88 protein-coding genes (1 of these 88 running past the window's edge) are annotated in these 49,982 nt (G+C 68.5%); 82 read left to right on the top strand and 6 right to left on the bottom strand.

Annotated elements, in window-relative coordinates:
• The first annotated feature begins 5 nt into the window (after positions 1-5).
• The gene (locus AB0K35_RS28515) at positions 6-647 is read left to right on the top strand and encodes a hypothetical protein (RefSeq protein WP_363889230.1); all 642 of its coding nucleotides are present in this window, start codon (positions 6-8) and stop codon (positions 645-647) included.
• A gap of 64 nt (positions 648-711) precedes the next feature.
• On the opposite strand, the gene AB0K35_RS28510 is transcribed toward AB0K35_RS28515, so the two are convergent.
• Positions 712-1,071: a hypothetical protein gene (locus tag AB0K35_RS28510; protein WP_363889227.1), complete on the bottom strand. Its 360-nt coding sequence runs from the start codon at positions 1,069-1,071 to the stop codon at positions 712-714.
• A gap of 47 nt (positions 1,072-1,118) precedes the next feature.
• A complete protein-coding gene (locus AB0K35_RS28505) occupies positions 1,119-1,829 on the bottom strand; it encodes a hypothetical protein (protein WP_363889224.1) in 711 nt (236 codons plus the stop codon).
• Between the two features lie 244 nt (positions 1,830-2,073).
• Between AB0K35_RS28505 and AB0K35_RS28500 the strand changes: the two genes are divergently transcribed.
• Positions 2,074-2,418, top strand: a complete 345-nt coding sequence (locus AB0K35_RS28500; protein WP_238670143.1) for a hypothetical protein — start codon at positions 2,074-2,076, stop codon at positions 2,416-2,418.
• Between the two features lie 260 nt (positions 2,419-2,678).
• The gene (locus AB0K35_RS28495) at positions 2,679-4,052 is read left to right on the top strand and encodes a tyrosine-type recombinase/integrase (protein WP_363889221.1); all 1,374 of its coding nucleotides are present in this window, start codon (positions 2,679-2,681) and stop codon (positions 4,050-4,052) included.
• Here AB0K35_RS28495 and AB0K35_RS28490 read toward each other — a convergent pair.
• The gene (locus tag AB0K35_RS28490) at positions 4,049-4,408 is read right to left on the bottom strand and encodes a hypothetical protein (protein ID WP_363889218.1); all 360 of its coding nucleotides are present in this window, start codon (positions 4,406-4,408) and stop codon (positions 4,049-4,051) included. The two genes, AB0K35_RS28495 and AB0K35_RS28490, sit on opposite strands and share 4 nt — an antisense overlap.
• Positions 4,409-4,592: 184 nt before the next feature.
• Between AB0K35_RS28490 and AB0K35_RS28485 the strand changes: the two genes are divergently transcribed.
• The 17 genes from AB0K35_RS28485 (at position 4,593) to AB0K35_RS28405 (ending at position 11,108) form a co-directional block, all read left to right on the top strand.
• Positions 4,593-4,829 (top strand): helix-turn-helix transcriptional regulator, encoded by a 237-nt coding sequence (locus AB0K35_RS28485; RefSeq protein ID WP_363889216.1) that lies wholly within the window; start codon positions 4,593-4,595, stop codon positions 4,827-4,829.
• A complete protein-coding gene (locus AB0K35_RS28480; protein WP_363889214.1) occupies positions 4,826-5,140 on the top strand; it encodes a hypothetical protein in 315 nt (104 codons plus the stop codon). The genes AB0K35_RS28485 and AB0K35_RS28480 overlap by 4 nt, the downstream gene beginning before the upstream one ends.
• 357 nt (positions 5,141-5,497) lie before the next feature.
• Positions 5,498-5,779 carry a hypothetical protein gene (locus AB0K35_RS28475; RefSeq protein WP_363889211.1) on the top strand — a complete coding sequence of 94 codons (282 nt, stop codon included), beginning with the start codon at positions 5,498-5,500 and terminating at the stop codon, positions 5,777-5,779.
• Positions 5,776-7,155 (top strand): site-specific DNA-methyltransferase, encoded by a 1,380-nt coding sequence (locus tag AB0K35_RS28470; RefSeq protein WP_363889208.1) that lies wholly within the window; start codon positions 5,776-5,778, stop codon positions 7,153-7,155. Before AB0K35_RS28475 ends, AB0K35_RS28470 begins: the two co-directional genes overlap by 4 nt.
• Positions 7,152-7,334 (top strand): hypothetical protein, encoded by a 183-nt coding sequence (locus AB0K35_RS28465; RefSeq protein WP_363889206.1) that lies wholly within the window; start codon positions 7,152-7,154, stop codon positions 7,332-7,334. Before AB0K35_RS28470 ends, AB0K35_RS28465 begins: the two co-directional genes overlap by 4 nt.
• Positions 7,331-7,501, top strand: a complete 171-nt coding sequence (locus AB0K35_RS28460) for a hypothetical protein (protein ID WP_363889203.1) — start codon at positions 7,331-7,333, stop codon at positions 7,499-7,501. The genes AB0K35_RS28465 and AB0K35_RS28460 overlap by 4 nt, the downstream gene beginning before the upstream one ends.
• Entirely contained in the window at positions 7,498-7,758 is a 261-nt protein-coding gene (locus AB0K35_RS28455; RefSeq protein ID WP_363889202.1) for a hypothetical protein, read from the top strand. The genes AB0K35_RS28460 and AB0K35_RS28455 overlap by 4 nt, the downstream gene beginning before the upstream one ends.
• The gene (locus tag AB0K35_RS28450; RefSeq protein ID WP_363889199.1) at positions 7,755-8,135 is read left to right on the top strand and encodes a hypothetical protein; all 381 of its coding nucleotides are present in this window, start codon (positions 7,755-7,757) and stop codon (positions 8,133-8,135) included. Before AB0K35_RS28455 ends, AB0K35_RS28450 begins: the two co-directional genes overlap by 4 nt.
• A 25-nt stretch (positions 8,136-8,160) precedes the next feature.
• Positions 8,161-8,466: a hypothetical protein gene (locus tag AB0K35_RS28445; protein ID WP_363889197.1), complete on the top strand. Its 306-nt coding sequence runs from the start codon at positions 8,161-8,163 to the stop codon at positions 8,464-8,466.
• 1 nt (position 8,467) lies between these two features.
• The gene (locus tag AB0K35_RS28440; RefSeq protein ID WP_363889195.1) at positions 8,468-8,965 is read left to right on the top strand and encodes a hypothetical protein; all 498 of its coding nucleotides are present in this window, start codon (positions 8,468-8,470) and stop codon (positions 8,963-8,965) included.
• A gap of 14 nt (positions 8,966-8,979) precedes the next feature.
• On the top strand, positions 8,980-9,339 hold the full coding sequence (locus AB0K35_RS28435) for a hypothetical protein (RefSeq protein WP_363889192.1): 360 nt from the start codon (positions 8,980-8,982) through the stop codon (positions 9,337-9,339).
• A complete protein-coding gene (locus AB0K35_RS28430) occupies positions 9,329-9,646 on the top strand; it encodes a hypothetical protein (RefSeq protein ID WP_363889189.1) in 318 nt (105 codons plus the stop codon). Before AB0K35_RS28435 ends, AB0K35_RS28430 begins: the two co-directional genes overlap by 11 nt.
• Positions 9,643-9,927 (top strand): hypothetical protein, encoded by a 285-nt coding sequence (locus AB0K35_RS28425; protein ID WP_363889187.1) that lies wholly within the window; start codon positions 9,643-9,645, stop codon positions 9,925-9,927. The genes AB0K35_RS28430 and AB0K35_RS28425 overlap by 4 nt, the downstream gene beginning before the upstream one ends.
• On the top strand, positions 9,920-10,291 hold the full coding sequence (locus AB0K35_RS28420; RefSeq protein ID WP_363889185.1) for an HIT domain-containing protein: 372 nt from the start codon (positions 9,920-9,922) through the stop codon (positions 10,289-10,291). The genes AB0K35_RS28425 and AB0K35_RS28420 overlap by 8 nt, the downstream gene beginning before the upstream one ends.
• Complete coding sequence (locus tag AB0K35_RS28415) at positions 10,284-10,616, top strand: hypothetical protein (RefSeq protein ID WP_363889183.1); 333 nt, start codon at positions 10,284-10,286, stop codon at positions 10,614-10,616. Before AB0K35_RS28420 ends, AB0K35_RS28415 begins: the two co-directional genes overlap by 8 nt.
• Positions 10,609-10,848: a hypothetical protein gene (locus AB0K35_RS28410; RefSeq protein ID WP_363889180.1), complete on the top strand. Its 240-nt coding sequence runs from the start codon at positions 10,609-10,611 to the stop codon at positions 10,846-10,848. The genes AB0K35_RS28415 and AB0K35_RS28410 overlap by 8 nt, the downstream gene beginning before the upstream one ends.
• Entirely contained in the window at positions 10,845-11,108 is a 264-nt protein-coding gene (locus AB0K35_RS28405) for a hypothetical protein (protein WP_363889178.1), read from the top strand. Before AB0K35_RS28410 ends, AB0K35_RS28405 begins: the two co-directional genes overlap by 4 nt.
• Positions 11,109-11,113: 5 nt before the next feature.
• On the opposite strand, the gene AB0K35_RS28400 is transcribed toward AB0K35_RS28405, so the two are convergent.
• Positions 11,114-11,365 (bottom strand): DNA-binding protein, encoded by a 252-nt coding sequence (locus tag AB0K35_RS28400; protein ID WP_363889176.1) that lies wholly within the window; start codon positions 11,363-11,365, stop codon positions 11,114-11,116.
• Positions 11,366-11,519: 154 nt separating this feature from the next.
• Between AB0K35_RS28400 and AB0K35_RS28395 the strand changes: the two genes are divergently transcribed.
• From AB0K35_RS28395 to AB0K35_RS28260, 28 genes are all read left to right on the top strand, one after another.
• Positions 11,520-12,062: a hypothetical protein gene (locus AB0K35_RS28395; protein ID WP_363889174.1), complete on the top strand. Its 543-nt coding sequence runs from the start codon at positions 11,520-11,522 to the stop codon at positions 12,060-12,062.
• Between the two features lie 9 nt (positions 12,063-12,071).
• Positions 12,072-12,533, top strand: coding sequence for a hypothetical protein (locus AB0K35_RS28390; RefSeq protein WP_363889172.1), 462 nt, complete (start codon positions 12,072-12,074; stop codon positions 12,531-12,533).
• 226 nt (positions 12,534-12,759) lie between these two features.
• On the top strand, positions 12,760-13,092 hold the full coding sequence (locus AB0K35_RS28385) for a hypothetical protein (protein WP_363889170.1): 333 nt from the start codon (positions 12,760-12,762) through the stop codon (positions 13,090-13,092).
• Positions 13,089-13,298 (top strand): hypothetical protein, encoded by a 210-nt coding sequence (locus tag AB0K35_RS28380; RefSeq protein ID WP_363889169.1) that lies wholly within the window; start codon positions 13,089-13,091, stop codon positions 13,296-13,298. The genes AB0K35_RS28385 and AB0K35_RS28380 overlap by 4 nt, the downstream gene beginning before the upstream one ends.
• Positions 13,298-13,630 (top strand): hypothetical protein, encoded by a 333-nt coding sequence (locus AB0K35_RS28375; RefSeq protein WP_363889168.1) that lies wholly within the window; start codon positions 13,298-13,300, stop codon positions 13,628-13,630. Before AB0K35_RS28380 ends, AB0K35_RS28375 begins: the two co-directional genes overlap by 1 nt.
• A complete protein-coding gene (locus AB0K35_RS28370) occupies positions 13,627-14,499 on the top strand; it encodes a PD-(D/E)XK nuclease-like domain-containing protein (protein ID WP_363889166.1) in 873 nt (290 codons plus the stop codon). Before AB0K35_RS28375 ends, AB0K35_RS28370 begins: the two co-directional genes overlap by 4 nt.
• A gap of 10 nt (positions 14,500-14,509) precedes the next feature.
• Positions 14,510-15,304, top strand: a complete 795-nt coding sequence (locus AB0K35_RS28365; RefSeq protein WP_363889165.1) for a hypothetical protein — start codon at positions 14,510-14,512, stop codon at positions 15,302-15,304.
• On the top strand, positions 15,301-16,182 hold the full coding sequence (locus AB0K35_RS28360) for an exonuclease domain-containing protein (protein ID WP_363889163.1): 882 nt from the start codon (positions 15,301-15,303) through the stop codon (positions 16,180-16,182). The genes AB0K35_RS28365 and AB0K35_RS28360 overlap by 4 nt, the downstream gene beginning before the upstream one ends.
• Positions 16,182-16,745, top strand: coding sequence for a hypothetical protein (locus AB0K35_RS28355; RefSeq protein ID WP_363889160.1), 564 nt, complete (start codon positions 16,182-16,184; stop codon positions 16,743-16,745). The genes AB0K35_RS28360 and AB0K35_RS28355 overlap by 1 nt, the downstream gene beginning before the upstream one ends.
• Positions 16,742-17,230, top strand: a complete 489-nt coding sequence (locus AB0K35_RS28350) for a hypothetical protein (RefSeq protein ID WP_363889158.1) — start codon at positions 16,742-16,744, stop codon at positions 17,228-17,230. Before AB0K35_RS28355 ends, AB0K35_RS28350 begins: the two co-directional genes overlap by 4 nt.
• Positions 17,227-17,637 carry a hypothetical protein gene (locus tag AB0K35_RS28345; RefSeq protein ID WP_363889156.1) on the top strand — a complete coding sequence of 137 codons (411 nt, stop codon included), beginning with the start codon at positions 17,227-17,229 and terminating at the stop codon, positions 17,635-17,637. The genes AB0K35_RS28350 and AB0K35_RS28345 overlap by 4 nt, the downstream gene beginning before the upstream one ends.
• The gene (locus tag AB0K35_RS28340) at positions 17,634-17,891 is read left to right on the top strand and encodes a hypothetical protein (RefSeq protein WP_363889153.1); all 258 of its coding nucleotides are present in this window, start codon (positions 17,634-17,636) and stop codon (positions 17,889-17,891) included. The genes AB0K35_RS28345 and AB0K35_RS28340 overlap by 4 nt, the downstream gene beginning before the upstream one ends.
• Positions 17,891-18,364, top strand: coding sequence for a hypothetical protein (locus tag AB0K35_RS28335; RefSeq protein WP_363889151.1), 474 nt, complete (start codon positions 17,891-17,893; stop codon positions 18,362-18,364). Before AB0K35_RS28340 ends, AB0K35_RS28335 begins: the two co-directional genes overlap by 1 nt.
• Complete coding sequence (locus AB0K35_RS28330; protein ID WP_363889149.1) at positions 18,361-18,837, top strand: hypothetical protein; 477 nt, start codon at positions 18,361-18,363, stop codon at positions 18,835-18,837. The genes AB0K35_RS28335 and AB0K35_RS28330 overlap by 4 nt, the downstream gene beginning before the upstream one ends.
• Positions 18,834-19,280 (top strand): RusA family crossover junction endodeoxyribonuclease, encoded by a 447-nt coding sequence (locus AB0K35_RS28325; protein ID WP_363889147.1) that lies wholly within the window; start codon positions 18,834-18,836, stop codon positions 19,278-19,280. Before AB0K35_RS28330 ends, AB0K35_RS28325 begins: the two co-directional genes overlap by 4 nt.
• Positions 19,273-19,494, top strand: coding sequence for a hypothetical protein (locus AB0K35_RS28320; RefSeq protein ID WP_363889145.1), 222 nt, complete (start codon positions 19,273-19,275; stop codon positions 19,492-19,494). The genes AB0K35_RS28325 and AB0K35_RS28320 overlap by 8 nt, the downstream gene beginning before the upstream one ends.
• A complete protein-coding gene (locus AB0K35_RS28315; protein ID WP_363889142.1) occupies positions 19,487-20,359 on the top strand; it encodes a phage Gp37/Gp68 family protein in 873 nt (290 codons plus the stop codon). The genes AB0K35_RS28320 and AB0K35_RS28315 overlap by 8 nt, the downstream gene beginning before the upstream one ends.
• The gene (locus AB0K35_RS28310; protein ID WP_363889140.1) at positions 20,356-20,559 is read left to right on the top strand and encodes a hypothetical protein; all 204 of its coding nucleotides are present in this window, start codon (positions 20,356-20,358) and stop codon (positions 20,557-20,559) included. Before AB0K35_RS28315 ends, AB0K35_RS28310 begins: the two co-directional genes overlap by 4 nt.
• Before the next feature lie 32 nt (positions 20,560-20,591).
• Positions 20,592-20,864 carry a WhiB family transcriptional regulator gene (locus tag AB0K35_RS28305; protein WP_363889366.1) on the top strand — a complete coding sequence of 91 codons (273 nt, stop codon included), beginning with the start codon at positions 20,592-20,594 and terminating at the stop codon, positions 20,862-20,864.
• 59 nt (positions 20,865-20,923) lie between these two features.
• On the top strand, positions 20,924-21,220 hold the full coding sequence (locus AB0K35_RS28300) for a hypothetical protein (RefSeq protein WP_363889137.1): 297 nt from the start codon (positions 20,924-20,926) through the stop codon (positions 21,218-21,220).
• Positions 21,220-21,984, top strand: a complete 765-nt coding sequence (gene thyX, locus AB0K35_RS28295; protein WP_363889136.1) for an FAD-dependent thymidylate synthase — start codon at positions 21,220-21,222, stop codon at positions 21,982-21,984. Before AB0K35_RS28300 ends, thyX begins: the two co-directional genes overlap by 1 nt.
• Entirely contained in the window at positions 21,984-22,571 is a 588-nt protein-coding gene (gene dcd / locus AB0K35_RS28290) for a dCTP deaminase (protein WP_363889133.1), read from the top strand. Before thyX ends, dcd begins: the two co-directional genes overlap by 1 nt.
• The gene (dnaN, locus tag AB0K35_RS28285; protein WP_363889130.1) at positions 22,568-23,716 is read left to right on the top strand and encodes a DNA polymerase III subunit beta; all 1,149 of its coding nucleotides are present in this window, start codon (positions 22,568-22,570) and stop codon (positions 23,714-23,716) included. Before dcd ends, dnaN begins: the two co-directional genes overlap by 4 nt.
• On the top strand, positions 23,713-24,369 hold the full coding sequence (locus tag AB0K35_RS28280; RefSeq protein ID WP_363889127.1) for a WhiB family transcriptional regulator: 657 nt from the start codon (positions 23,713-23,715) through the stop codon (positions 24,367-24,369). Before dnaN ends, AB0K35_RS28280 begins: the two co-directional genes overlap by 4 nt.
• A complete protein-coding gene (locus tag AB0K35_RS28275; protein ID WP_363889125.1) occupies positions 24,366-25,004 on the top strand; it encodes a hypothetical protein in 639 nt (212 codons plus the stop codon). Before AB0K35_RS28280 ends, AB0K35_RS28275 begins: the two co-directional genes overlap by 4 nt.
• A gap of 65 nt (positions 25,005-25,069) precedes the next feature.
• Positions 25,070-25,384: a hypothetical protein gene (locus tag AB0K35_RS28270; protein WP_363889123.1), complete on the top strand. Its 315-nt coding sequence runs from the start codon at positions 25,070-25,072 to the stop codon at positions 25,382-25,384.
• Positions 25,384-25,803 carry a hypothetical protein gene (locus AB0K35_RS28265; protein ID WP_363889121.1) on the top strand — a complete coding sequence of 140 codons (420 nt, stop codon included), beginning with the start codon at positions 25,384-25,386 and terminating at the stop codon, positions 25,801-25,803. Before AB0K35_RS28270 ends, AB0K35_RS28265 begins: the two co-directional genes overlap by 1 nt.
• Positions 25,803-26,597 (top strand): hypothetical protein, encoded by a 795-nt coding sequence (locus AB0K35_RS28260; protein WP_363889119.1) that lies wholly within the window; start codon positions 25,803-25,805, stop codon positions 26,595-26,597. Before AB0K35_RS28265 ends, AB0K35_RS28260 begins: the two co-directional genes overlap by 1 nt.
• 208 nt (positions 26,598-26,805) lie before the next feature.
• On the opposite strand, the gene AB0K35_RS28255 is transcribed toward AB0K35_RS28260, so the two are convergent.
• Complete coding sequence (locus AB0K35_RS28255) at positions 26,806-27,015, bottom strand: type II toxin-antitoxin system prevent-host-death family antitoxin (RefSeq protein WP_363889116.1); 210 nt, start codon at positions 27,013-27,015, stop codon at positions 26,806-26,808.
• Between the two features lie 116 nt (positions 27,016-27,131).
• On the opposite strand from AB0K35_RS28255, the gene AB0K35_RS28250 reads away from it, so the two are divergent.
• From AB0K35_RS28250 to AB0K35_RS28145, 22 genes are all read left to right on the top strand, one after another.
• Positions 27,132-28,364 (top strand): GIY-YIG nuclease family protein, encoded by a 1,233-nt coding sequence (locus tag AB0K35_RS28250; protein WP_363889114.1) that lies wholly within the window; start codon positions 27,132-27,134, stop codon positions 28,362-28,364.
• Entirely contained in the window at positions 28,364-29,416 is a 1,053-nt protein-coding gene (locus tag AB0K35_RS28245; RefSeq protein WP_363889112.1) for a hypothetical protein, read from the top strand. The genes AB0K35_RS28250 and AB0K35_RS28245 overlap by 1 nt, the downstream gene beginning before the upstream one ends.
• 14 nt (positions 29,417-29,430) lie before the next feature.
• Positions 29,431-30,102, top strand: coding sequence for an ATP-binding protein (locus tag AB0K35_RS28240; RefSeq protein WP_363889110.1), 672 nt, complete (start codon positions 29,431-29,433; stop codon positions 30,100-30,102).
• Complete coding sequence (locus AB0K35_RS28235; protein ID WP_363889107.1) at positions 30,099-31,451, top strand: replicative DNA helicase; 1,353 nt, start codon at positions 30,099-30,101, stop codon at positions 31,449-31,451. Before AB0K35_RS28240 ends, AB0K35_RS28235 begins: the two co-directional genes overlap by 4 nt.
• Before the next feature lie 14 nt (positions 31,452-31,465).
• Positions 31,466-31,888: a hypothetical protein gene (locus AB0K35_RS28230; protein ID WP_363889104.1), complete on the top strand. Its 423-nt coding sequence runs from the start codon at positions 31,466-31,468 to the stop codon at positions 31,886-31,888.
• On the top strand, positions 31,882-32,466 hold the full coding sequence (locus AB0K35_RS28225; protein ID WP_363889101.1) for a hypothetical protein: 585 nt from the start codon (positions 31,882-31,884) through the stop codon (positions 32,464-32,466). The genes AB0K35_RS28230 and AB0K35_RS28225 overlap by 7 nt, the downstream gene beginning before the upstream one ends.
• Positions 32,463-32,723, top strand: a complete 261-nt coding sequence (locus AB0K35_RS28220; protein WP_363889099.1) for a hypothetical protein — start codon at positions 32,463-32,465, stop codon at positions 32,721-32,723. The genes AB0K35_RS28225 and AB0K35_RS28220 overlap by 4 nt, the downstream gene beginning before the upstream one ends.
• Positions 32,723-33,760 carry a hypothetical protein gene (locus AB0K35_RS28215; RefSeq protein ID WP_363889098.1) on the top strand — a complete coding sequence of 346 codons (1,038 nt, stop codon included), beginning with the start codon at positions 32,723-32,725 and terminating at the stop codon, positions 33,758-33,760. The genes AB0K35_RS28220 and AB0K35_RS28215 overlap by 1 nt, the downstream gene beginning before the upstream one ends.
• Positions 33,757-34,374, top strand: a complete 618-nt coding sequence (locus AB0K35_RS28210; protein ID WP_363889096.1) for a hypothetical protein — start codon at positions 33,757-33,759, stop codon at positions 34,372-34,374. Before AB0K35_RS28215 ends, AB0K35_RS28210 begins: the two co-directional genes overlap by 4 nt.
• 10 nt (positions 34,375-34,384) lie before the next feature.
• A complete protein-coding gene (locus tag AB0K35_RS28205) occupies positions 34,385-34,873 on the top strand; it encodes a hypothetical protein (protein WP_363889094.1) in 489 nt (162 codons plus the stop codon).
• 11 nt (positions 34,874-34,884) lie between these two features.
• Positions 34,885-35,070 carry a hypothetical protein gene (locus AB0K35_RS28200; RefSeq protein WP_363889092.1) on the top strand — a complete coding sequence of 62 codons (186 nt, stop codon included), beginning with the start codon at positions 34,885-34,887 and terminating at the stop codon, positions 35,068-35,070.
• The gene (locus AB0K35_RS28195; protein ID WP_363889089.1) at positions 35,067-35,423 is read left to right on the top strand and encodes a hypothetical protein; all 357 of its coding nucleotides are present in this window, start codon (positions 35,067-35,069) and stop codon (positions 35,421-35,423) included. Before AB0K35_RS28200 ends, AB0K35_RS28195 begins: the two co-directional genes overlap by 4 nt.
• Positions 35,416-35,883, top strand: coding sequence for a hypothetical protein (locus AB0K35_RS28190; protein WP_363889086.1), 468 nt, complete (start codon positions 35,416-35,418; stop codon positions 35,881-35,883). Before AB0K35_RS28195 ends, AB0K35_RS28190 begins: the two co-directional genes overlap by 8 nt.
• A complete protein-coding gene (locus AB0K35_RS28185) occupies positions 35,880-36,200 on the top strand; it encodes a hypothetical protein (protein ID WP_363889084.1) in 321 nt (106 codons plus the stop codon). The genes AB0K35_RS28190 and AB0K35_RS28185 overlap by 4 nt, the downstream gene beginning before the upstream one ends.
• Positions 36,197-36,460, top strand: coding sequence for a hypothetical protein (locus AB0K35_RS28180; RefSeq protein ID WP_363889082.1), 264 nt, complete (start codon positions 36,197-36,199; stop codon positions 36,458-36,460). The genes AB0K35_RS28185 and AB0K35_RS28180 overlap by 4 nt, the downstream gene beginning before the upstream one ends.
• A complete protein-coding gene (locus AB0K35_RS28175) occupies positions 36,457-36,723 on the top strand; it encodes a hypothetical protein (protein WP_363889079.1) in 267 nt (88 codons plus the stop codon). The genes AB0K35_RS28180 and AB0K35_RS28175 overlap by 4 nt, the downstream gene beginning before the upstream one ends.
• Position 36,724: 1 nt before the next feature.
• The gene (locus AB0K35_RS28170) at positions 36,725-37,021 is read left to right on the top strand and encodes a hypothetical protein (protein WP_363889076.1); all 297 of its coding nucleotides are present in this window, start codon (positions 36,725-36,727) and stop codon (positions 37,019-37,021) included.
• Positions 37,018-37,296 (top strand): hypothetical protein, encoded by a 279-nt coding sequence (locus AB0K35_RS28165; RefSeq protein WP_363889074.1) that lies wholly within the window; start codon positions 37,018-37,020, stop codon positions 37,294-37,296. The genes AB0K35_RS28170 and AB0K35_RS28165 overlap by 4 nt, the downstream gene beginning before the upstream one ends.
• Before the next feature lie 433 nt (positions 37,297-37,729).
• On the top strand, positions 37,730-38,125 hold the full coding sequence (locus tag AB0K35_RS28160) for a DUF6221 family protein (protein WP_363889071.1): 396 nt from the start codon (positions 37,730-37,732) through the stop codon (positions 38,123-38,125).
• A complete protein-coding gene (locus AB0K35_RS28155) occupies positions 38,122-38,499 on the top strand; it encodes a hypothetical protein (RefSeq protein WP_363889069.1) in 378 nt (125 codons plus the stop codon). Before AB0K35_RS28160 ends, AB0K35_RS28155 begins: the two co-directional genes overlap by 4 nt.
• Entirely contained in the window at positions 38,496-38,822 is a 327-nt protein-coding gene (locus tag AB0K35_RS28150) for a DUF6221 family protein (RefSeq protein WP_363889066.1), read from the top strand. Before AB0K35_RS28155 ends, AB0K35_RS28150 begins: the two co-directional genes overlap by 4 nt.
• Positions 38,819-39,163, top strand: coding sequence for a hypothetical protein (locus tag AB0K35_RS28145; RefSeq protein ID WP_363889063.1), 345 nt, complete (start codon positions 38,819-38,821; stop codon positions 39,161-39,163). Before AB0K35_RS28150 ends, AB0K35_RS28145 begins: the two co-directional genes overlap by 4 nt.
• Before the next feature lie 142 nt (positions 39,164-39,305).
• Here the strand turns inward: AB0K35_RS28145 and AB0K35_RS28140 are convergent, their stop codons facing one another.
• Positions 39,306-39,518 carry a hypothetical protein gene (locus AB0K35_RS28140; protein ID WP_363889060.1) on the bottom strand — a complete coding sequence of 71 codons (213 nt, stop codon included), beginning with the start codon at positions 39,516-39,518 and terminating at the stop codon, positions 39,306-39,308.
• A 32-nt stretch (positions 39,519-39,550) separates the two neighbouring features.
• On the opposite strand from AB0K35_RS28140, the gene AB0K35_RS28135 reads away from it, so the two are divergent.
• The 12 genes from AB0K35_RS28135 to AB0K35_RS28080 form a co-directional block, all read left to right on the top strand.
• The gene (locus AB0K35_RS28135) at positions 39,551-40,255 is read left to right on the top strand and encodes a hypothetical protein (protein WP_363889059.1); all 705 of its coding nucleotides are present in this window, start codon (positions 39,551-39,553) and stop codon (positions 40,253-40,255) included.
• Positions 40,256-40,363: 108 nt separating this feature from the next.
• On the top strand, positions 40,364-41,113 hold the full coding sequence (locus AB0K35_RS28130) for a hypothetical protein (RefSeq protein ID WP_363889056.1): 750 nt from the start codon (positions 40,364-40,366) through the stop codon (positions 41,111-41,113).
• Positions 41,110-41,541 carry a hypothetical protein gene (locus AB0K35_RS28125; RefSeq protein WP_363889055.1) on the top strand — a complete coding sequence of 144 codons (432 nt, stop codon included), beginning with the start codon at positions 41,110-41,112 and terminating at the stop codon, positions 41,539-41,541. The genes AB0K35_RS28130 and AB0K35_RS28125 overlap by 4 nt, the downstream gene beginning before the upstream one ends.
• Before the next feature lie 202 nt (positions 41,542-41,743).
• Complete coding sequence (locus AB0K35_RS28120) at positions 41,744-42,280, top strand: hypothetical protein (RefSeq protein ID WP_363889052.1); 537 nt, start codon at positions 41,744-41,746, stop codon at positions 42,278-42,280.
• Positions 42,237-43,826, top strand: a complete 1,590-nt coding sequence (terL, locus tag AB0K35_RS28115) for a phage terminase large subunit (protein ID WP_363889049.1) — start codon at positions 42,237-42,239, stop codon at positions 43,824-43,826. Before AB0K35_RS28120 ends, terL begins: the two co-directional genes overlap by 44 nt.
• An 18-nt stretch (positions 43,827-43,844) precedes the next feature.
• Positions 43,845-45,878 (top strand): DUF935 family protein, encoded by a 2,034-nt coding sequence (locus tag AB0K35_RS28110; RefSeq protein WP_363889047.1) that lies wholly within the window; start codon positions 43,845-43,847, stop codon positions 45,876-45,878.
• A gap of 20 nt (positions 45,879-45,898) precedes the next feature.
• Positions 45,899-47,518 (top strand): phage protease, encoded by a 1,620-nt coding sequence (locus AB0K35_RS28105; protein WP_363889044.1) that lies wholly within the window; start codon positions 45,899-45,901, stop codon positions 47,516-47,518.
• A complete protein-coding gene (locus tag AB0K35_RS28100) occupies positions 47,511-47,876 on the top strand; it encodes a DUF2190 family protein (protein ID WP_363889042.1) in 366 nt (121 codons plus the stop codon). The genes AB0K35_RS28105 and AB0K35_RS28100 overlap by 8 nt, the downstream gene beginning before the upstream one ends.
• Before the next feature lie 12 nt (positions 47,877-47,888).
• Complete coding sequence (locus tag AB0K35_RS28095) at positions 47,889-48,803, top strand: hypothetical protein (RefSeq protein WP_363889040.1); 915 nt, start codon at positions 47,889-47,891, stop codon at positions 48,801-48,803.
• 14 nt (positions 48,804-48,817) lie between these two features.
• A complete protein-coding gene (locus AB0K35_RS28090; RefSeq protein WP_363889038.1) occupies positions 48,818-49,312 on the top strand; it encodes a hypothetical protein in 495 nt (164 codons plus the stop codon).
• A gap of 88 nt (positions 49,313-49,400) precedes the next feature.
• Positions 49,401-49,664 carry a hypothetical protein gene (locus tag AB0K35_RS28085; protein ID WP_363889036.1) on the top strand — a complete coding sequence of 88 codons (264 nt, stop codon included), beginning with the start codon at positions 49,401-49,403 and terminating at the stop codon, positions 49,662-49,664.
• Positions 49,661-49,982, top strand: the 5' portion of a protein-coding gene (locus AB0K35_RS28080; RefSeq protein ID WP_363889033.1) for a hypothetical protein. Its footprint extends 242 nt past the window's final position; 322 of the gene's 564 nt are visible here — the first part of the coding sequence; it begins with the start codon at positions 49,661-49,663; the stop codon falls past the right edge of the window. Before AB0K35_RS28085 ends, AB0K35_RS28080 begins: the two co-directional genes overlap by 4 nt.

Raw genomic sequence — 49,982 nt, 5'->3', positions numbered from 1 at the left:
TGGCGATGATGGCACGGATCCTGGCGCACCTTCGCCCGCCGCTCGTCGTGTGCGGACAACTGGTTGCCCTGGTGTTGCTCACCCTGGACGCGCGCCGTGAATGGAGTGCGTACGGGCTTGTCGTGCTGCTCCTGTTGCTCGGTGCGCTTGCCGCGATACCAGCGGCGTTGGTCGACTCGCCGAGGTTCCGGCCGATCAGCCTGGTCGCACAGACCGTCGGAGCCGGCGTCGTCGCGCTGGCTCTCCACGACTCGACCGACAAGCGGGCCCTCTGGGTGTACGCACTGTCCACCCTGGTCGCGGTGATCGCGCCGGCCAGCCGGCCAGGGCTCGGCCGGGCGACGGTGATCGGCGTGGGCTCGGCGCTGGCGCTCACCATCGGCGTGTCGGCTCCAGCACTGGCCTGGGATGGTGGTCAGCCCGAGGCGGTGGTCTGCGTGCCGCAGGGGGATTCCGCTGAGGAGCTGGTGCGCGAGAGCCACCGCTTCGACCCGAACAACGTGGTTGCGGGCTTCGGGTCAGAAGGGCCGCAAGCGCCGTGCCTGGAAGTGTTCTTCGACCCCGGTGCCACCGACGGCGACGCCGACGACGTCGTCCGCCGCTACTCCGAGGACCCGAGGGTCTCATCCGTCAGCCGGACACGCTGACACTCGGCGCACAGGTGCGCCGGACCTCGATACTCCAGGCTCGTGGTGTGCGTGGCGGGGGGCGCTACCCCTCCGCCGGCAAGTCGTGAAACCACCGGCGGGACGAGGCGGGCACCAGCAACAGGCCGACGATGACTGCCGCAGCGACGATCTGCAGCAGCCCTAACCCACCAGCCTCGGTGATCGTGACGACGCCGTACCCCACGCTGACAGTCGAGAAGACGGTCGTCCAAAACCGGGCCCGCCCGCTCCCACGCCACAAGCCGTAAGCCAACGCCAGGAGAAGAAGTACGCCTATCAACCCGGTGGCAACGGATGGACCATTCGCAAACATCATCGACGCCGGGATGACGGCGCCCACAAGCAGAAGCACGGCGGCGACGGCGACCGGCATCGGAATGCGTCGCTGGCTCTGCTCGATCATCGGCTCATGCTAGGCGTCATTCATTCGGTCCACTAGGCTGCGGCCCGCTACAGCACCACCGGGACCAGTTCGATGCCGCACATCGTCACGTGGGGCTCAACCAGTCGCTTGGCCTCCTCGGCATCCTTCTCGGTGAGGAAGACGCCGAGGTTGTGCCACCTCCGACGGCCGTCCTGCTCGGTCAATGCAGTCAGCAGGTGCAGGTAGCGGTGTCGTTCCCGGCGTACGCCCTCTGGTAGACCGGTGAGGAACGCATCCGCCACCTTCTGTGGCGAGGCGATGTCCAGCTCGCCGCCGACTCCGCTGAGCGGCTTGACTGGCCACATCGGGTCGTACGGACTGAACGTGTTGAAGAACGAGGGCTGTACGTCCGACAGCTCGCCCTCGCACCACCCGACATTGACGGTGATGACGTGGCCGGTCACCCCTTCACTCTCCAGCACGAGCACCCTGGCATTCTCCGAGCGGTAGCCGTCGTCACTGATGTCACCGCAGATCCGCGTGGCCTCGTCCCTGGTCGCGCACCGGATCACCAGCCCGCGGTACGCCGCCTGGATCTGCACGGCATCGACCGGGTTGAACAGCACCTCGATCGTCGTCGGAAGCCGGCCGCGACCCTCGGGCATCTGGTCCGCCCGCAGCAGAAGCTGGCCGTACGTCGCCGAGTACGACCACAGCGCGAACAGCCGCTCGCTGCGGAAGAGTTCGACACCCGGGCGGAAGTCCTCGTCACGGTCGAGCCAGACCTTCGACGTCATCAGGTCACCCTCCGACACCGCGACGGCGATGGTCAAGATCAGGATTCCGAAGCTCGGGTGCGACAGCGGTTTGGGGGATCTCCTAGTCGGCTCGACGGTGCGGGCGTCGAGGTGACATGACCGAGCCACACTTCTACGGCGCTGCCAAAGCTGGGCCCATGGTGGTCTGAGGATCGTGCCGTTAGCGCGGGGGCCCGAAGCGTCAGCTTGAGAGGCGCCGATGTCCAGCTGTAGCGTTCTCCCAGTGGGACGGCTAGTGGACCGGCACCGTGATCTCGCCGGGTGGTTGGTGACGCCGCTGTTCACCCTGGTAGCCGCTCCAGTGTTGGCCTGCCTCGTCGGGGTGTTGGGAAGCCTCGGGGACCACAACGGCCCACCGGCCCTGTGCAAGGAGGCCATGGCGGAAAACATGTGCGAGGAGACCAGCCTCGGGGTGGTCGGCGTACATGTGGTCATCTCAGGCGGCATGTGGTTGCTGCTCTGGGTCATTCCGTGGTGGCGAGGTCTTCGCACAGTGCGCGTTCTGCTGGCCGTCGCCGCGACCGTCGTTCTCGTACTCCTACCAGTACGGATGTTCAACTGGTCCTGACGCACCTGACAATCGCGCGTCGCGTTTCGGAGCAGCCTGCGCTGGGGCGAACTGGCCACGCTACGAATGGTGGGGCGGGCGGGGCTCGAACCCGCGACCGAGGGATTATGAGTCGGTGCCCGAAGTAGGTCGTGACCTGCGCGAGAATGCTCCACCGCAGGTCAGTCGGGGTGCTGGCACGACGCGGGACGACATGAGACGACCTGGGAGGCGCATTCCGTGACCCCATGGGGTCACCGGATTCGACTACCTTCCACCGCATGGCGACGATCGAGCATCGAGCCCAATCGGTGCGGGTGTGCTGGCGGCTCGGTGGCACCCGTGACGGTGCGCGCATGTCCGCCGCGTTCGCCGCACCCGACCCGGCGGACGCGCTCGCTTTGGCGCAGCAGGCGAAGAAACTCGTCGAGGCGTACGGGCACCGGATCACCCGTGAGGAGGTGCTGCGGGTCGTCCTGCCTGAGGAAGAGACCCCCAGCCCCGGCGGTATCATCCTCGCCGACTGGGTGAAGCTTTGGTACGAGGACCGCAAGCCCGTCAACCCTGACGTGCCCGGCATGGATGACATCCAGCTCGACACCCTCGACAAGTACATGCAGATCATGAAGTCGCGGGTGCTGCCGTACCTGGGCCACAAGTACCTGACTGAACTGACCGCCGAAGAGAGCGGCGAGGCGACACTCAAAGAGTGGGTGCGGGCGCTGCGGAAGTCTCGGGTGAAGCGCACCAAGAACAACCCGGGCGGGAAGCCGATATCCGCGAGTTCTGTCCGTGCCGCCCACGTTGTTCTGCACATGGTGCTCGGTGCGGCGGTGCCGCGATTCATCCCGTTCAACCCGGTCGCCCGGCAGGGCGGTGAGCGGAAGAACCGGCTTGGCTTGCCGAAGGCGCGGGCGTTCGAAGGCATGTTCCTGGACGTGTGGGAGGTTGAGCGGATCACCCAGTACTGCGACGACCAGATCCGCGACCTGTGGTTCGTTCTTGTCAACACCGGCCTGCGGCTGGGTGAGCTGTTGGTGTTGCGGGTCCAGGACGTGACCGTGGAAGGCAAAGAGCCTGAGGTTCGGGTGCGGCGGGCGTTGAAAAGCGACGGGTCGATAGGGTTGCCGAAGTCGGAGACGTCAGTTCGGGCGGTGTCAGTGTCAACGGAGGTGGCCGCAGTGCTTGCGGCCAGGTGCAAGGGCAAAGGCCCCCGGGGGCTGATCTTCCCGTGTCCGGGCAAGAAGAAGACCAAGGGCGCGGAGCAGACGTGGTCGGAGAACAACCTGTACCGCCGGCATTGGTTGCCAGCGGTTGCGGAGGCGATGCGGTGTTCGGAGCACCCGCCGCCCGACCCGCCGAAGCCGGCCCGGGGTCCGCTTCGGAAGTTGCGCCACGACGAGGTGTCGACGTGTGCGTGCCCGGGGGTGCTGCGCCGCCGGCCCCGCCTGCATGACGGCAGGCACACCCACGCCACGGACCTGATCCGCGACGGGTGGGAGCTACACGACGTGCAACGCCGCCTGGGGCACGCCTCGCCGGTGACGACGTTGACAATCTACGGGCACGCGTGGGATGGGCCGAAGCGGAAGATGCTCGACGAGTTGGCGGAGCGCCGCCGCGCGAAGCTCCTCCGTGATGACGAGGCGGCTTAGGCCCCGCGTTCGCGGGCTTCTTGCTGTTCGGCTTCTCGTAGCCGGGTGATTTGTTCGAGTAGCGAGTCGGCCCATTGGCGGAGCGGCCCGGACCTGTTGGGGTTGGCGCCGATAGCCCGTACGGCCTCTTCGAGTTGGCTGAGGGTTGGGCCTTCGAGGGGTGTGGGTTGCCCGCCGCCGAGGATGTCGCGGATGCTGCCGGGCGCCCATTGGAGTGTGCGTTCGATTCCGGCGTAGTTGTGGGGCAGTGTCTTGCGCGCGTCGGCTTCGAGGTTGATCCATGTTCCACGGGCGATGCCCGCCTGTTCGGCGGCGGTGTTGACGGTCAGGCCCAGGCGCTCTCGGCGCTCGCGCACGATGGCTCCGAGTGTTGGTTGCCACTCCCCAGCGTTAACCACACATCGAATCGTCGCAGTACAAGGATGTGCAATGGAAGGCAGGGTGCGAAGGTTGGACGCGTTTGGCCTGTGTTGAACTTGATGCAACTTGCTTGGTCGCGTCTCTAGCTCAAGCGTTGCACACTGTTGTACAGTGTTGGACATGACCTACGAGCACGCCAGCGTAGAGATCGACGGACGGAAACTCCGCCGACTCCGCAAGGACGCCGGGCTCAACGTCGTCCAACTAGCCGAAAAACTCGGCATCTCCTTCAGTTACCTAGCGGCGATCGAACGCGGCGACCGGCCAACCGTGCCGCCCGCCCGCTACATCACCATCTGCGACGCGCTCGGCATCGAAGACCGCACCGCCCTGCACAAGCAGCAGGTGGCCGCATGAACCCCGACGGCCCGTTCACCTTGCCCGAGGTGGCGGCCATGACCGGCCTGTCCCTGCGTTCGATTGAGCGGGGCTGCCGCAACGGCACGATCGAGCACACGCCGATCGGCGACGGCACGATCAAGCAGCACCGGCGCATGTTCCCGCACCAGGTGAAGAAGCTGCTCGAAGCGCGCAGGCAGGGCGCCACCAAGCCGCTGACGAATGTGAGTCAGCCGCCAACGGTCGAACCGGTTGACCCCCTGACTGAGGCCCGTGCCGCTTCCAGGCGGCTGAACGCCCGCCGCAAGCCTCTGCGGAACGCCGCATGACCGCCACGGTGATCGTGCATGCAGCTGGTACAGCACGCCCGTTGTTGTCCGGCGGTTGGGCCGTCGATTTGGGCGACGCGCACCCGACGTGGGCGCCGAACCGTGACGCAGCCCGTGACGTGCTCGATGCCCGCACCCCACGAACCACCCGCATCCTCCCGTCGGGTGAGGTGCCGACGCCCGGCCTTGCCACCTGCGTTGCAGCGCGGGCGGGCGAAGCGGTGACCGCGCCAACGGTTCCCGCAGGCGACAGCTTCCGCTCCCCCTGAACGAGCAGAACGCCCCACGGCCGGAATCCGGGGGCGCTCGATGCTCCGCCACCTGACCTGATTCCTGGATAAGAGGAGATCGGCCACGATGACCATTCAAGTAGACCACATCAGCCGAACGGTCGATGTTAGCCCCCGGGTTCTGCCCGGCCCGTCGGATGAGGTGGCGTGGACGCTGCCGCTGGTCGCCGCCCTGGCCCGCACGACCCCCGATGAGGTGGCGCACACCCTCGCCCACCCGGTGCCGCAGTGGGGTTGCCCGTACGGGTCGTGCGCGGGCGCGGAGGTCGCCTACCGGGATCCGTCCGCAGAGCTGACGTGGCGTGAGGACGCCCGGGTGTCGCCCGTCCGGCACGAGGTGACGGTGTGACCGGCTACTCCACCGTTCTACGGGCCGACGCTCGGGCCATCCCGATGCCCGACGCCAGCGTGGACCTGATTGTCACCTCGCCGCCCTACTTTGCCCTCCGCTCGTACACCGATGGCGGTGAGCACTACGACGGGCAGATCGGCGCGGAGCCGACACCGCGGGAGTACATCGCCGCTCTCATCGAGTGCACCCGGGAGTGGGCGCGGGTGTTGAAGCCATCCGGGTCCATCTTCGTGAATCTGGGCGATAAGTACGCCGGTCAGGGTTCTGGGAGGCTGTCGGCGGATGGTTCGCCCGGGTTGTCGTCCGACCAGAAATCCTGCGATTCAAGCTTGTCGGCGCAGTTGCCGCAGTGTCCGTCCCATCCGTCGCCAAACGGCGAGAACGGCTCACCGCAGAGCCGGCAGGGCACGTCGGTGCTGGGCATAGATGCTTCCACCTTCCGGCAGGGCGCTCGGGACGGTAACCGCAGGTCGCGGCCGTCCGCCGTCGAGGGTATCCCCGGCAAGTCGCTGATGCTGCTCCCGGAGCGGTATCGCATCGCTGCCATCGACCAGTTGGGCCTGATCGCCCGTGCGGTGATCATTTGGTCCAAAAGTAACGGTATGCCGGAAGCAGTTACCGATCGGGTGCGACGTTCGCACGAAGACTGGGTTCACCTGACGAAGCAGCCTCGCTATTTCGCAGCGGTCGACGAGATTCGCGAGCCCCCAAGCGGCTACGTGCGCCCCAATCCGGCGGAACGGCGGACGCCCGGCGGGCAGCGGGCCCGCGCTATGGCTGACACCTGCAACCCGCTCGGGCGACTTCCGGGCAGCGTCTGGGAGATCGCCACCGAGCCACTACAGGTGCCGGCCGAACTAGGCGTTGACCATTTCGCCGCCTTTCCGACCGAATGGCCCCGCCGCATCATCCAGGGCTGGTCGCCATCGGGTTTCTGCACGGCGTGCGGTGAAGGCCGAAGGCCGATCACCGATCGGGGCGAGTACGCGGCTGCGCACGGCAAGGGGCCGGAGCGGCGGATACCCGGGGAGGGGCGCCACCCGCTGAGCCGTCACGGTGAGCCTGGCTCGACGCTGCGACTCAGCCGCGCTGCCTCCATAGTCGGCGAGGTGTGCGCTTGCTCGGACAGCAGCGCGCCCACCCGCCCCGCCGTAGTCCTCGACCCGTTCTCAGGCACGGGGACGACTGCGCTGGTGGCAAGCGCGCTGGGGCGGCATGGAATCGGCGTGGACATGTCGGCGGATTACTGCCGGTTGGCCCGTTGGCGCACCACTGACCCCGGGCAGCGCGCGAAGGCCGCTCGGTTGCCGGCGCCGCCGAAGCAGGTAAACGGTCAGGGTGACTTGTTCCCCGGGCTGGGGGTGGCATCGTGACCGCCCGCTTCCGGGACGCTATCCCGTCGATGCTGGAGTCGGAGGCCCACGCGTCCCGTGAGGAGTGGCGGCGGCTGGAGTCCCGCCGCCAGTGGTGGTGGATTGCCGTCTGCTGGGCGGTGGGCGCCGCGGTGTTGGTGTCGGCGCTGCTCGCGTTGTCGGGCGGTGAGTGGCGGTGACCGGGCTGCTGCGTATTGAGCGGGCGTCGGGCCCGGTGTTGGTGCCCTTCGGCCCGGACGACGTCCAGGATGCGTTGCGCCTGCGGGACCGGTTCGCGGTTGAGGAGTCGGTGCGGTCGGGCCGTCGCCGGGTGGAGATCGTGCCCGCCGATGGTGGTGCCCGGTGACCCGCCTGTTGGCGAAGCCGCCTCTCGGCGCCCGCTACGAGTGCGGCGGCCCGTGCAAGAACTGCGCGGAGCCGGTGGTGCGTTCGCGCGTTGACGGGCAGGTCGCACCGTCGCGGTGGTTGCACACACCGAACCGTCTGCACTGCATCGACCAGTTGACCCGGCAGGAGTTGTTGTCGGTGGCTGAGTTTGCCGAGCCGACGGTGTTGCGGGATCCGGTGCGGACGACGCGGCCGCGGACTCGGGGGCGGCTGTGAGCGCCCGTCTCGGCTGGTTCTTCGCCGCATCCTTGTTCACGGCTGCTGCCGCCCTGATTGCCGCTGGGCATCCGCTGGTCGCCGCCGGCCTGCTGGTGGGTGTCGCCTACCTGGCGGGCCGGTGGGATCGCCGCCGTGGCCGTGACGCCGTGGTTGCGGGGTTGCGCGCTGAGGTTGAGCGCAAGGACGCCCGGATCACCGACCTGGAAGACCACGCGATCTTTCACTACGACTGCCAGCATCTCGGCCGGTACGCGGGTGATGTGCCGCTGATGCCCGACGTTGGTGACCGCCGCGACTGGTCGGACGTGAACCGCAAACCCGAGGCCGAGCGCGCTGCCGCCCCGGTTCGTGCCACCACCACCTCTAATCCCTGATCGTCCCTTTGAGGGGAGCAGTGCCATGTTCTTGTTCGCCCGTCTGGCCAGCATGTTGCACAACGCAATCCGCTTTCACGTTGTGGCGGATGGTCCAACCCCGGCGTCGCCGTTCCGCTGGCATCCCGCACGCGGCAAAGCCCGACCCGCCCAGGGGTACCAGCCTCGCGCCCGCGACATCGACGGCCCCACCGTCCAGATGGTTCTGCCCGGAGCGCCCGGCGTCAACGAAGGCGACCGGTACACCCGCCCCGACGGGGTGATTGGCCGGGACCGCTCCCCCGACCGCAACCAGGTTCCGGTCCGGTTCACACGCCAGCAGGTGGCCTGAGATGGGCGCTGCCGTGATGCAGCAACTGGCCATGGCCGTGTTGTGGTCGTTGGCGGGGGTGGCGGGCACCCTGACGGTGCAGATTGCCCGCCGGGAGCGTGCGGAGAAAGCAGAGGACGACGCCCGGGTTGAAGCCGAGTTCGGGCCGACGTTGGCCCGGTGGTCGTCGGCGTCGGACGCGGCAACACGGACGGCACCGCGGCGGCCCAGGTTTGCGGATCGCTTTCTGGCGGGTTGGGCTGCGTTGACCGCACCTGCGCCCGCCGCCGCACCCGCAGGGGTTGAGCCGTCTGCGCCGGGGGTGTTGGACCCGGAGCGAACGGTTGACGACATCTTCGCGCAGGCCGTGCGTGGGTTCGCCCCCGTGAACCGCCCATTCGATGAGCAGATCCGTGACCGCAATGACGTTCTGCACGGGCGGTTCAGGGCGGCGGCGGACGTTGAGGACACGACGTTGCTGCCCGGCCCGGTTGTGTCCGCAGCGGATGGTGCCCGGTGATGTGGTGGCGCCGGTTGCGGGCGTGGCTGTCGAACCAGGCCACGTTGGTTGCCCTGCTGGCCGAGGTGGAGGCCGAACGGGACCGCCTTGCCGCCACCCTGCGCCGGGCTAACGCCTGCCACCAGCTTGAGCTGCAAATGCGGGACGCCGACGTGGCCGCCTGCCGACGTGAAGCGGAGTCGTTGGACGCCGGCAACCAAACCCTGATCGAGCAAATCCGGTGGGCGGACGTCGTGAGCAGCAGGCAGGCGCACCGCATTGCCGCCGCGTACAGGTTCGCCGACCAACTGTCGCCGGATGTTGCGGCTGAGCTTCGGGGGCGGCTTGCCCTCACCTTCCCGCCAACGCCTGAGGAGGCTTCTCGTGCCGGTTGAGTTCCACGCTGCCACGCCCATTGAGGTGTACACGATCACCGCCGCCGACTACCTGACCGCTGTGGCGGTGGGGTTTGTCCTCGTGTTGGCTGCTGCCGGGTTCGCGGCGTGGGTGTTCTCGGCGGGTACGGGGTCCGAGCCGACGCCGCCGGAGGTTGATGCGCGGGCCGCTGCGGAGACGGTGGAGTTGCCGGAGGAGGTGCGCCGCCGGTCGTCGGGTCCGCGTACGGGCAACCTGCACGGTCCGGTGTACCACCGGTCGGCCGACGACACGGTGGTCATCAAGCCGGCGGGGACACGCCGGTGACCGCCGCTGTTCAGTGGATCAACCCGGGTGCGGTGGGGTTTGTGGCCGGCGGAGTCCTGATCGTGTGCGCCGTCGCGTTGTTGTGGCTGCTGTTCACGGGTCGCCGCGCCAAGGCTGAGGCGGTCGCCGAGGTTAGGCCGACGCCGGCCCCGGTTCCGCCCCGCTGGCATCCGTCGCAGGGCCCGCGCCGGGAGCAGGCGACGGTGTTGTTCGCCCGGTGCGCGGATGAGCCCGACGCCACGGTGCTGATCCCCCAGCAGCGGGCGGTGCGCCGTGGCTGACCTGTGCGTGTTCTGCGAGATCGTCGCCGGCCGCGAGCCTGCAACCCAGGTCGCCGCCGGAACCGACGCCATCGCCATCCGACCCCTCAACCCCGTCGTCACCGGACACCTGCTGGTGCTCCCGGTGAAACACGTCCGGGACGCAGCCGAAGACCCGCACGTCTCCGCCGAAGTCATGCGGCTCGCCGCCGTGCTCGCCCCGATGTTCTGCCCAGGCGCGTTCAACATCATCACCTCGGCTGGTCGGGAGGCGACGCAGAGCGTCTTTCATCTCCACCTGCACATCGTGCCGCGCCGAGCGGACGACGGGTTGGCGTTGCCGTGGTACTCGGGCAAGCGCAGCAAGGCGGCGCGTCGTGGCTGACGGAACTCGCACCCCTGAGGCAGCGTTGCGAACTGCTAGATGGCTGTTCGTGGCCGGCGCGGTCTTCGGCTTAGCGGCGGTCGTGTTGTCGTTCGCCGGGTACGCGCTGTTCGCCGTTCCGCTGCTGCTCGCCTCGATCTACTGCCTGATGCAGGCTGGCGTGCACTCCGGGTGGAGCCGTGGCCGGAGCGCCTGCGACGGCATCACCAAGGCGGCTGATGCTCACCCGTGGCAGGAGTGGAACGCGTACGGCAACTCCTGCCACTACCCGGACTGTCAGCTCGACTTTGACGAGCACGTTCCGGCAGGTGAAGGCCGTGGCTGACCGGGTGCGGTGTGTGCCGCTGGTCGACGACGACGGCCAGGTGGTCGCGTCGGTGCGCGTTGCGGGCGAGCTGGACGAGGAGTCGCGCGGGCATCTGCTGAACATCGTGAAGGCCGCCCTGCGGCGCGAAGCCGAGCTGGACGCGGCGGACCCGTGGCGGGCGGCCCGTCAGGAGGCTGCGGCCGAGCGGATCCGGGAACGGAATCGGCGTTGGCGGGGTGAGCAGCCGTGACCCGCGCCTTCTACCGCAGCTACGCGTCTCGGCGCGTGACCCGGCTGCACATCATGCGGGAAGACGGCGCGTTCGCTGGCCGGCAGGGGTTGTGCGGCACCCAGGGTTGGGCTGGCCGCCGGTCGGAGCCGATCGTCTTGGACCCGATGCCGTTGGTGCCGCCTGCCGGGTTGTCGTGGTGCCCGGCGTGCGTGGGCAGGTTGGCGGAGCGGCGAGGGCTGCTGGCCGGGTGGGTGGCCGAGATGGCGGGCGCGCGGTGAACGCGTCAGGCGTCGTCGCGCTTGCGGCCGTGCCGACGCCCGAGCGTCGTGTCCCCGGTGTCTTCCTCGGGTCCGGTGTCTTTGGGCCGGTGGTCGCGGATCCACGTCTCGATGTCTTCCGTGCGCCACACCTTGCCCATGGCGAGGGTGACGTAGGGCGTGGGCCAGTCGGGGCGGCCGATCAGTTGCTGGACGCGCTGACGGCTGACGCCGAGGCGGTCGGCGATCTCGGCCTGACCCATCAGCGGCTTCGTCATGGTCGCGAACATAGGACTGAGACTACTTGTCTCTTGACTATGGGGGCAAGGTGGTGTTGACTAGTTATGTGACTAGCTGGTCTGTTGACCAGCCCTTCGGCCAAGTCGGGCCAACAGTCGAATCGAACCGTGACGACCTGGACGGAGCCCGCTGATGGGACTCGACATCACCGCGTACAGCAACCTCAAGCACGTCGGCAAGCACGAGAAGGACACCACCAAGAACGAGGGCGAGCCCGGCGGATTCGACGACTGGTGCTACTACGACAACCACGTGCAGGCATTCGCCTACGACACGTTTCCGCAGTCGTTCCGGGGCATCCCCGTACTCGGCACGCGAACCTCCTACGGCAGCACCTTCCTTGAGGGCGGCTGCTTCGAGATCACCGACGCGACCGAGAGTCACGGCTTCCGGGCTGGCTCATACACCGGCTACGGCCAGTGGCGTGCCGACCTGCAAGAGCAGTTCAACCCGGAGCGTCACCCCGACGGCCCGTTCTACGAGCTGATCTGGTTCGCCGACAACGAGGGCTCCATCGGCCCCGACGCCGCCCGCGACCTGCTCGCCGACTTCGAGCGGAACGCCGCCACGTACCGCAGCCCTGAGGGTTGGGGGCAGGCTGGCCGCGACAAGTACGCCGACTGGACCCGCGCTTTCCGCCTTGCCGCTGACGGCGGCCTCGTCCGGTTCCACTGAGGCGGGGCTGTGACCGTCTTCGACTTAATCGCCGCCCGCCGCAACACCCCGAACTGGCCGCCGTTCGACGGTGACATCTGGACCGACCGCAACGGGCGTGAGTGGCTGGCGGACATCGTGGTGCTCCCCGGCGACAACGCCATCATCGGCTTCCGCGAGGGCAACACGAGTTGTCTGCCCCGGTACGCCCTTGAGAAGCACGGGCCGCTGACGCTCACGTCGAAGGGCGTTGACCGGCTGCGGTTCGAGCAGCTTCCGCCGAGCATGCGCGCCGAGTGGGCGGCCCACCTCGCGTCGGCGTGTTGGGACTGCGGCCCAGAGGGTGCGACCGCGTCGTGGTGTGACGACTGCTACGAAGCCGACCCTGAGTGCAAGTGCGAGGAGTACGACTGCGCGGGTGAGTGCTGCGGTGTCGGCAACTGCACGTGCACCCCCGCCCCCGGTGACCCTCACCCGCGCGGTGGCGAGTGATGGGCCCCCGGGTTTTCGTAGAAGCTCTCGGCGAATGGTTCGAGGCTGACTGCCAGGACCGCCGCGCTTTGGGTGAGCCGCTGTGCGGGCATCCGGCCATTGCGCACCGGCCCAACGCGATGTTCGTGCGGCACGTGTGTGCCTGTCATGCGACGCCTGCGGAGTTGGAGCGGGCGGCGGCCCGTTCGGGTCAGCCGATCGTGCCGTGTCCGCGCGGTGAGTGCTGATGTCCGCCGAGGTGGAGTTGCTGCGTGAGGCCGCCCGCCGGCTGCGCGCTCAGGCCGTTGACGGCAACCCGAACCCGTGGGCGCAACCCGAGGTGGATCGCAGGATCGCCGACTGGCTGGACTCGCAGGCAACCGACCTGGATCACAGCCGTAGTCGTCTCGCCTGCGAAAGCCCCAACGACCTGGACCACGCGCTGTTCGTTGCCAGCGCTGTTGTGGGCCGCCCGGAGTGCACGTGCACGGTCGACCCGGATGGTGCCCGCAACACGGACGGCTGCGTGGAGCACGACCTGCCGCCGTGCGGGTTCCTGGTCGACGAGGTTGGCCAGTGACCGCCGCTGTCATCGCCACCCCGAGGCCGAAGCCGCAGCCGGGCGACTCGTTCCCCCCGCCGTGGCCGGGCGCACCGCGCCAGCAGGCCACCTGTCCCACCTGCAAGGCCCCGGTGCCGGGACTGCTCGCGGGCTGCACCAAGCCGGCATGCCGCACCAATGACCTGGACTACGACGCCCTCTGCGTCCGATGGGAAGACCAGTAATGCGTCTGTCGCAATTCCCCCTGCACCAGCAGGCGATACCCACCGACCGTGTCACGTTCGCCGACGGCTCCACCAGCGACTACAACCCGCCGTTCATGACGGTCGACCCACGCTACGCGAACTGCTCGGATCACCACGTCGGCTGCGACTGCCGTGAGGCGCATCTCCGAGAAGACATCCTCGAATTCAAGATCGAGGAACAGATTTGGAGACTCGCGGCCGAAGACATCGTCGGCAATCACCCGCAGGACACCTGTATGTGCACCGGCTGCCAGATCATCCGGCACCGCAATGTGATCTCAAAGCGCCTCGTCGAGAAGGCCCGCCAATGATCAAAACCAGTGAGCGCCTGATCGCCCCCGGCGGCGTCTACAACATCCCCGAAACCCTGTACCACTCTGACCCTGTCCCCGGGGGCTCCCTGTCCTGCTCGGGTGCGAAGAAGCTCCTCCCACCGTCGTGCCCTGCCCTGTTCAGGCATGAGCAGGAAAACGGCCAGCCACACAAGAAGGCGTTCGACATCGGCTCGGCCGCGCACAAGATGGTCCTCGGCGTTGGCCCGGACCTCGTGCAGATCGATGCAGAGGAGTGGCGCAGCAACGCGGTCAAGGCCGAAGTCGCTGCTGTCCGTCACAACGGTGGCATCCCCCTGAAACCGTCCGAGATGGCGCAGATCAAGGCGATGGGTAAGGCACTGCGAGAGCACCCCATCGCGTCGGCGCTGCTGACCCCGGAGGGCGGCAAGGCCGAGCAAACCCTGGTGTGGCAGGACACGGAGACGGGGATAGCGTGCCGGGCGCTGGTCGACTGGCTGCCGAACCGCAACGGCAACCGCCTCGTCATCGGCGACTACAAGTCCTCAGTGTCGGCCAACCCGGAGGACTTTCGGAAAGCCGCCTACAACTACGGCTACTGCATGCAGAACCCGTGGTACCTGGACGGGATTCGCGCGCTCGACCTGGAGGAAGACCCCGATTTCGTGTTCGTCGTGCAGATGAAAACCCCGCCATACCTTGTGAGCCTGATCCGGCTTGACGAGGAAGCGTTGCGGATCGGCGCCGAACGCAACCGCAAAGCCCGCCGCGTTTTCGCTGACTGCCTTGAGTCGGGAGTGTGGCCCGGCTTTACCGATACCGAGATCGCCGAGGTGTCTTTGCCCTCGTACGCGACCTACCAGCACAACAACGACTTCGAGAGCTGAGGAACCGACCATGACTGACATTGCCGTTCCCGATACCGCCCACAACCCGGCCGCGCAGCAGGGCTACCCGCCGATGCCGCAGACCCCGTCCGCGTTGATGGTGTGGGCCCTCGAAGCCCGCCAGGCGGGGCAGATCGCCAACTCGCTGGCGAAGACGTCGTTCGTGCCGCAGTCGCTACGCAACAAGCCAGCCGACGTGACTGCGGCGATCCTCGCCGGCCAGGAACTTGGCCTTCAGCCCATGGCGTCGCTGCGCTCCATGGACGTCATTCAGGGCACCCCGGCGCTGCGGGCGCACGCCCAGCGCGGTCTGGTGCAGTCGCACGGGCACAAGGTGTGGATCGAGGCGGGCGCGTCTCGGGAGAAGGTCGTCATGAAGGGCCAGCGGCGGGAGGCCGATGGCACGTACGGCGAGGTCCAGGAGTCCGTGTGGGACATCCCCCGGGCGGCGGAAATGGGGCTGACGGGTAAGGCGGAGTGGAAGAAGCAGCCGCAGACGATGCTGACGGCCCGCGCCACCGGCGAAATCTGCCGGCTGGTCGCTGCGGATGTGCTGTACGCGATGCCGTACAACTCCGAGGAGTTGAGCGACGGAAGCGCCGAGCCGACCCCTGTTCGCGTCACGGCGCGGGTGGACACGGCCGAGATTCTGGCGAACGCGGAGACGGCGAAGCGGGCAGCGCGTCCAGTTAGCGGGCCGCCTACCGAATTGCGCCACGAGCAGCCCGACCTGGGTGAAGACGACAGCGCGTGGGATGACGTGCAGGTTGCGCAGCCCGCCGACGCCAATGATGGTGCCGCGTGACCTGGCATCAGGGCGTGCTGGTGGCCTGGGATTGCGAGTCGACCGGCGTGAATGTGGAGTCGGATCGGATCGTCACGTCCGCCGTGGTGCGGATCGAGCCGGGTTGTGAGCCGCTGGTCCGCTCCACGGTCATCGACCCGGGTGTGGAGGTGCCTGAGGCTGCGGCGGAGGTGCACGGGTGGACGACGGAGCGGGTGCGCGCTGAGGGTAAGCCGCCGGCACCCGAGCTGGATTGGATCGCGGGCAGTCTCGCGGATGCGTTCAGCCAGGGCATTCCGGTGGTCATAGCCAACGCGCCGTTCGACTTGACCTTGCTTGACCGCGAGTTGCGCCGCCACAACCTGCCCACCCTCACTGACCGGCTCAACGGTCAGCCGATCGGCCCGGTCATCGACCCGATGTGCATTGACAAGGCACTCGACCGGTACCGGCCTGGGAAGCGGAAGCTCACCGACCTGTGCGCCACGTACGGGGCGAAGATCACTGACGCGCACGACTGCACCGCTGACGCCCTGGCGGCGGCCCGGGTGGCGTTCCGCCTGGGTCAGCGTGCGCAGCAGGCGTTGGCGGATCCGCTGTCGGTTGTGAACGTGTACTCGGACCGCCGCTACCCGGACCGCATCGTTCGCGGGTTCCAAGAGTTCGCCAAGCTGACGTTGGCCAAGGTGCACGCCGCGCAGGTGGGCTGGTACGCGGAGCAGGCGGCGGGGCTCGCCCAGTATTTCCGGCGCCAGGCCAATCAGTTGGAGTCGGAGGCCCACCGCGCCACCGATGATGCGGTGCGGGCCACGTCGCTGGCGGACGCTGAGGAGTTGCGGCAGTCCGCCGACGGTGTGACCACGGATTGGCCTGTGCGCCCGTTCGTTGGTGCCCGCTGATGGAGCGCCGGACCCCGTTGCAGCCGATGAGCCAGAAGCGCCGCCGGGAGTTGGCGGAGGCGGGTAACACCAACCCGCGTACGACACTGCCTGCTGGTGCCCCGATCAACCGCAGCACCACCGGTGGTGGCCGGTTCACCACGTTGGACCGGAAGCCGCCGAAGCCGTCGCGTAAGCGTCCCGCTGTCCCGCCGGCCGTCCGTGACGCCCTGATCGAGCGGGCGGGCGGCGGGTTCTGCGAGATCCAGCGGCCGGGCTGCCTCGGTCAGGGCACCGACCCGAGCCACCGAATCACCCAGAAGTCGGGCGGCCGGCACGGTGAGGCGAAGACCGCACATGACCGGCTGTCGAACCTGATGTGGGCGTGCCGCCGCTGCCACGACTTCGTGACGGACAACCCGGAGGCGTCGAAGTCCCCGACTGTGGGGTGGGCGCTTGAGGAGTGGCAGCGCCCTGCCGAGTGTCCTGCCTTGTATCGGGGCCGGCTGGTGCTGCTGGCCGACGACGGCTCTTTGACTTTCTGCTCCCCCAACCACGACCACACCACGGAGGTGTCCGTATGACCAACGACCAGACCACCAACAGCCCGTGGGTCGCCTACCTGGCGTCCGCTGACGGCTGGGTGTACCAGAGCGCCGACGACGCCGCCGAAGACGTGGGCGTCGATGGCGAGGTGCGTATCGGTGTCGCCCGTGGCACGTGCGCCCCGGTTGAGGATGACGGCGCGCTGCGCCTGCCGGGCGGCACCTACTCGACCGGGGATCAGGTGTTCGAGCTGGAGACGTACATCGACGGCGAGGGCAACGAGGCCGAGTCGGCGGAGGTGCGGTTCGCGCAGGCCAAGGCGATGGCGGCCGGGCTGAACGCTGCTGCCGGGCTCCCTGCCGTGACCGTGGAGCGGCCGGACGACGAGACGGTCGAGATCCATGTCAACGGCCAGGTCGTCGCGTCCGCAAACCATGACGAGCACGGCTGGTCGGGCATGGATGCCGTCGAGAAGACGGCGCTCGCGGTGGTCCGCGCCTTCGGAGCGGCGGTGGCAGCGTGACCGCCGACATCGACGCCCTCCGCCCTCTGGTGGAGCGGTACAAGACTGCGACCGCCGGTGGGCAATGGCACCTCGCGCTTGAGATCGCGGAGAAGGCAACCGTCCTGCTCACCAAGCTCGACGAGCTGACCGCCATCGCCGATGCCGCCAGGTACGAGTACGGCGCGCGGCCGTGCATGGAGGGTGACTGCGACCACGCCTACGAAGCCGACGACAACGCGCCCGACGACTCGGCCTGCCCGCTGATCGAGACGCGCCACGCGACCGCCGCCGAACTCTTGGCCGTGGAACTGCTGCTCACCAGCACCGACGGTGACCTGCTCGATGACGCTGAGGAGATCCCCGTTGGGGAGATCCGCCGCGCGCTGGGCGAGGCCCGTGAGCAGGCTTCGGCGGTGACCGCGTGACCGCCCCCGCCGAGAACCTGGCGTGTGTTCAGACTGGCCGTGTCAGCGGTGACAACGAGTCGCTGCGCCGGGCCAACCGGGCGTTCACCGCCGAGAACGCGCGGCTGCGGTCCGAGCTGGCCGACACCGGGCCGGTCGTTGAGGCCGCGAAGGTGTGGCGGCAGCACTACGGCAACACCAGCGAGGCGTTCGGTGACGCGTGCACCAAGCTGGCCGCTGCCGTGGATGCCCTGCCGACGGCGGTGAACGCCTGATGACCGGCCGCGTGATTCTCCGCACCGACCACGCCGCGCAGCACCCGTGGCCCGACGACATGTTCCTGCAAGGCGGCAACCGGGGCATCACCTTCTCCGCCGCAGGTAACTACCGCACTGCCTTCGTGGAGGCGTTCCCCCGCAACCCGGGCACGTTCCTGCGCGGCGAGGGCGCGACAGTCGCCGAGGCTGAGGACGCCTGCTGGGCGCAGTACGAGAAGCTGACCGCCTGCCCCGCCCACCCGGACCACGGCCCGTTCGAGGCCCGCCAGTACACCAACGGCGCCGGGTTCTGCACCCGCTGCGGCACCTGGTTTTCGAAGGTGCTGCCCGTGCAGCCGGAGAATCCGGATCGGACGCCGTCGCTGATGGAGCGCGCGTTCACCGGCGACGGCGAGGCCCTGACGGAGGTGCTGACTGCGGCGGCGGACGTGGACAACTTGCCGCAGGCCGGTAAGGAGTCGAACCGATGACCGGCGCCATCAAGGCCATCACAGTCAGAGAACCCTGGGCTTCGTGCATCGTCACTGGTGCCAAGACGGTCGAGAATCGGGCGTCCGGCACCAAGTGGCGGGGCCTGCTGTTCATCCACACCAGCCAGCAGACCGACGACGCAGCCCTGTTCGACGTGCGGGTCCGGCACGCCCTCAACATCACCAACGGATCACAGCTCGCCTTCGAGCGGGGCGCGGTCATCGCGGTTGTTGACCTGATCGGCGTTCACGAGGCCGTCACCATTCCTGCCCTGATCGGGGGGCCGGGTTCCTGCTGCGCCCCGTGGGGTGAACGGTGGCACAGCGCCCGCCCGGCGAAGCATTTGGTGTTGGCGAACGTGCGTCCGCTGGCCAAGCCGGTGCCGTGCCGAGGTGCGCTCGGCCTGTGGACGCCGCCGGAGGACGTGACCGCGCAGGTCATGTGGCAGATCCCGACGGTGGTGACCCGGTGACCGTCATCCGCATCGAGGTCGTCGGTGAGCCGAAGCCGAAGGGCAGCCTCAAGCACATTGGCCGGGGCCGCATGGCCGAGCAGGTCGCCGGGTCGAAGACGTGGCGGCAGTGCGTCGCCTGGGCTGGCCGTCAGCAGCACCACGGGGCCGCCCTCAACGAGCCGGCCGAGGTGTCGTTCGACATCCGGGTGCCGGTGCCCAAGTCGGCACCGAAGCGGCTGATCACCTGGCCTGCCACACGGTCGTCCGGTGACGTCGACAAGCACCTCCGGAACCTGCTGGACGCCTTGGTCGACGGTGGCGTGCTGGTGGATGACTCGCGGGTTGTGCGGGTGTCCGGCGGGAAGCGGCACTGCCTGCCGGGCGAGCAGCCGGGGGCCACGATTTGGGTTCGCCCGGCTGGCCCGGCGGGATCTTCGTGCACGGCGGTGTCCCGTGGCTGATCTGACGGTGGCGGACATCATCGCCGCCCGCCCTGCCCTGCCGTACCTGGACGCGGAGGGCTTCACGGTCACCCGCGTGGACGGGCATCTGTACCTGAACGCCCACAAGATCAGCGAACTCGCCGCCCTGGACCTGTCGATCGTGCTCGCGGTCGCCGTCCAGCAGCACACCAACCCCAACCACGCCACCCGAACGGAGGCCAACCATGGCTGACACCAGCATCGAATGGACGCAGCGTCCCGGCACCATCGGAGCCGTCTGGAACCCGACCACCGGCTGCGACAAGATCTCCGCCGGCTGCGACAACTGCTACGCCCTCGGCATGGCCCGCCGGCTCAAGGCCATGGGTCAGGCGAAGTACCAGAACGACGGCCACCCGGTCACCTCCGGCCCCGGTTTCGCCCTCACCACCCACCCCGACGAACTGAGCACGCCGCTGCGGTGGCGCAAGCCGCGCACCGTGTTCGTCAACTCCATGTCCGACCTGTTCCACGCACGGGTGCCCGCCGACTTCCTGATCGGCGCGTTCGGGGTCATGGCCGCCACCAGCGATCGGCACACCTACCAGGTGCTCACCAAGCGACCCGAGCGGATGGCCAAGTTCTTCACCACACCGGGCCTGCTCGCGGAGGTCGCGTACCAGGGCGCGCAGCGGTGCGAGAACGCCGACAGCATCCACGACGCGATCCTGACCGGGCCGTGGCCGCTGCCGAACGTCTGGTTGGGCACGTCGATTGAGCTGGACAAGCACGTTGGCCGCGCCGACGCTCTGCGCGCCACCCCGGCCGCTGTCCGGTTCATCTCCGCTGAGCCGCTGCTCGGGCCGCTGCCGTCGCTCGACCTGACCGGCATCGACTGGCTGATCATCGGCGGGGAGTCCGGCCCCGGGTCGCGCCCGATGGAGTTGGCCTGGGTTGAGGGCCTGATCGGCAAGGCGCGCGACGCGGGCACGGCAGTGTTCGTGAAGCAGTTGGGCAAGGTGTGGGCTGGCTCCGGCAAGGGCGGGGACTGGTCGACGTGGCCGGAGCACCTGCGGATCCGGGAGTACCCGACCGAGCGTGTGGCGGTGACCGCGTGAGCGCCCAGCCGTACGACGCGCGGCACCTTCCCGAGCTGCCCGACTGCGACGAGATGAAGGCCGCGTTCCACAACCTGATCGTCGCCGTCAACGGCTTCCCCTACAACGGAGCCACCACCGACGCGGTCACGTGGACACTCCGGTGGCTGCGCGCCAACCCAGCCGAGGCGGATGTGCTGCTGGGACGGGGTGCGCTGTGACCCGGCATTCGGCGAAGTTCGCCAGCACCCGCATCGACAGCGAGCCCGCTGACGACTGGCGGCACAAGTCGATCTGCCGGGACGAAGATGCGGAGCTGTTCTTCCCGATCGGGACGTCTGGCCCGGCGCTACTCCAGATTGAGCAAGCCAAGGCTGTCTGCCGCCGCTGCTCGGTTACCGACGAATGCCTTGCCTGGGCCCTTGAGTCCGGGGAAGACGCAGGCGTTTGGGGCGGCATGTCCGAGGAGGAGCGCCGCGCCGTCAAACGCCGTGGTGGCCTCCGTGTCCTGCGGGCAGCCCAATGACCACCAGCACCACGGCCCGCCGCACCACGGCGGCGGCCCCCACACCCAAGGAAACGCGTGTGACCGCCAACCACAAGCACGAACGGCTCATCGACTCCATCAACGGTGGGCACATCCGCCGCAACCCGCACACGTGGGCGTACGGCGACGACCGCAACGAGAGCCGCGACGTCACCACCACGTTGTACGAGCTGGACGACCTGGGCTGGGTGGACTTGTACCCGGACGGCACCGTCGTCGTGACGAAGGCCGGGCAGGAGTGGCGGGACCGGCCGCGACGGCGCACCGGCGACACCAGCAAAGAGCGGCGTGCCCTCACCGACCCGTTCAGCACCGGCGACGGGCGGGTGGCGTGATGACCGAAATCGTCAGCCCTCAGGCGAAGCTGATCGCCTGGACCCACTTCGACGCGGCTGCGGCCGGGCCGGTTGCCGAAGGGTGGAGCACCGACGCCGACGGCGGCCAGGCGCTCGCCGAGTTCGCTGGCCGGGCCTGCTACCAGGCATGGAAGAAGGCCAACCCAGCCACCGCCACCAATGCTGGGTACCTCGCGCACATCGTGGAGGTCGGGCACCTGTCCGTCCTGGAACACGGCTCGGTCACCTTCTACTTCACGGGTGTGTCGCGGTCGTTCACCCATGAGCTGATCCGGCACCGACACTTCTCGTACTCGCAACTCTCCCAGCGCTACGTCCCGGAGCGGGACGCGGCCATGGTCGAGCCGGCGGTCATCGCCAACGACCCGGATCTGCACAAGAAGTTCGTGGAGGCGGCCGACGCGGCGCGGGCCGCATACAACGACCTGCTCGCCGGACTGGAAGCCCGATTCGCCGACGAGCCCAACCCGACGCTGCGCCGCAAGCAGGCCCGGCAGGCGGCCCGCGCGGTGCTGCCCAACGCCACCGAGACGCGGATCGTGGTCACCGGCAACTACCGGGCCTGGCGGCACTTCATCGCGATGCGGGCCACCGAGCACGCCGACGTGGAGATCCGTGAGCTGGCCGTGGAGTGCCTGCGCCAGTTGCAGGGTCTCGCCCAAAACGTGTTCGCCGACTTCGTGATCTCCACGCTGCCGGACGGCACCGAGGTAGCGGCCAGCCCGCACGCGGAGGTGTCGTGATGCTGCTCTGCGACGAAGACCTTGCCCGCGCCATCGGTGTCCGCCGGCTCGTCATCGAACCGCACGAGCCGTCTCTGATCCAACCGTCGTCGGTTGATGTGCGGTTGGACCGGCACCTGCTGGTGTGGCCGCACACCGGCGGGGTCATCGACCCATCCGCCGACAACCCGATGCTGCCCGTGGACATGGGCACTTTTGGCGGCACGTACCCGCTCGGCCCCGGTCAGATGGTGCTGGCGTCCACGATCGAGCACATCAGCTTGGACGCCACTCTGGCAGCCCGCGTTGAGGGCAAGTCGAGTTTGGGACGGCTCGGCCTGGCCGCGCACGTGACCGCCGGCTTCATCGACCCGGGCTTCCAAGGTCACATCACATTAGAACTGGTCAACCACGCTCCCCGCCCGCTGCTACTCCACGCGGGGATGCGCATCGGGCAGCTGTGTGTGTTCCAACTGTCCGGCCCGGCCCGCTGCCCATACGGCACTCAGGGTGTCGGCTCGCACTACCAGGGGCAACGCGGTCCGACCGAGTCCCGTTCGCACATCAACTTCCGTACCTGGCCCACAACTGAGGAGGCCACCGCATGAAACTGCGCATCGAACGTGACCAGCTCACCGACATCATCACCTGGATTGCCCGGAGTTTGCCGCAGCGCCCGTCGGTGCCGGTGATGGCGGGCATCATGCTCCGCTTCGACGGGGCGGTGTTGACGGCGGAGGGGTTCGACTACGAGGTGTCTACCCGGGCGCACGTGGACATTCAGGGTGGCGGTGACCCCGGCTCGGTGTTGGTGTCGGGCCGCCTGTTCGCTGAGATCACCAAGGCGCTACCCAACAAGCCCGTCGACCTCACCAGCGTGGGCACCCACCTGGAACTGGTGTGCGGGTCGGGCCGGTTCACCCTGCCCACCATGCCGGTGGAGGACTTCCCGCAACTACCGGTCATGCCCCGACCGGTGGGCACCATCGACGCGGGAGTGTTCGCCGCAGCCGTCGCGCAGGCCGCCGTCGCAGCAGGCCGTGACGAGTCACTGCCCATGATGACCGGGGTTCGCGTTGAACTGGACGGGGCTCGGATGGCGTTGCTGGCCACCGACCGGTACCGGCTTGTCGTCCGCGACATCGCATGGCAGCCCACCAACCCCGACGTCAACACGTCCGCGTTGGTGCCCGGCAAGACGCTCGCCGAGGTGGCGAAGACGTTGGGTGCGGCTGGCGGTGACGTGACCGTTGCCCTCGCCACCGAAGGACACGGCGAAGGGATGATCGGCTTCGAGGCCGGCGGCCGGTCCATGACCTCCCGGCTACTCGACGGCGCCAACTACCCGCCCGTGCGCTCGCTGTTCCCCGAGGCGCACCCATCGGCCGCGGTCGTGCCCGTCGCCTCCCTCATCGAGGTGGTGAAGCGGGTCGCATTGGTCGCCGAACGCACCACGCCCGTGCTGCTCACCTTCACCGACGGCGACAACGGGGTGACCGTGGAAGCCGGCGGGGCGGAAGAAGCCCGCGCGTCGGAAGCCCTCGGCATCAGCTCGTATGCCGGACAGGACACGCTCACCATCGGGTTCAACCCGCAATACCTGATCGACGGCCTGACCAGCCTGGGCACCCAACACGCGCACATCGGCTTCGTCGACGCATTCAAGCCGGCGGTCATCTCCCCCGCCGACGAAGACGGGGAACCCACCGGCCAGCACCGGTACCTCATCATGCCGATCCGGGTCAGCCGATGACCGGGAGCGCCGTCGTCGCCGTCGCCCTCATCCCGTCCCGGCGGACCGCCGTCCTGCCGTGCGCCGCCGACCCGGAACTTTGGTACGACGGCAGCCGCGAAGCCGAAGCCAAGGCGGCATGCAAGGGGTGCCCGGCCCGCGACAACTGCCTCACCCTCGCCCTCGAAGCAGACGAACCGTGGGGGCTGTGGGGCGGGTACACCGAGACGGAACGGCAACGCCTCGCCACGGGTCGCACACCTCGCGCCTGCCGCACTTGCGGTCTGGACTGCGTACCCGACCGCGTTGACCGTGCCCGCTGTGACCGGTGCACCACCGACCCCGACGGCCGCAACATCAACGACGACCGGGACGCCATCGCCCGCATGGCCGCCGACGGCTTCACCGACCGGCAGATCGGCGAACGGCTCGACTGGCCCATCGGGAAGATCAAAACGTGCCGTGAGCGGCACAGCATCCCCAGCGCGTGGACCAACGGCGGCGGCCGAAACCGGCCCGCCAGCGACGTGAAGCCGTGCGGCACGTACGCCGCCTACCGGCGGCACAAGCGGCGCAACGAACCCGTGGACGAGGCGTGCCGGGTCGCGCACAACAACCGGTCCGCCGACATGCGGCAAGCCCGAGCAGGTGCCCCGACAGGAGACAGCCAATGATCCTTATCCCCACCGGTGAACTGACAGGCGTCCTCTCCGACGTCATCCCGTTCACCTTCCCCGACGACGACCTTCCCGCCCTCAACTGCGTGCGCGTCGAATGGGACGGGTCGATGCTCCACGCCCTGTCCACCGACCGGCACCGCATCGCCTGGGCGTCATGGCACCCCGACGACGACCCCGACATCGACACCCAAGACGACCTGTTCACCAACTGGGGCGGCGCCGACGACCCGTGGACCGCCACCATCACCTTGGACGACGCCAAAGAGCTGGTGAAGGTGTTCAAGCTGCCCGTCAAAGAGCAGCGGGTGCCCCTCAGCGTCGACTTCGCCAACGGTCAAGTCACCGTCCGCCGCGACCGGGACACCGGGTACACCGCCCTGCGGTTGGACATTCCCGACCAGTTGGCCGAGTTCCCCGACGTGCGGAAACTGCTGGCCGACTCGGACCGGGTGGAGTCCGTGCCGGGGTTGGTGTTCAACGCCAAATTCCTGGCCGACTTCGGGAAGGTTCGGCCGCGGGCGCCCATGCAGATGTCGTTCACCGGCTCGAAGACCATCGCCCATGTGGCGATCGGGAAACGGTTCGCGGGGGCGATCATGCCGATCAACGAGGGCCGAGAGGCCGCCTGATCTCCCCGGGTGCGGCCTGTCGAGGGGGCACGCCGCACCCACCCAACCGCGAAGGGAGCTACCTCATGTCTGACGCCCCGCCGATCTGCCAGCCGTGCAGCGCCGAACGCGCCCGGTGGCTCGACTACCGGCTCCCCCGAACGCTCGGCATCACCCACGGCTCCGGCGCTCCCTACGACGTAAGCGTGGCAGGCGTCCGCGACCGCCAGCGCAGCCGCTTCGAGGAATGGAAGGCAACGATCGCGTTCCACCGAGACCTGATCGCCCACACCTGCCGGCAGCAGTGCCACGCCGAACCGGCGCCCGAGGTCGTCCCAGCCGTCGTGGTCGTACAGCTCCCCCTGTTCGAACTGGCTGAGTCGACGCGGGCGGCGGCCTGATGATCGCCGACCCCGGAACCCTGCTCACGACCGCGCTCCAAGCCGCCGTGCCCCTGCACATCCTCACCCTCACCCATCTGCCCGCCCCCGCACGTGACAGCACGCGACAACGCTGGGCCGTAGAGGGCGTAGACGAGATCGCCTACCGGGGCGACACGTTGCAGTTCGGCAGCAAGAAAAAGGGTGAGGCGGCGCAGGTGTTCAATGCCCTCGCGCGGGCACTCGCCGCCGCCGCATTCCAGCCAGGCGGCATCACGTTCGCCGGGATGCACTGGTGCACCGACCACCAGCAGTGCGTAGACGCCGACGCAGACGCCGCAGCCAACCCGCTCGACGCCAACCCCACCCCGGGCGAGCCCACCGGCCCCACCTACCGGGGGCGGCCGATCACCGATGCGCACCTACCGGAGGTGGCCTGATGCACGACCACGAGCTTGCCCACGGCTGGCGGCTGTCCGACATTGCCCGCCTCGCCCGGCAGTCCGCCGGCACCAACCGCACCATGGCCGCCGACCAACGCGACCTGTACGACGCCGCCTGGTCGGCGATCGCCGAGCACATCTACACCGCCGAACACTGGCCCTCCGAGCATGACCTGCTTGCCGCCGGCCGCGCCGCCATCTGGGCCATCGTCCGCGCCCACCGCACCGTCTACGGCTACAGGGACCGTGAATGGGATGCGGGTGTGGCGTCGGCGCCCCGCTTCTGCGCCTACTGGCTCGGGCAGCGACAGGTAACACCCAGCCCAGAAGGCCCGATCGTGGAGCAGGAAACCCTGCCCCGGCTGCTCGCCGCCCTCGGCGAGCCGTACCGGCAGGCCGTCGTCGCGTTGGCCGCGCACGCCGGCAACGAGCATGTGCGGGCGATCACCGACCACGACTGCGGGCATTGTGGGCGGCGGTGGTCGGGGCACACGGACCGGGACGCCGCCGCCTGCTCGCTGGGCGTCAACCTGTCGGCCTTCAATCGACGATTGCAGGTTGCCCGCCGGGATTGTCTGCGGTGGTGGTTGGAGCACGAAACCCCCCGCCAGGTGGCGAAGCGGCATCCGGATCGCCGCAACAACCGCCGCGAGGTGCAGCCGTGTGGGACTCCGGCGGCGGCGCGTCGGCATCGGACCCGCGGTGAGCGGCCGTGTGACTTGTGTGGGCCGGTGGAGCGTGAGCGTGATCGGCTGCGGAAGGCGGCGCGGCGTCAGGTGGTGGTGGCGTGACCGCGAAGGTGATCCAGCTCGACTCCCGGCGCCGCACCGCCGTTGCACGTCCGGCCCCGCCCACCAAGCCGTGTGCTGCCGGGGTGACCGCGTGCGGTGCCGAACCGGCCCGGTTGTACGCGTGCGGGTGGCGGTGCGACGAGTGCGCGCCGCGGGCAGCAGGAAAACCCGACACCGCGAAGGGGTCGGGTGAGGTGGCGTGAGAGGGCTAGTCGTCCTTGGGGGGCGGCGGGGACCAGTCGTCCCAGGGGTCGCCGATGAGTTCGGCCGCCTTCTTGTACCAAGCCGGGGGCACGCAGACCATCGCTGGCGTGCTGCGACGGAGCACCACTGGGTGGTTGTCCTCAGCAACCGTGTCGAGCAGGTCGCTGAACTTCTCTCGCGCCTGCTGTGCACCGACGATCGGACGCTTTGCCATGTCGGCAGTGTACGGCCCCGCGTAAGGACCGCCTTGCAGGTCGGGGTGTACCGCGATGGTCATGACGCTCCCGTAAGTTGGGGTGGTAGCTCTACTGTAAGGTTCAGTGTAAGGTAATGATCAGGGCGACGCCACCACCGGTGAGCTACCAGGCCCGTGACGTGCTCAAACCGCTCGACCAAGCTCAGGAGAACCGCATGACTCAGAGGGTCAGCAGCGCACTGGTGGCGCTCCCCGATAAGCCGCACGCGCTGTACCGGTTCTTTGACCGCACCGACACCCTTTTGTACGTCGGCATCACCGTCGACATCGGCGCTCGTTTCCACGACCACCGCAGCAAGAAGCCGTGGTGGATGAACTCGGCTCGTATCGAGATCGAACACTTCGGCACCAGAGACGAGGCGCTGGCAGCCGAGGCGCAGGCGATCCGCAAGGAGAGGCCCCTTTACAACGTCACCCACAACGATCTTGTAAACCTGCCGTCTCAGCCGCCCGCTTCCGCTGCCGCACTTGACCCCGAGAGCATCACCGCAGAGTGGCTGACCGAGAACTGGGGCAAGGTTCCACAGGCAGTGCGGGACTGCGTGGAGATCCCCGCCCACCAAGCGGGGATCGAGGAGTTTGCTCAGACTCTCGCCGACCGGTTCGACGATGAAGTTGTTCAACGCAACGCTGCGACTGCGGTGAGCCTCCTTGACGAGGACGAAGACCAGCCAGACGAGGGCGGCAGGCTGGCACTTGGTGTTGAAGGTGCCGTAGACGCGCTCATGTCGGACTACTACCGGCTCAAGAGCGAGGTGCGCGAACTCCTGGACCGCATCGACGTCAAGATGCTCACGAGCGCCCGCGCATCCGCCCTCACCGAACTCGGCGCCAACATGCCGGACTTCAACGCCGAGGACGAGTTCTGGAACACCGTGCGCCACGTCGGCCTGACAGTTGACCGCAACTACTTGCGCGGCATGGCAGATCATGAGCGCAACGGCTGGATCCGCGCGGTCATGAACAAGCGCCCGGACCTCCTAGGTGACGAACTGTTCATTCCCGCCGCACAGCTCGCGCGCTCCGTGAAGGTCCACCGCGCGATCCCGCTGGGGTACTGCGCCGGGCTCACGGACAGCGCACCTATCTGTCCAGACAGGGCCACCGTCGTTCTGACCCTCAAGGGATGCCTCACGTGCGCGCGGTCCGCTAATGGCAACTGCTCGGGTCACCTAATGAGCTGCGAGGTACACGCCGCAGTTACGAAGATGGCCGGGGGTGTCTTCTCGGACGCGTTTGGCGCGGAGATTCCTGTACTCAGTTCCCGAGTTGCCCCGATTAACCCGGACCCTTGGTCGGTGGGCTGATGGCGTGGGTCCGTTACGACGACCACTTCGACACCAACCCGAAGGTGACCGGGGTGGTGTTCGACGAGCCTGGCGCCCTGTCGCTGCATCTGCTGGCGAACACGTGGACGGCCAAGCAGAAGTGGCCGGGTTACGTGCCGACGCACCAGCCGGCGACACTGCTGTGCGATCGAGAACTTGGCACCCGGTGGGCGGCTGCCCTGGTGCGGTTCGGTCTGTGGCACGAGCGGGGCAATGAGTGCGCGGACTGCGCGGAGGACTACGCCCACCTGCCAGCAGACGCGGCCGGGTTCGTGTTCCACCACGCCAAGGAGTACCGCCCGCCGGCCCGGGACAGGCTGACGCCGGGCACCCCGGCGGATCTGTCGGAGAAGCGTCGGGAGGCTGGCCGCAAGGGTGGCCGCGCCTCGGCGGATCGGCGTAAACAGGGCGAAGCCAAGCAAGAGCAAGCAAATCAAGCAAGTGCTTCAAGCGGCCAAGCAAAGCCGACGCAATCCGCCGGTCGCCGGAAGCCGGATCGGCCGAGCGCGGACGAGCCGCCTCTGTTCGACGACGCTGAAACGCCTGGACCTGCGGAAACGGAGGTTAGCTGTCAAGCAAGTGCTTCAAGCAAACCAAGCAGCTTGCTCCTTGCTGGCGTGAGCCCCGTACCCGTACCCGGTAATACCTCTACTTCTTACGAAGTAGAGGCGGCGGCATCGAATGAGCCCACTCCAACGCAACGAGCATTCGGTGTCGCCCGCGACTGGGTGACCTACCGACGCGAGCAAGGCACACCCGTCATCGCCACCGGCAAGGGCAAAGAGCCCGAGGTTCACAAGCTGAAAAACCTCATCGAGCCATTCCTGATCAAGGGGTACAGCGACTCCGAGGTGAAGCACGGCCTTATCGCTGTCGGCGAGAGCATTCCGAGTACCGCCAGCCTCGACCGGACGCTGACGCGCCTTCGCAACCAGCAGAACGGGCGCATGGACGGCGGCATGAAGCCAGCCAACCCCCGCATCTTGCGGAACAGCCATGAGAACCAAGACCGCTACGACGTGAAGCTCTAACGGAAGGAGGGCCAGTGGACATCAGCAGCACCGACCTCGGCGGCCTCGCCCGCGAAGTGATGGAACGGCACGGCATCGACCCGACCACCGTCCCCCCACGGCCCGGGTTTGACCTCGCCGACCATCTCACCGAGCAGGCGGAGGCGACCCTGAACCTGATCCTCGCGCCCCGGTTTCGGTGTGCCGACCCGGATCATCCGCTGGTGCGACGGTGGGTTGACGCGTACCTGCGTGACCCGGCGGAATGCCCCGGTCTGCTGCTGCTCGGCCCGGTGGGCACGGGCAAGAGTCACCAGGCGTTCGGGGCGTTGCGCCGCGTAGCGCTGGAGTCGGCCGGTCGCTGCCGGCGGATGACGTATGCGATCACCAGCCACCCGGAGTTCAACGCGGCGATGCGCCCCCAACCGGATGACCGGCACCTGCGCGCCCTGAACGACTTCCAGACCGTTGACCTGCTGGTCTTCGACGACCTGGGGGCGGGGAAGTCGACCGACTGGACTGAGGACACCTTGTACCGGCTGATGGACACCCGCTGGGCGAACCAGTTGCCGACGATCACCACCACCAACCTGGACGCCGCCGGTCTGCGCTCCGACGTTGATGAGCGGGTGGTGTCCCGGCTGTCCACCAGCGTGCAGGTCGGGTTGAAGGGCACCGACCGGCGTCGGGGCGGGGACCTGCCGTGACGGACACCCTGGACCGCGCCGACCCGGTGACCGTGTTCTACGACCACGGCGCCGAGCAGGTCGTGTTGGGGTCGATGCTCAGCGACCCGCAGACCATCGGCGAGGTCGAGGCGATCGTGTCGGCGGGGTCGTTCCACAAGCCGTGCCACCCGATCCTGTTCAAGGCCATCACCGAGTTGCGGGAGGGCAACCGGCTGACCGACCCGCACAGCGTGGCCGGGTTCCTGGCGGACGAGAAGCTGCTCAACCGGATCCCCGGCGGTGTCACCTACCTGCAAGAGCTGCTTGCAGCGCCGGTCACAGCGACGGCGGCGGAGGCAACAAACTTTGCGCGGGTGGTTGCTGACAAGGCGCTGCTGCGGGACTTCGACGCCGGCTTGGAACGTGCCCGGTCGGAGATCCGCACGGGTGGGTCTGCGAGCCCCGCTGAACTGCTGGAGCGCACCCGGGTCATGATCTCCGACCTTGGGATGCGGGCGGCCGGCGATGGTGGGCCGACGCGGTGGCGGGACATCATCCGTCCTGGCCTGGACGCAATCGAGTTGGCCGCTGAGGAGGGATCCGGTCCACCCGGCGTCCCAACGGGCATTCCCGACCTTGACCGGCTGATCCACGGGTTGCAGAAGCAACGCCTGTACGTGGTGGCCGGCATCCCCGGTGGCGGCAAGTCGACGTTGGGCGCCGGTGACTTCGTGCGGTCGGCGGCGTTCGAGCACAGCCATTCGACGGCGGTGTTTTCGATGGAGATGACCGAGCAGGAGTTGTTCAACCGGCTCATCTGCGCAGCCTCCCGGGTGCCATCCCAGAGGGTCGTTGACGGCACGTTGGACACCGACGACTGGACGGCCATCGCCCGGGTGTGCGGGGAGACAGAAAACGCCCCCCTTTGGATTGATGACACCAAGGGTTTGACGATGGCTGACATCCGGGTTCGTGCCCGCCGGTTGAAGCAGCAGCACGGCCTGGAATTGGTCGTCATCGACTACCTGGGTTTGATCGAGTCGGCTACCAGCGCGCCCCGTAACCAGCAGATCGACGAGATGGCCCGGTCGGCGAAGAACCTCGCCGGGGAGCTGGATTTGGCGGTGGTGTTGCTGGCGCAGATGAACCGGGCGTACGCGCAGCGCGCCGACAAGCGGCCTGTCCTGACGGACTTGAAGGAGTCGGGCGGCATCGAAGCACACGCCGACGTGGTGATTTTCGTGCACCGGGATGAGCAGTTCGACAAGACGAAGCGTCTCGGCGAGGCGGATTTGATCGTGGAGAAGAACCGCGGTGGCGCTCGCGGCACCGTCGAGGTCGCTGCCCAACTGCACCTGAACCGTTTCGTGTCCATGGCCATGCCGTGAGGAGGCGACCCCCTATGACGACTACCCAGGCGGCGGCGTCAACGTCAACGACCATCCGGTGGGTGTGCGGTGCCTGCGGCCAACCGGCCGAATCTGGTGCCGTGCACGTCGACTTCGGGTCGGTGGTGGCAGCTCAGCAGGCCGCGAAGGAGTGGGACGCACGCAGTCACTCCTTGAGCGCGTTTGACCTGGCGGATGTGTTCACCATGCCGGCCCGCGCTCAGTGGAAGGTGACCTGCGGCGAGTGCCTGCAACAGCAGCATGACTGCGGTGGGTGTTACGAGATCGGCCTAAGCCAGGTGCCGACGTTCACCGCGTTGCTGCGGTGGCAGGCGCATTTGTACGACAAGTCGTGGTTCGACGCCACCAACTGGGTGGCGTTCGTGCACCGCCTGGCGCAGGAACACGCCCCGCACGAGTCGGCGGGCGCGTGGTGACCGGCGCCGTGCTGCTGATGTCCGGGGTTGAGGACTACGCCGCGACCGCCCGCACGGCGTACCTCACGGCGCTGCCCGCTGTTGGCGCCACCGACGTTCACTGCCGGGACTGCTCGGCTGACCCCCGACGGTCGTGCCTCAGCGGTGGTCGGAGCGTGCCCGCACACCCGCCTCGGGTTGAGCTGGCGGCCCGGGTCACCGCCGAGCGGATCGCGGAGGCGGATGTTGCGGCCGACGCCGCCCGAACGGTTGCCGCCTGCCTGGCCGCGGGTGTGCCACCCAACCGGATGGGCCGGCATGTGGTTCGCGCGCAGCGGGTGGCGTACCTGATGGCGTTCGGGTGGAGGCCGCTGTATTGCAGCGACTCGTCGCCGTGGCGGTCGCCGTACCCGCAGATGCCCGACCGGTACTCGTTGGCGTTCGCGTTCGGTTGGACGGTTCAGGAACACGCCGTGTTCCTCGACCCGGAGGGCGTGTCCGGGGTGTGCGTGACCTGCAAGGACGCCACCGACGACTGTGATCGGTTCGGGCTGCCGCGCTGTGTGGGCTGCGCCGCTTGGCTGGGGGTCGCTGCGTGAGCGGCCCGGTGAACGACGGTCACCGCATGGTGGCCGCGTTGGAGGCTGCCGGGTTCGCGGTCCTCGGCCGCGGTCGGGGTTATGTGCGGATGGGCCGCCCTGATGCGGGCTCGGGTTGGTGGCCGGTCCCAACGGACCCGACAGCGCCGGAGTTCGCGGAGGGCTTGGCGAAGGTGCGGCAGGTGTTGTTGGCGGAGGTCGCGCAGGGCGAGTCGGCGCAGGCTGCGTTGACCATGTTCGACGGGGAGGTGTTGTGATGGAGGAAATTCCACTACCGAGCCTGCACAACAACGGGGCGCAGGACCCCGACCGGTGGGCCCCATCAACGAGCAACCGGCGTGACTCGTACGGCTGCACCCACCCCGAAGCCGGCGATCTGGTGGCGTGGCGGTACGCGGCGTGGCTGGTCCACGAGATCCGTTCGTACCTGGATGTTGACCTCACCGACAAGCAGCGGGAAAAGCTCGACGCGTCGGTTGCCAACCTGACCGGTGAGAAGCGGGCGCTCGCCTTGTCCCGGAACCGGCCCTTCCACATCGTGTTGCGCCACCAAGCCGGCCCGCTGATCATCAAGTCTGGGGAGGAGCGCGGCTTCATCCGCCTGCACGACGGCACCCGCGAGGTGAGTTTCACGTCGTGGCCGCGCCAGACCCAGTGGCACCGGCTGCCCGACCCGTATCAGGCGTGTTCGTGCCACGGGCATCCGTGGCCGTGCCAGGACCGGGACCGGATGGTGCTCACCCAGCATCAGATGCGGAAGATGGACCGGCTGATGGCGACCGCCCAGCCGGGGGTGTGCGCGCACTGCCTTGAGCCGATCACCACCCGGCAAAAGACGGTGACGTTCCCGGAGGAGTCACGGTTCGTTCCGGGTGCCCCGGGGCCGACGTTCCACGCTGGCCGTGCGGCCTCCTGGCAGGGGGCGGAGGAGTACGAGCGCGCCGGCCGCCTCGTCGACAACCCGGACGTTCCGCGTCTCGCGTCGTGTCCCGGGATCCGGTTCATCCACGAGCAGCACAGCATGCCGACGGAGCAGCGGGTCGAGTGCACGGCGGGCGCGTTCTGCACGGGCTTGCACGGGCCTGCGGGTTACCGCCAGGACGCGCCGTGCTGGCATCGGGTGGTACTGGCAGGCAACGAGGGTGCCTACGCCCGGCCGAGCGTTGATTGCGGCTACCGCGCTCGCGGGACGTGTCTGGGCGGCGATCTGTCCGGTGGGGGCGCGTCGCTGTCTCCGACCGCCGCTGACTTGCTGTGGGAGAACAAGGCGCGGCGGGGTGGTGGGCTGCTGTGACCGCCCCGGTGTGGCCGACGGTGATGGTGACCGGTCACCGCCCCCAACACCTACGCCCCGATTCGCTGCACGTCTGGGTGCGTTCCGAGCTGGACCGCCTGGCGCTCAAGCTGCGCGACGTGCACGGCATGACGTGCGGCATCTCCGGGATGGCGATCGGCGCGGACCTGTGGTGGGCGGACAGCCTCGTGAAGGCCGCCGTGCCGTTCGTGGCGCACATTCCGTTCCCGCAGCAGCCGGACCCGTGGCGGGAGTCGAACCCGGAGGCGGTGGCCGAGTGGCATCGTCTGCGCGCCCTGGCCGCCTCGGTGGTGCCGTACGGGGACCTTGCCGGCCTGGCCGAGCATGCCCGTAAGCGGGTGGCGGTGAAGCTGCTGCACGAGCGCAACGACGGGATGCTCAACGCCACTGCGCAGGCCAACGGGGCGGTGGTGGCCGTGTGGTGCCCGTCGAAGCGCGACGGGGGCACGTTCTCGGCGCTCAAGAAAGCCCACCGCGCCGGCCGTCCGGTGATCCTCGTCAACCCGGAAGCCCGAACCACAACCATGCCGTCCCGTGACCGGCTGGCCGACCTGTTGTACCCGCACCGCCCCCAACCGTTGATCGACGCCTGAGGAGGCACCCATGACCGAGACGCACCTGCCCGAGAGCATCCGCAAGGCCCGCGCCGAGGAAGCCGCCACCTACCCGCCGCACGTGATCTACGCAGGCGGCATCGACCACTACCAGGCTGGCCAGTCGCAGGGCCTGCACGACGCGATCCTCCGCGCCGACTGGGACGCAGTGCGGACGATCGCCGCCGACCCGTACACCGCCGGTGACGATGTTGACATGGCCGCGGGTGCCCTTGCGGGCGCATGTGAGCCGGCGATCGATGCCGTCAAGACCGGCCCGTTCGACGCAGCAGCCGCAGGCAGGCACCTGACCAACCCTGACTTCACGGCCGCCGGCTTCGAGCGGCACATCATCCGCCCGGATGTGAACGGCAACCTCGCCGACCGGTGCGGGCATTGCACCCTCCTGCCGACCGTCAGCGGCTACGTGAGGGCCACGCAGTCCCGATGCCCAGTGCACGGCACCCCCACCCATTTCGGACCGTCACAGACCGCCTGAGGAGGCAAGCCATGTCTGAGCCTTGGTACACGATCACCGTCGTCAAGCACGACATCCACCCGAGCGAGCGCAACCGGCACGCAGACGCCCCCGCCCCTGTCGACGTCATCTCCGCGACGGTCCTGCCGCAGTTGGCGGGGGACATTCTGCGGGCGACCGCTGACCAGATCGCGCCGAAGAAGCCGGTGACACGGTGACCGACAACCCGGCGGCCGAACTGTCGCCCACGCTGCCCCCGGGATTGATCCAGTACTTCGCCGAGCGTCGGCAGCAGCGCGCCGACGCCGTCAGCCGGGCATTGTCCACCCTTCGCCCGTACGAGCGGCGGCTAGTGCGGGAAGCCGCCGTCATGGGCTATGTGCGCGGCACGATGGCTGGACGTGCGGACGCCCATCAGGGACGCATGACGGAGATCCCCAAGGACTCGGCGGTCCTGTTCGAGGTCGTTGACGCGTGCATTGCGATGGACGACCTGTACCCGTTCCTTGCCGAGGCGGCGGATGGCCGTCGCCGTCGGATCACCAAGGGGCGGCGGTGGCCAGGTGAGTGACCCCGTGATCGACCCCCCGCGCGTGACCGTCGCACCCCCGTCCACACCTGAGCGGGCCGCGCTCAACTTCGCTGCCCGTCTGCTGCGCCTCGACTACGACGACCACGAGCTGCGGCACTCGCACCTGTCCGCCACCGACGTCGACGTGCCCGCCATCCGGGAGGCTCTGCGCGACCTCGCCGACCGGCTCGCCGCCGGGGCTGTGCTGCCCGCTGGCACGCAGACGGTTGGATGCGACATCGACTGGACTGATCTCCGATCCAGTCGCCCCGGCGCAGACGTTCAGTCCAGGTCGTATGTATGGCCGGCGGACGAGTTCGACACGCAGCTAACCCGCGAGGTGCGGGCCGCCGAGCGTTTCAGGCGCGCCCCTGTGCGGATCCGCAAGTGCACCGTGACGTCATTTCCGGACGGGTCACGGCTCGTGGGTGCGTGGACTCGGGTGGAGCTGCCGTCGTGACCGACGCGACCACCGCCTACAACGCCGAAGCCCTCACCGCCCGGTGGTCGGCTGTCTCCAACGATGAGATCGGCGGGTGGGCGGTCACCACCAACGGACTTGGCCCGCTCGATGGGGGCAGGATGGCTGCCGACCTGGTGATGACCCGGGAGATCGCCGAGCACATCGCCTACGTGCACAACCAGTGGTTGGCGCGGCAGAGCATGGGCGTCCCGGTGGACACCGGGTGGGTCACGACCGAGGCCGTGCCAGGGCCGCTCATGCGCACCCTGTGGAGCCGTCTACGCCGCCGAAGTCCGGGTGGGGTGGGTCGGTGAGTAGCCGCGACGGCTCGGCCCGCCTGCGCCTGTTCGCTGCCCTGCGCCGGGCGCGATGGCGGGTGGAGATGGGCAAGTCAGGCCACTGGAAAGTGTGGAACCCGCACGGCCGGTTGATCACCACCACCCCGTCCAGCGCCTCCGACACCAACAGCCTCAAGGCACTGCTGCGGGATCTGCGCAAGGCCGGATTTCAGCACAACAGGCGCGGCCAGCAGGCGAAGACCAGCAAGATCCCGAACCAGAGGAGCCAACCATGAGCGAAGCACCCGAACCAACCACGCAGAACCCGCTAACCGCTGAGCAAGTCGCCACCGCCGCCGACGTCTGCGACGCGGTAGACCCAGCCCTACCCATTGACCAACGCATTGCCGCAGGCGACCGGGCTGCCCGCCGCGACGCCAAGTTCGCGCTACTGGTGGCAACGCAACTTCTCTCCGGGGCGATCGACGCCACACCCAACCCGCAGACGACCATGACCCGTCTCCGTGCCCACATGTCCAACGGGCTTTCCGATGCTTGACGTGCCCGACGCAACCCCGCGCCCTGTGCCCCAGCCGCCGGCACTGGATGACTCTGCCCGGTCAGCCCTCACCGCCGCCTACTGGAAGCTGCGCGAACACGCCTCCGGGTACCGCAATGCCGACGTGTACCAGCGCGCGCAGGAACGCGGGCGTACCGGTGACGCCAACGACCGGAAGCAGGCCGCCATGCATCGGGCGTTCGCGAGGGGCATTGAGGCCGCAGGGGAAGACATCGCCAGCATGCTTGAAGTCCCTGAGCACGAGATCGAGCCGATCAGTAAGGACGCCGACCAGTGACAACGCACGTCAACACCGCCACCGAGCGGACGCCCGGCGAAGCGGAGATCCGCACATGGGACGACCTGCGGGACAGCGGCCTGCTCTGGCTGATCAACCGGCAGGTGTTCCACCCGCGCGGGTTCGCGCTGGCCCTCGTCCAGGTCGACGGGCAGATCGTCGGCTGGCGACTGCTCGGCCACGGTCAGGAGCCGTGGGCGTTCGCCGGTTCGGAGGATGAGTGGTTCGCTGCGGCACAGGCGACACTCGCGGCCCTACCCACGTCAGCCCCATGACCCTGCCGCTGCTGCCCGGCCCGCCCGAGCCCCGCGAATGCCTGTGCGGGAAACCCGTGCCCAAGGGTCCGCTCGTCCACGGGTGGGGCTCCCACTGCGCCAGAGAGCGCGGCCTGTCCCCCGCCCCAACACCACGCACCAACGGGCAGGACGGGCCAACCCTGCTCGACCTTCTCGCCCGGACGGTGATCGGGTCGCCGGGGAACGTGGTGTGCCGGCAGCGCACCGACGCCGAAGACGAAGCCGTGCGTCAAGCCCAACAGCGACGGGAGGCGGCCGGTGGTTGAGCGGGATGAGGCGGCCCGGTGGAGGCACGCCGAGATCGTCAACTGGCACCGCAGGTTGTATCGGCGCAAGCTGCGGGCCAGGCAGGTCGGCAGGTGGTGTCGCTGATCAGGCATGATGTACGGAGCGTTACCGGAGGGGGAGCCAAGTGTCCGAGATCGCGGGTCTAGACAAGCATCAACCCAAGGCCGGTAACGGGCTGTCACTGGTGGACTGGCTGCGCGCGCAGCTCGACGAGGATGAGCGGGTGGCGCAGGAAGCGGGCGTGTCCGGGCCGCAAGGTTCGGACCTGTTCGTTATCGACGACGACCACCAGCACAACACCATCGCAATCTCCGCCGCCCGTGTGCTGCGCCGTGTAGCCGCCGCCCGCCGCGCCCTGGACTTGCACAACCGTGACCACGAATGCTCCGTGTACGACGACCACGGTGAGGTCGACAACTGCGCGTGGGTACTGAAAGGCGACACGTGCTCGACGGTGCGGTTGATGTTCGACGAGTATAGCGGCCAGCCCGGCTACCGACCTGAATGGGGAACGCAGTGAGCGAACAAGCCTCAGGCCGTAGCGAGCACGACGAGGTCACGGACCGCATCATCACCTGCATCAAACCGTGGACACCCGCCGCTGCCGCCGCAGCACCCCTAACCGCAGACGGACTGCGGGACGCTCTCCGCAAGTTCGCCCGCCAGTTCGACCCTGATCGGCGGATAGCCGGACGCTTCGAAGCAGGTGCGTTGGTGGTGCAACACATTGGCAACGTCGCGACGAAGACCCCACCTCGCCCGGCGTGGATGCCCCAACCTGCGGTGCCCGGCCTACCGATCGTCCAGAACGACAACCTGCTGCCGGACGAGTGGCGGCTGATCGACACCGACGGCGGCGTGATGAGCGAAGGGCGGCTTGAATGGAAGCCGTGACCGACGAAATGGGGATGTGGCTCGACCAGCAGGTGGAGAATCAGCGCCACGACGCACAAGCCCTCAAAGCCCTCGCCACTGCGATGCCGGCCCCTGAAACAGTGGAGTGGCTGACCGGGATCGCTGACACGCTGGCGGCCGACGCGGATTCGAAGCGCCGCATCCTCGACGTCCACCGGGGAGACGACCGCGAGGACTGCGCAGGGTGCGGGCTCGATGCGATCGGCCTGCCGGTGTGGCGGATCGACCAGTGTCCGACGCGGCTCGCGCTCGCGCTGGCTTACGCCGACAAGCCCGGCTACTCCGAGGAATGGCAGTCGTGACCGGCGAGCAGGCAGGACAGTTCGTTGTGCAAGCCGACCGCGACGGTGAACTCACCCTCGAACACTGGGCGCCTAACGGCTTCCGAGCCGCCGACCCCTGGTGCTGGTGGGAAACGCGCATCGGCAACGGCACCAGCCTCCCGCAGATGGAACAGCTCGCCGCCAGCCACCTGACGGAAGCCCACCGCACTGTGATCGATCTCGGCGAGTCGGACGTGGTGGAGAGTCCACCCGGGCATCTGCGGCGCGGCGACCTCGCAGACATTGCGGTGTTGACCGGTGGTCTGCGCAACCGCGAACTCTTGGTGGATCTCGACACCGAGCAGCGGCAACCCCGGTGACGGCACCAGCCGACGACGGCCGGGAGTTCGACGTCGCAGCAGACCACGGCGGACAGATACGTGCAACGTTCCGCGTCCTCAACGACGGCCGGCTACAGGTCGAAGCCGACGATGACATTTGGACGCTGGACTTGGCCGACTCTCACGCCACCGCGTCGTGGATGTTCGCCTTGATGGAGGGTCGGGGGTGACCGGAGTGCGCTGCTGGATGTGCGGTGTCGAACCCGACCAGACCATCGAAGACCAACGCCTCGGCGACCCCGAACCCCGCCTCATCCCGGTGTGGCCCACCGGCGGCGACCACCACCACAACGCCACCCCGCCCACTGCGCAGCAGCTCGAAGACGACGGGCACGCCACCTGGCGGCGAATCATGGAGGACGCGACATGACCATGCACCTCAACGGCGCCGCCCGGGTGGAATTCAACGGCCTCGACCTGACCCCCTACCTCGCCGACTCCACCCACCCGGCGGACGGCGCAGGTAGCGGGATCCTCGACCGCATTGACCGCGCGATCTCCGGCCTGTGCCCTTGCGGCGCGACACCCCGCGACGGCTCCCCCTACTGCTCGGCCGACTGCGAACCCACCCACATCGCCGAGCACACCGACCAGCGCATGTCAGGGGACCTCGCCACCGCGATGCGCTGGCGGCCCGACCTCGTGACGGCGGCCGACGACAGTGACCTGCTGCCCATCGGCTCCCAGACGTGCGGCTACACGGGCCGGTTCAACGCCCAGGTGTACGAGCGGACCAGCGCACCGGAAACGTGGCATCTGCGGTTGGACGACGGGCACCGCTTCGTCGGTCTCGACCTTGACGGGGTGGGCGGCCGGGACGAGCCAATCAGCCCCGAACTGGCGGCCCGCATCGTTGACACCTGGCAGCGGCTGGAACGGGAACTGTCCGACAGTCGTCACGCCGAACCCGCCACCGCTGGGACGGTCGGCGTCATCTACTTCACACCCCTGCGCCGCCGCGCCGAGGACCATCAGCGAATTCTCCGCAACGCGCTCGCCTACTACCGGGCGGCAGCATTCGTGGTGGACCCGGCAAGCGCGAGCATCCTCCGCAACATCACCGTCACCTGACACGGCGACGGCGGCCAGGTCCCACAACCCGGCCGCCGCCAATCCCGCCACCCCAACATCCCATGAGGTCTACCGCCAGCGTAACTGCGCCGATCGGAGACCAGCCACATGCACGACCACGACGACACCGGCGGACGGCACTGCGTCTCCGACACCCGCTGCCGCGCCTACGACCGGTTGGCGAAACCACCCGCCGCCGCACCCGTCACCACGACACCCCTGTGCGACGACTGCTTGACCGCAGCCGAACGGGACGTGCGCAGCCTCGTGTACGACTACGTGGACTTGGAGCAGCTACAAGCCCCGGCCCTGTCGCAGGCGCTCAACATGCAACCGTCCGGGAAAGCCGCCCCACCCATGCCGTTGAACGGCGCGGCTGAGGCGTTGCAGGCGGAAATCGTGCACGTCGCCACCACGTGGGAAGACGTCATCCGCGACCACTGCGGCCTCAGCACCTGGGTACCCGACCAACCACGGCGGCCCGGCCGGCAACTCGACGACGCCGTGCGCGTCCTGCTCCCCCGCCTCCGCCAACTCGCCACCCTCGAACCCGCCGTCGTGTACCCCACCGGATGCGAAGACCAACCCACCGAGATGACCGGGTGGGAAGCCATCCACCACCTCCAACACCTCCACCAACGCGCGAGGGGCATGCTCGGGCGCACCCACCGCACCACCCAACTGCCCGGCACCTGCTCCACCTGCGGGTTGGGCGAACTCCACCGCGACGACCCACGGCACGCCGACGACCCCTGCGACGTGTACTGCGCCAACTGCCACACCACCTGGCCGCACACCGACTACCAGCAGTACGTCACCCAGTTGGTGTGGCCGAACCGCGCCCGGGTGGCAGCGTGAACCCCGACATCGACGTCCAAGGCCGCCGCGGCGAATGGCCTGTCCCCGGCGACAACGCCGCCGACCGGGCACGCAAGATCGCCCACATGTACCGGGCCCGTCTGCGCGCCCTCGACGCCGACGCCTGCGACCAAGCCGACCAGGTGGCAGCCAACTTCGGCGAAACGTGGGTCACGCCCACCGTCGTAACCGTTGAAGACACCGACGCCGTCACCACCGCCGAAGCCGCCCAGCTCGTCAACGTCAGCGAAGACGTCATCCGCCAATGGGCCTGCACCCCCCACCCCCACAACCCGGACGAACCCCTGTTGCCCCGCTTCGGGTGGCGGGGGAAAGCCCGCACCTACCTGGCCCGACACGTCCGCGACGCCGCCGGGACTGTGAGCCAGGCGAAACACCGAAAGGCACAGTTGACAAGATCCTCGTGATCCGTCACAGTCACGCACAGGAGACGTGTCTTCGAAGCCCGCCCGACCCGAAAGGTCGCGGCGGGCTTTCGGCATTCCCCGGGCAGTTGCAACCATCGCTGACCCCACACAGGCGGCCCCGAGGTGCGTCATCCCCAGCACGCTGCCCCGGGGCCACCCGGACGACACCACAGCACCCGTGACCTGGAAAGGATGTGTGAACGTGCCCGCATCCCGCGCCCAACGCGCCCACGTCGCCAAACGCCGCGCCGAAGCCGTCGCCATGCGCATGGCCGGCGCGAGCTTCCAAGACATCGCCGACAAACTCGCCTACAACAGCCGCGGTGCCGCCTGCCAAGACGTCAACCGGGCGCTGGAAGCCAACCTCGCCGAGCAGCGCACCGCCGTAGAGGTGCACCGCGAAACGGAGCTGCAACGCCTGGACATCCTGTGGGCTGACGCGTGGGCGGTACTCAAGCGCGAGCACATCACCGTCTCCCATGGCAAGGTCGTCTATGACGAACGGACCCTCGCCGACGGTGAGGCAAAGCCGCTGCTGGACGACGGGCCGGTGTTGCAGGCCATCTCCACGCTGCTGAAGATTCAGGAACGGCGGGCGAAGTATCTCGGGTTGGACGCTCCCACGAAGGTGGAGGCGATCACCGTTGACGCGCTCGATGCTGAAATCGCGCGACTCGCTGCCGAGCTTGGCGCAGATGAAGTTGGAGCGGCTGCGGACGCTGCGGGCGCTGAAGGCTGAGAAGGAGCAGCGTCGGCAGGCGGAGGCCCGTCAGCAGATCACCCGAAACCGGGAACGCTGGCCGAGCCCACTCGACATGGGCGCCGCGTTGGATCCGCCCCGTTTGGGCGACAACGGCGACCGGGTTGGGGTGTGGCGCACTCCCGCCCTCGATCTGATCAACGCGGCGCTGGTGGATCTGGCCGAGGGCCGCGAGAAGAAGATGGCCGCGTTCGTCAGCCCCCAGGAGGGCAAGTCGACCACCGTCTCGTACTGGTTTCCGCTGTGGTTGCTCGCCTGCGTCAACCCGGACCTGCGGATCCTCATCGTCTCGTACTCGGATGAGATGGCCCGCCGGTGGGGCGCCGAACTGAAGACCGCGCTCGAACGGTGGTCCGGCGACGAAGGCGAAACCGATCTGGGTTTGCGGCTGCGCAAGGACTCCCGGGCGGCAGGTCGGTGGAACATCGCCGGGCACCGGGGGCAGGTGTACTGCGCTGGCCTGTCCGGCGGAGCGATCACAGGCAAACCGGGTGATGTGATCGTCGTTGATGATCCGTTGAAGAACATGCGGGAAGCGCAGTCGGAGAAGATGCGCGACGCGGCGATGAGCGCCTACCAGTCGGTGTTGGTGCCGCGCATGGGTTCCCCGAACTCGAAGCTGGCGTGGATTCAAACGCTGTGGCACGAGTCGGAGCCCATTCAGCAGATCATCGCCAACGAAGGTGTCCGTGAGGACGGCGGCCGGTGGCGGGTCATCCGCATCCCCGCCGTCGCCGAAGAGGACAACGACATCCTCGGCCGCAAGGTCGGCGAGGGGATGATCTCAGCCCGGGGGGAACGCAACTGGGCGGAGATCCGCAAGGCGGTCGGCGAGTACGTTTTCTCCGCCCTCTATCAGCAGCGGCCGGCGCCCGCCGAAGGCAACCTGTTCAAGCGGATCTGGTGGCGGTATTGGACGCCCGCCCCGTCTGGCGGTGTCGGCCCTCGCCTTGACTTGGCTGGTCGCATTTTCCCCCTCGACGCGTGCTGGCGGTTCGGCACGATCGACCTTGCGAGTTCCACGAAGACGTCGGGTGACTGGACGGTCATCTCCGCGTGGGCCCGCACAGGTGACGGGGACCTCGTGCTACTTGACCGCACCCGCGCGCGGATCGGCGAGGCTGACCATTTCGCAACTGCCCGGCCGCTGGTTGAGCAGTGGCGGTTGGACACCCTGTTTGTGGAGGAAAGCCAGTTCGGGACCACGTTGGTGAAGGAAGCCACCCAGAATGGGGTACCGATCTCGCCGTTGAAGGCGGACACGGACAAGCTCACCCGGGCACTGCCGGCGTCGGCCCGATGCTCGAATGGCCGGGTGTGGCTGCCCGCAGGGGCGTGGTGGACAAAGCTTTGGGTCGATGAGCATGCCGCTTTCCCCAACGGCTCCCACGATGACCAAGTGGACACCCTCGCCTACGCGGTGCGGGTGTCGGTGACAGCTTGGGCCCCACCCGCTCCGAAGCGTCAACCCGTACCGGAGCGAACCTCTGAGCGGCCCATCGATTTGATGAACGAGCCGATGTAGTTGCCGGGGGTGGTCGCCATGGCCCTCCCTACCCGCCTACACGGCAGCGTTTCCGACGGCACCTATGACGCGTGGCTCGGCGAGGCACTGGAGCAGGTGCCCGCCCTCGTCTACCCACTGTCGGTGGAGACGTATGCGCAGATGCGCCGCGACCCGCAGTTGGCGGCGATCCTGGCCGGGTACACGTTGCAGATCCGCCGCGCCTCGTGGTCGGTGAACCCTGCCGGGTGCCGCCCGGAGGTGGCGCAGCTCGTCGCAGACGACCTGGGTTTGCCGGTGACCGGTGATGACACCCCCCGGGCCGCCCGGGTGCGTGGGGTGTCGTGGGCGGAGCACCTGCGGGCTGCGTTGGCGTGCCTCACCTACGGGCATTCGGGGTTCGAAATCCTCGCCGAAATGCGCGCTGGGCTGGCCCGGCTGTCGATGTTGGCGGAGCGGCCCGCGCACACCATCACCGCGATTTACGCCGACCAGCGGTCGGGTGCGTTCCAGGGCGTCACCCAGGACATTCCGGGCCGGCTGGATGTGCCGCAGATCAAAGCGGACCGGATGGTCTGGTACTGCCACGAGCGTGAAGGCAACTCGTGGCAGGGCACAAGCCTGCTCCGGCCGGCGTACGGGCCTTGGCTGTTGAAGCGGGAACTTCAGCGGGTGCTGGCCACGTCGTCGCGGCGCTTCGGCATGGGTGTCCCGACGGTGAAAGCCCTACCGGGAACCAGCCCCACCGACGGGCAGATGACCGCCGCCCTCGGCTTGGCCACCTCGGCGCGGGTTGGGGATCAGGGCGGCGCCGCCGTTCCACCCGGGTTCACGTTCGAGTTGGTGGGGATGACCGGGTCAACCCCGGACACGTTGGCGTTTATCCGCTACCTCGACCAGCAGATGTCGCGCATGTCGTTGATGAGCCACCTCGACTTGGGCACCTCCGAGTCGGGGTCGCGGGCGCTCGCCGAGTCGTTCGTGGACGTCCTGATGATGTCCATCCAGTCGGTGGCGGAAACCGTCGCGGACACCATCACCCGGCAGGCCGCCGCCCGCCTTGTGGGCTGGAACTTCGGCGACGACGAACCCGTGCCAGCCGTGACGGTGTCGGGCATCGGGGACCGGCGGGAGATCACCGCCCAGTCATTGGATTTGCTGCTGCGCTCCGGCGCCCTGTCGGCGGACCCCGCTTTGGAGGCGCACATCCGCCGCGAGTGGCGGCTACCGGAACGCCAGGCCACCCCTGAGCCGGTGCCGCGCCCTGTTGCGGCGGGGGCACGTCGGCCGCGTGCGGTGGCAGCGGCGGCACCTGTCGAACCTGCGAACTACCAGGATCTCGCCGATCAGCACGCGCAGGCGGTAACGGACCTCTCCGCAGTGTGGGAGCAGGAATCGCCGCCGCTGGTGGACGCGTTGACGGAGGCTACAGCCGCCGAGGTGTCCGCAGGGATGCTGGTCGGGTTTGGCTCCCTGGCGGTGCCACCGGTGGTGACCGCGGGTTTGACGGCGGCGCTGATCGCCACCCTGTCCGCAGGCGCAGCGTTAGCGGCGGCCGGCGCGGCAGCCGAACTGGCCGCACTCGGCATCGTCGCCAGCACGGCCCTCGGAGACGACCACACCACCCGCATTGAGCAGATCGCCGAAGCCACCGTTGGCCTCATCGTCGCCGGCTACGCGTCCGGTGCCGGCCGGGTCGCGATGGCGCAGACCGGGCCTGACACCCCGGCGTCGACCGTGGGGCAGGCGGTCCGGGATCACCTCATCGACCTGTCCACTGCGAAAGGCTCCGGCCTGGTGGCGGGAAACCTCGCCGCCGCTGTCACCTCCGCACAGGCGGAAGCCCGACGGGCTGTCCTCGAGCAGGCACCTGCCGGGACACGGTTCGTCGCCAACGAGGTGTTGGACGACGGCAACCGCTGCGGGCCCTGCGGCGACGTGACCGGAACCGAATACGACAGCCTCACCGCAGCCCTCGTCGACTACCCAACCGGGTTGCGGTTCAAAGACTGCGCGGGCGGTCACCGCTGCCGCGGCCTCATCGCACCGCTCCTACCCATCGTCGCCGGATAGCACGGGATGGGGTGGGCGTTATGACGTTGACCGTTCCCGCACCGCCCACGTTGGCGCGGGTCAACCGGGTGGAGTTGGTGCACACCGGTTCGTGGAACGCCAAGTCGGGGCCGGTGACGTTCACCCCCGACGACCTGGCCTCAGCGGTGGGCGCGTTCGACTGCCCTGCCGTGCGGCGCCCGGTGCTCAAGTTCGGGCACGACGGGAACCACGGTGCGGGGGATCCGGCGATCGGGTGGGTGGACAACCTGGCGCTGGACGACGACGGCGGGGCGCTGGTCGGTGACTTCGTGGGCATGCCTGCCTGGCTGGCCACGCCCGACAGCACGGGCAGCTCGGTGCTGTCGTCCGCCTACCCGGACCGGTCGATTGAGGGCGAGTTCGACTACCGATGCCAGTTGGGCCACAACCACCCGTTTGTGGTGCACGCGGTGGCGCTCCTCGGCGTGGAGCGGCCCGGTGTCGGCACCTTGCCGTCGCTCCAAGGCCTCGCCGCCGTGTACGGGGTGGAACTCGCCGACGGCACCGATCCGACCGGGACCGCCGTCACCGTGGCGTTCGCCGCCGAACGCGCCGCCCTCCCCAACGACGAACCGGTTGCCGCTTCGGTAACTGATGGAAGGAGCATCATGCCGAACCCGCGCCCGGCGAAGGTCGCCGCGAGCGTGTCCGTGGAGGACGTGCGCCGCGACTACTACGACAAGGCGCCCTGGTCCCACTGGATCACTGAGGTGCACCTGGACCCGCTGCAACTGATCGTGGTGGATGACGACTCCGGCCAGCGGTGGCGTGTCCCCGTGGATGTGACCGGAGACGACACGTTCACGTTCGGTGAGCCGGTGCAGGTGCTGGTCCGCTACGTCGACAAGCCCGAGCAGGTCGCCGCTTCCGTCGGCCAGCCGATCGTCTACGCCTCACGGGCCGAGTCACGCCCCGGACAGCAGCCCACCGCGTCCACCCCCACCGAACCGGCCGAGCCGACCGCAGAGCCGGTCGAGCCCGCACCCGCCGAACCGCTGGCGAACCCCGAACTCCCGGCCGCCGAGCCGGAGCCCACAACCGAACCGAAGGAGGACCCCGTGTCCACCATGAGCGATGTCCGCTCCCGGCTCGGCCTGCCCGACGACGCGGACGAGGCGGCGGTTTCCGCCGCTGTCCTCGCCGCCATCGGCGGCCAGCCGACCGAACACACCACCGACGCCACCCCGGAGGCGGTCACCGAACCGGAGACGCCCGCCGAGCCGACCCCCGTCGCCGCGTCCACCAGTCCGGCCCTGCCGGACGGTGTGGTCACCATCGATCGGGAAGCACTGGCTGAGCTGCGCCGCAACGCCACCCTCGGCGCCACCGCGCACGAGCGGCAGCGCGTCGCCGACCGTGACGCGACCATCGCCGCCGCCATGAACGACGGCAAGTTCGCCCCGGCCCGCAAGGACCACTGGGTGAAGGCGTGGGAAGCCGACCCGGAGGGCACCAAGGCCACCCTGTCGGCGCTGGAGTCGGGCCTCATTCCGATGGCCGCCGCCGGCACCGCCGGCCCGGGTGAGCCGGAGGTCGACGAACTCGGCATCAACGACACCGCCCTCGGTAGCTGGGCCAACCAGCTGGGCGTGGACGCGAAGGAGCTGTCCCGTGGCTAACGACTACCTGCCCAAGTTCAAGCCGGGCCAGGCCATCACCCGCACCGCCACGGCCACGATCACCGCCGGTCAGATGGTCACCGTCGCCGGTGCTGTCGCCGTGGCTGACTCCACCACCTGGCTGGGTGTGGCGTCCCGTGACGCCGTGTCCGGGCAGACGATGGGCGTCTACGCCGACGGTGTGCAGCGCCTCACCGCGTCGGCGGCGGTCGCCGTCGGTGACCGCGTCAAGTGCGCGGCAGCCGGCAAGATCGCCACCCTCACCGCCGGTTCCGACGCCTACGACCGGCTTGTCGGTATCGCCCTCGAAGCGGCGGCAGCCGACGGTGACGTCATCGCCGTCAAGCTGGCCCGATAGGAGCCCTGACAGATGCCTAACGTTTACGCGCCGGCCGCCCCAACGGTGTCCGGCGACAACATCACCGTCAACCGGCTGGTCAATTCGCCGGTGCTGATCCAGCGGGCGCTCCGCACTCTCGCGCAGATGCGTCTGGTGGGTGACAAGATCCTGACCGGGTCGGTGGACCTGACTGGTACGGGTGCGGTCAACTACGAGGTGTCCGAGGCCATCATGGCTGCTTCGCTCGCGGAGCGCATCGATGACCTGATGGAGTACCCGCTGTCGGCGGAGCCGTCGGCGGTCAACCAGATGGCGGCTGCGGAGAACTGGGGTCTGTCGACTCTGATCTCCGACAAGCTGGTGGCCCGCAACCGGGTGGACATCGTCAACCGCAAGATGATCAAGCTGGCGAACCGGATCGCGTTCGGCTTCGACAGCCTGATCCTGTCGGCGGTCGCGTCGGCGGTCACCCAGACCAGCGCCGCAACGGCGACGTGGAACACCACCAGCGCGGACCCGTTCGCCGACATCACCCTCGGCGCGGCCGTCGTGGACTCCCTCAACCAGGGTTACGAGGTCGACACGGTTCTCGCCACCCCGACGCGGTGGGCTCGCCTCATCGCCTCCGCGAAGATCATCGAGCGGGCTCCGCGTGAGGACGGCGACTCGCTGCTGCTCACCGGTCGTCTCGCCCGCATCGCCGGCCTCAACGTGTGGAAGACCACCAACATGCCGCCGTCCGTGGACGTCATGCTGATCGACTCCCGGCAGCTCGGCTCCATCGGCTGGGAAGACCAGGGCGGCGGCTACCTCGGCGGCGCCGACGGTGTCCAGTCGAAGCGGATCCGGCTGGAAGAGAACGACGGATGGAAGATCCAGGGCCGTCGGATCGGTGTGCCGATCGTGCAGGAGCCGGGTGCCGCCGTCAAGATCACGTCCACCTGATCGGGGGTCTGACCATGACTGAGAAGCTTCTGCGCGGCAAGGCGCCACTGACACTGTGGCAGGGTGCGAACGGCGCGCCGGGCGGTCACCTCTACCGGGGCGGCCTGCTCGACCCGGAAACCGTGGACGCCGACGACCGCAAGCGCCTCATCGACGAGGGTTTCCTCGACGTGGTGGTGCGCAAGGGTGAGTCGTTCGTGCTCGCCGAGGACACCGACACCGGCGACAAGGGCGACCCGGTGACCGTAGGCGACGCCGGCCTGGTGCCGGAGTCGGAGACGGACAACGGGACGGTCAACACCCCCACCGAGCCGGTCGCTGACCCGGAGCTGGAAACGCGTCGTGCTGCGGCGCGGGCGAAGGTTCCGGCAGACGGTTCCGCCCCGAAGTCGAGCAACGGCCAGGACGTGTGGGTGGAGTACCACGTGTCCAAGGGCGGCAACTACGACGACCTCGTCAAGCAGGACAAGGCGGAGCTGATCAAGCTCGCGCAGTCCCGCCAGGCGTAACCCCATGTGAGCCCCGGCCGCCCGCCGTTCTGGCAGGGCGGCCGGGTACCACCCTCACCCCCGATCGGAGGCACACGCGGTGGCGAACGTGCAACACGCGACCCTCGTCGCAAACACCGTCACCACACTCACCTTCACCACGAACGGCGCGAAGGTCGAGGTGTTGAACGTTGACGGGGCCGCCGAGGTGTACTTCCGCACCGACGGCGCCAACCCGACGGTTGGTGGGGCGAACTGCCACCCGCTGCCGGCGGCCGTGAACAGTTGCGAAGCGGCGGACGAGTCGACGGGCGACACCGTTGTGCGGCTCATCTCCGCCGGCACCCCCCGAGTGTCGGTGCGTGTGTGGTGACCGCCCGCGCGTTTTACGGCGGCGCAAGCGGTTCGCAGCCGTCCCAACCCTCCGACCGCGGCTACCTGGCCTGGACGCAACCCCCGTACGCGGTCACCGCTGGCAGCGTCATCCCGACCGCCGGGGTGCTGAACTTGCGCCGGGTGCGCCGGGTGCCTGCCGGGTCGGTGTCCAGCATCGTCGCGTTCGTCGCGGTCGCCGGTGTGACGTTGACAGCCGGGCAGTGTTTCGCCGCCCTGTTCACCGCGTCCGGAACTCGGGTGGCGCAGACCGCCGACCAGGCTTCGGCGTGGGCGTCCACGGGCTTGAAGGTGATGC

It is taken from the genome of Micromonospora sp. NPDC053740, from assembly GCF_040677775.1.
In the GTDB taxonomy this organism is placed as follows: Bacteria; Actinomycetota; Actinomycetes; order Mycobacteriales; family Micromonosporaceae; genus Micromonospora; species Micromonospora alfalfae.
Note: the sequence above shows the minus strand (reverse complement) of the source record. Positions and strands in the feature narration are given on the sequence as shown.

Excerpts from the sequence above, each read along its gene's own strand:
- AB0K35_RS28395 (WP_363889174.1), top strand. The coding sequence starts at position 11,520 with ATGGGACTCGACATCACCGCGTACAGCAACCTCAAGCACGTCGGCAAG.
- AB0K35_RS28205 (WP_363889094.1), top strand. The coding sequence starts at position 34,385 with ATGACCGAGACGCACCTGCCCGAGAGCATCCGCAAGGCCCGCGCCGAG.
- AB0K35_RS28130 (WP_363889056.1), top strand. The coding sequence starts at position 40,364 with ATGCACGACCACGACGACACCGGCGGACGGCACTGCGTCTCCGACACC.
- AB0K35_RS28475 (WP_363889211.1), top strand. The coding sequence starts at position 5,498 with ATGACCATTCAAGTAGACCACATCAGCCGAACGGTCGATGTTAGCCCC.
- AB0K35_RS28385 (WP_363889170.1), top strand. The coding sequence starts at position 12,760 with ATGTCCGCCGAGGTGGAGTTGCTGCGTGAGGCCGCCCGCCGGCTGCGC.
- AB0K35_RS28095 (WP_363889040.1), top strand. The coding sequence starts at position 47,889 with ATGCCTAACGTTTACGCGCCGGCCGCCCCAACGGTGTCCGGCGACAAC.
- AB0K35_RS28105 (WP_363889044.1), top strand. The coding sequence starts at position 45,899 with ATGACGTTGACCGTTCCCGCACCGCCCACGTTGGCGCGGGTCAACCGG.
- thyX (WP_363889136.1), top strand. The coding sequence starts at position 21,220 with ATGACCGAAATCGTCAGCCCTCAGGCGAAGCTGATCGCCTGGACCCAC.
- AB0K35_RS28355 (WP_363889160.1), top strand. The coding sequence starts at position 16,182 with ATGGAGCGCCGGACCCCGTTGCAGCCGATGAGCCAGAAGCGCCGCCGG.
- terL (WP_363889049.1), top strand. The coding sequence starts at position 42,237 with ATGAAGTTGGAGCGGCTGCGGACGCTGCGGGCGCTGAAGGCTGAGAAG.
- dcd (WP_363889133.1), top strand. The coding sequence starts at position 21,984 with ATGCTGCTCTGCGACGAAGACCTTGCCCGCGCCATCGGTGTCCGCCGG.
- AB0K35_RS28215 (WP_363889098.1), top strand. The coding sequence starts at position 32,723 with ATGGAGGAAATTCCACTACCGAGCCTGCACAACAACGGGGCGCAGGAC.
- AB0K35_RS28250 (WP_363889114.1), top strand. The coding sequence starts at position 27,132 with ATGATCAGGGCGACGCCACCACCGGTGAGCTACCAGGCCCGTGACGTG.
- AB0K35_RS28090 (WP_363889038.1), top strand. The coding sequence starts at position 48,818 with ATGACTGAGAAGCTTCTGCGCGGCAAGGCGCCACTGACACTGTGGCAG.
- AB0K35_RS28330 (WP_363889149.1), top strand. The coding sequence starts at position 18,361 with ATGACCGGCGCCATCAAGGCCATCACAGTCAGAGAACCCTGGGCTTCG.
- AB0K35_RS28275 (WP_363889125.1), top strand. The coding sequence starts at position 24,366 with ATGATCCTTATCCCCACCGGTGAACTGACAGGCGTCCTCTCCGACGTC.
- AB0K35_RS28255 (WP_363889116.1), bottom strand. The coding sequence starts at position 27,015 with ATGGCAAAGCGTCCGATCGTCGGTGCACAGCAGGCGCGAGAGAAGTTC.
- AB0K35_RS28510 (WP_363889227.1), bottom strand. The coding sequence starts at position 1,071 with ATGATCGAGCAGAGCCAGCGACGCATTCCGATGCCGGTCGCCGTCGCC.
- AB0K35_RS28480 (WP_363889214.1), top strand. The coding sequence starts at position 4,826 with ATGAACCCCGACGGCCCGTTCACCTTGCCCGAGGTGGCGGCCATGACC.
- AB0K35_RS28515 (WP_363889230.1), top strand. The coding sequence starts at position 6 with ATGATGGCACGGATCCTGGCGCACCTTCGCCCGCCGCTCGTCGTGTGC.
- AB0K35_RS28280 (WP_363889127.1), top strand. The coding sequence starts at position 23,713 with ATGACCGGGAGCGCCGTCGTCGCCGTCGCCCTCATCCCGTCCCGGCGG.
- dnaN (WP_363889130.1), top strand. The coding sequence starts at position 22,568 with ATGAAACTGCGCATCGAACGTGACCAGCTCACCGACATCATCACCTGG.
- AB0K35_RS28270 (WP_363889123.1), top strand. The coding sequence starts at position 25,070 with ATGTCTGACGCCCCGCCGATCTGCCAGCCGTGCAGCGCCGAACGCGCC.
- AB0K35_RS28315 (WP_363889142.1), top strand. The coding sequence starts at position 19,487 with ATGGCTGACACCAGCATCGAATGGACGCAGCGTCCCGGCACCATCGGA.
- AB0K35_RS28135 (WP_363889059.1), top strand. The coding sequence starts at position 39,551 with ATGACCATGCACCTCAACGGCGCCGCCCGGGTGGAATTCAACGGCCTC.
- AB0K35_RS28400 (WP_363889176.1), bottom strand. The coding sequence starts at position 11,365 with ATGACGAAGCCGCTGATGGGTCAGGCCGAGATCGCCGACCGCCTCGGC.
- AB0K35_RS28110 (WP_363889047.1), top strand. The coding sequence starts at position 43,845 with ATGGCCCTCCCTACCCGCCTACACGGCAGCGTTTCCGACGGCACCTAT.
- AB0K35_RS28175 (WP_363889079.1), top strand. The coding sequence starts at position 36,457 with ATGAGCGAAGCACCCGAACCAACCACGCAGAACCCGCTAACCGCTGAG.
- AB0K35_RS28350 (WP_363889158.1), top strand. The coding sequence starts at position 16,742 with ATGACCAACGACCAGACCACCAACAGCCCGTGGGTCGCCTACCTGGCG.
- AB0K35_RS28440 (WP_363889195.1), top strand. The coding sequence starts at position 8,468 with ATGGGCGCTGCCGTGATGCAGCAACTGGCCATGGCCGTGTTGTGGTCG.
- AB0K35_RS28200 (WP_363889092.1), top strand. The coding sequence starts at position 34,885 with ATGTCTGAGCCTTGGTACACGATCACCGTCGTCAAGCACGACATCCAC.
- AB0K35_RS28335 (WP_363889151.1), top strand. The coding sequence starts at position 17,891 with ATGACCGGCCGCGTGATTCTCCGCACCGACCACGCCGCGCAGCACCCG.
- AB0K35_RS28495 (WP_363889221.1), top strand. The coding sequence starts at position 2,679 with ATGGCGACGATCGAGCATCGAGCCCAATCGGTGCGGGTGTGCTGGCGG.
- AB0K35_RS28365 (WP_363889165.1), top strand. The coding sequence starts at position 14,510 with ATGACTGACATTGCCGTTCCCGATACCGCCCACAACCCGGCCGCGCAG.
- AB0K35_RS28245 (WP_363889112.1), top strand. The coding sequence starts at position 28,364 with ATGGCGTGGGTCCGTTACGACGACCACTTCGACACCAACCCGAAGGTG.
- AB0K35_RS28375 (WP_363889168.1), top strand. The coding sequence starts at position 13,298 with ATGCGTCTGTCGCAATTCCCCCTGCACCAGCAGGCGATACCCACCGAC.
- AB0K35_RS28370 (WP_363889166.1), top strand. The coding sequence starts at position 13,627 with ATGATCAAAACCAGTGAGCGCCTGATCGCCCCCGGCGGCGTCTACAAC.
- AB0K35_RS28445 (WP_363889197.1), top strand. The coding sequence starts at position 8,161 with ATGTTCTTGTTCGCCCGTCTGGCCAGCATGTTGCACAACGCAATCCGC.
- AB0K35_RS28505 (WP_363889224.1), bottom strand. The coding sequence starts at position 1,829 with ATGACGTCGAAGGTCTGGCTCGACCGTGACGAGGACTTCCGCCCGGGT.
- AB0K35_RS28485 (WP_363889216.1), top strand. The coding sequence starts at position 4,593 with ATGACCTACGAGCACGCCAGCGTAGAGATCGACGGACGGAAACTCCGC.
- AB0K35_RS28265 (WP_363889121.1), top strand. The coding sequence starts at position 25,384 with ATGATCGCCGACCCCGGAACCCTGCTCACGACCGCGCTCCAAGCCGCC.
- AB0K35_RS28230 (WP_363889104.1), top strand. The coding sequence starts at position 31,466 with ATGACGACTACCCAGGCGGCGGCGTCAACGTCAACGACCATCCGGTGG.
- AB0K35_RS28260 (WP_363889119.1), top strand. The coding sequence starts at position 25,803 with ATGCACGACCACGAGCTTGCCCACGGCTGGCGGCTGTCCGACATTGCC.